The organism is Salisediminibacterium halotolerans (assembly GCF_003814815.1).
Taxonomy (GTDB): domain Bacteria; phylum Bacillota; class Bacilli; order Bacillales; family Salisediminibacteriaceae; genus Salisediminibacterium; species Salisediminibacterium halotolerans.
The window spans coordinates 170,295-227,641 of the sequence record NZ_RKQQ01000005.1 but is presented as its reverse complement, the minus strand read 5'-3'; the positions used below and the strand labels follow the sequence as shown (position 1 = coordinate 227,641).

The 57,347-nt window shown below is 47.6% G+C and carries 57 protein-coding genes and 3 riboswitches; of the genes, 29 read left to right on the top strand and 28 right to left on the bottom strand.

Annotated features, from left to right (window positions below; all coding sequences use genetic code 11):
* Positions 1-53 precede the first annotated feature (53 nt).
* Positions 54-842: a DUF2628 domain-containing protein gene (locus EDD67_RS10695; protein ID WP_121440014.1), complete on the top strand. Its 789-nt coding sequence runs from the start codon at positions 54-56 to the stop codon at positions 840-842.
* Positions 843-1,152: 310 nt separating this feature from the next.
* Here the strand turns inward: EDD67_RS10695 and EDD67_RS10690 are convergent, their stop codons facing one another.
* Entirely contained in the window at positions 1,153-1,485 is a 333-nt protein-coding gene (locus EDD67_RS10690; protein ID WP_121440013.1) for a tRNA-binding protein, read from the bottom strand.
* Positions 1,472-2,119, bottom strand: a complete 648-nt coding sequence (locus tag EDD67_RS10685) for a class I SAM-dependent methyltransferase (protein WP_121440012.1) — start codon at positions 2,117-2,119, stop codon at positions 1,472-1,474. Before EDD67_RS10685 ends, EDD67_RS10690 begins: the two co-directional genes overlap by 14 nt.
* A 197-nt stretch (positions 2,120-2,316) precedes the next feature.
* Here EDD67_RS10685 and EDD67_RS10680 point away from each other — a divergent pair, with 197 nt between their 5' ends.
* The gene (locus tag EDD67_RS10680; protein WP_121440011.1) at positions 2,317-4,191 is read left to right on the top strand and encodes a BCCT family transporter; all 1,875 of its coding nucleotides are present in this window, start codon (positions 2,317-2,319) and stop codon (positions 4,189-4,191) included.
* A gap of 337 nt (positions 4,192-4,528) precedes the next feature.
* On the opposite strand, the gene crcB is transcribed toward EDD67_RS10680, so the two are convergent.
* Both crcB and EDD67_RS10670 read right to left on the bottom strand, forming a co-directional pair.
* Positions 4,529-4,906 carry a fluoride efflux transporter CrcB gene (gene crcB / locus EDD67_RS10675; RefSeq protein WP_121440010.1) on the bottom strand — a complete coding sequence of 126 codons (378 nt, stop codon included), beginning with the start codon at positions 4,904-4,906 and terminating at the stop codon, positions 4,529-4,531.
* Positions 4,903-5,313, bottom strand: coding sequence for a fluoride efflux transporter FluC (locus EDD67_RS10670; protein ID WP_242006029.1), 411 nt, complete (start codon positions 5,311-5,313; stop codon positions 4,903-4,905). The genes crcB and EDD67_RS10670 overlap by 4 nt, the downstream gene beginning before the upstream one ends.
* A gap of 125 nt (positions 5,314-5,438) precedes the next feature.
* Positions 5,439-5,528: riboswitch (cyclic di-GMP riboswitch) on the top strand.
* 57 nt (positions 5,529-5,585) lie between these two features.
* Here EDD67_RS10670 and EDD67_RS10665 point away from each other — a divergent pair.
* Positions 5,586-7,625 carry a flagellar assembly protein A gene (locus EDD67_RS10665; protein WP_121440009.1) on the top strand — a complete coding sequence of 680 codons (2,040 nt, stop codon included), beginning with the start codon at positions 5,586-5,588 and terminating at the stop codon, positions 7,623-7,625.
* Positions 7,626-7,662: 37 nt separating this feature from the next.
* Here EDD67_RS10665 and EDD67_RS10660 read toward each other — a convergent pair whose 3' ends face one another.
* The 5 genes from EDD67_RS10660 to nagA all read right to left on the bottom strand — a co-directional run bounded on the left by EDD67_RS10660 (position 7,663) and on the right by nagA (position 12,744).
* Positions 7,663-9,078, bottom strand: a complete 1,416-nt coding sequence (locus EDD67_RS10660; protein ID WP_121440008.1) for a sucrose-specific PTS transporter subunit IIBC — start codon at positions 9,076-9,078, stop codon at positions 7,663-7,665.
* Positions 9,079-9,243: 165 nt separating this feature from the next.
* Positions 9,244-10,233, bottom strand: coding sequence for a LacI family DNA-binding transcriptional regulator (locus tag EDD67_RS10655; RefSeq protein WP_121440007.1), 990 nt, complete (start codon positions 10,231-10,233; stop codon positions 9,244-9,246).
* A gap of 17 nt (positions 10,234-10,250) precedes the next feature.
* Entirely contained in the window at positions 10,251-10,712 is a 462-nt protein-coding gene (locus EDD67_RS10650) for a hypothetical protein (RefSeq protein WP_121440006.1), read from the bottom strand.
* A 101-nt stretch (positions 10,713-10,813) separates the two neighbouring features.
* Positions 10,814-11,557: a glucosamine-6-phosphate deaminase gene (nagB, locus tag EDD67_RS10645; protein WP_121440005.1), complete on the bottom strand. Its 744-nt coding sequence runs from the start codon at positions 11,555-11,557 to the stop codon at positions 10,814-10,816.
* A gap of 20 nt (positions 11,558-11,577) precedes the next feature.
* Complete coding sequence (gene nagA, locus EDD67_RS10640; protein WP_121440004.1) at positions 11,578-12,744, bottom strand: N-acetylglucosamine-6-phosphate deacetylase; 1,167 nt, start codon at positions 12,742-12,744, stop codon at positions 11,578-11,580.
* 271 nt (positions 12,745-13,015) lie between these two features.
* Here nagA and EDD67_RS10635 point away from each other — a divergent pair, with 271 nt between their 5' ends.
* The 4 genes from EDD67_RS10635 (at position 13,016) to EDD67_RS10620 (ending at position 16,074) form a co-directional block, all read left to right on the top strand.
* Positions 13,016-14,479 carry a SulP family inorganic anion transporter gene (locus EDD67_RS10635; protein ID WP_121440003.1) on the top strand — a complete coding sequence of 488 codons (1,464 nt, stop codon included), beginning with the start codon at positions 13,016-13,018 and terminating at the stop codon, positions 14,477-14,479.
* 30 nt (positions 14,480-14,509) lie between these two features.
* Positions 14,510-14,935: a universal stress protein gene (locus tag EDD67_RS10630; RefSeq protein WP_093072478.1), complete on the top strand. Its 426-nt coding sequence runs from the start codon at positions 14,510-14,512 to the stop codon at positions 14,933-14,935.
* A gap of 106 nt (positions 14,936-15,041) precedes the next feature.
* Positions 15,042-15,680 carry a class I SAM-dependent methyltransferase gene (locus tag EDD67_RS10625; RefSeq protein WP_121440002.1) on the top strand — a complete coding sequence of 213 codons (639 nt, stop codon included), beginning with the start codon at positions 15,042-15,044 and terminating at the stop codon, positions 15,678-15,680.
* Positions 15,681-15,696: 16 nt separating this feature from the next.
* The gene (locus EDD67_RS10620; RefSeq protein ID WP_093072477.1) at positions 15,697-16,074 is read left to right on the top strand and encodes a hypothetical protein; all 378 of its coding nucleotides are present in this window, start codon (positions 15,697-15,699) and stop codon (positions 16,072-16,074) included.
* A gap of 319 nt (positions 16,075-16,393) precedes the next feature.
* Here EDD67_RS10620 and ytvA read toward each other — a convergent pair whose 3' ends face one another.
* Positions 16,394-17,167: a YtvA family blue-light photoreceptor gene (gene ytvA / locus EDD67_RS10615; protein ID WP_093072476.1), complete on the bottom strand. Its 774-nt coding sequence runs from the start codon at positions 17,165-17,167 to the stop codon at positions 16,394-16,396.
* Positions 17,168-17,307: 140 nt separating this feature from the next.
* On the opposite strand from ytvA, the gene EDD67_RS10610 reads away from it, so the two are divergent.
* Positions 17,308-17,793: a DUF456 domain-containing protein gene (locus tag EDD67_RS10610; RefSeq protein ID WP_121440001.1), complete on the top strand. Its 486-nt coding sequence runs from the start codon at positions 17,308-17,310 to the stop codon at positions 17,791-17,793.
* A gap of 45 nt (positions 17,794-17,838) precedes the next feature.
* Here EDD67_RS10610 and murB read toward each other — a convergent pair whose 3' ends face one another.
* On the bottom strand, positions 17,839-18,765 hold the full coding sequence (gene murB / locus EDD67_RS10605; RefSeq protein ID WP_121440000.1) for a UDP-N-acetylmuramate dehydrogenase: 927 nt from the start codon (positions 18,763-18,765) through the stop codon (positions 17,839-17,841).
* A 141-nt stretch (positions 18,766-18,906) separates the two neighbouring features.
* Positions 18,907-19,074: riboswitch (M-box (ykoK) riboswitch) on the top strand.
* 222 nt (positions 19,075-19,296) lie between these two features.
* On the opposite strand from murB, the gene mgtE reads away from it, so the two are divergent.
* Positions 19,297-20,658, top strand: coding sequence for a magnesium transporter (gene mgtE / locus EDD67_RS10600; protein WP_121439999.1), 1,362 nt, complete (start codon positions 19,297-19,299; stop codon positions 20,656-20,658).
* Positions 20,659-20,706: 48 nt separating this feature from the next.
* Here mgtE and EDD67_RS10595 read toward each other — a convergent pair whose 3' ends face one another.
* Positions 20,707-21,516 (bottom strand): undecaprenyl-diphosphate phosphatase, encoded by an 810-nt coding sequence (locus tag EDD67_RS10595; RefSeq protein ID WP_121439998.1) that lies wholly within the window; start codon positions 21,514-21,516, stop codon positions 20,707-20,709.
* Positions 21,517-21,638: 122 nt separating this feature from the next.
* Between EDD67_RS10595 and EDD67_RS10590 the strand changes: the two genes are divergently transcribed.
* Positions 21,639-21,854: a hypothetical protein gene (locus tag EDD67_RS10590; RefSeq protein WP_121439997.1), complete on the top strand. Its 216-nt coding sequence runs from the start codon at positions 21,639-21,641 to the stop codon at positions 21,852-21,854.
* Positions 21,855-22,350: 496 nt separating this feature from the next.
* Here the strand turns inward: EDD67_RS10590 and EDD67_RS10585 are convergent, their stop codons facing one another.
* On the bottom strand, positions 22,351-25,440 hold the full coding sequence (locus tag EDD67_RS10585; protein ID WP_121439996.1) for an efflux RND transporter permease subunit: 3,090 nt from the start codon (positions 25,438-25,440) through the stop codon (positions 22,351-22,353).
* A gap of 75 nt (positions 25,441-25,515) precedes the next feature.
* Positions 25,516-26,079 (bottom strand): TetR/AcrR family transcriptional regulator, encoded by a 564-nt coding sequence (locus EDD67_RS10580; protein ID WP_121439995.1) that lies wholly within the window; start codon positions 26,077-26,079, stop codon positions 25,516-25,518.
* Between the two features lie 137 nt (positions 26,080-26,216).
* Here EDD67_RS10580 and EDD67_RS13970 point away from each other — a divergent pair, with 137 nt between their 5' ends.
* Positions 26,217-26,381, top strand: a complete 165-nt coding sequence (locus EDD67_RS13970) for a hypothetical protein (protein WP_154718759.1) — start codon at positions 26,217-26,219, stop codon at positions 26,379-26,381.
* 216 nt (positions 26,382-26,597) lie between these two features.
* Here EDD67_RS13970 and EDD67_RS10575 read toward each other — a convergent pair whose 3' ends face one another.
* Positions 26,598-26,960: a DUF4870 domain-containing protein gene (locus tag EDD67_RS10575; protein WP_242006028.1), complete on the bottom strand. Its 363-nt coding sequence runs from the start codon at positions 26,958-26,960 to the stop codon at positions 26,598-26,600.
* Positions 26,961-27,153: 193 nt separating this feature from the next.
* Between EDD67_RS10575 and EDD67_RS10570 the strand changes: the two genes are divergently transcribed.
* On the top strand, positions 27,154-28,029 hold the full coding sequence (locus tag EDD67_RS10570; protein WP_121439993.1) for a transporter substrate-binding domain-containing protein: 876 nt from the start codon (positions 27,154-27,156) through the stop codon (positions 28,027-28,029).
* Positions 28,030-28,053: 24 nt separating this feature from the next.
* Positions 28,054-28,740 carry an amino acid ABC transporter permease gene (locus tag EDD67_RS10565; protein WP_121439992.1) on the top strand — a complete coding sequence of 229 codons (687 nt, stop codon included), beginning with the start codon at positions 28,054-28,056 and terminating at the stop codon, positions 28,738-28,740.
* Positions 28,741-28,784: 44 nt separating this feature from the next.
* Here EDD67_RS10565 and EDD67_RS10560 read toward each other — a convergent pair whose 3' ends face one another.
* Entirely contained in the window at positions 28,785-29,723 is a 939-nt protein-coding gene (locus EDD67_RS10560; protein WP_242006027.1) for a manganese-dependent inorganic pyrophosphatase, read from the bottom strand.
* A gap of 138 nt (positions 29,724-29,861) precedes the next feature.
* Here EDD67_RS10560 and EDD67_RS10555 point away from each other — a divergent pair, with 138 nt between their 5' ends.
* From EDD67_RS10555 to EDD67_RS10545, 3 genes are read left to right on the top strand one after another with little or no spacing between them, the layout of a single operon-like run.
* Positions 29,862-30,686 (top strand): ABC transporter substrate-binding protein, encoded by an 825-nt coding sequence (locus EDD67_RS10555; RefSeq protein ID WP_199739602.1) that lies wholly within the window; start codon positions 29,862-29,864, stop codon positions 30,684-30,686.
* Between the two features lie 6 nt (positions 30,687-30,692).
* Positions 30,693-31,391, top strand: coding sequence for an ABC transporter permease (locus EDD67_RS10550; protein ID WP_093072463.1), 699 nt, complete (start codon positions 30,693-30,695; stop codon positions 31,389-31,391).
* Complete coding sequence (locus EDD67_RS10545) at positions 31,388-32,164, top strand: ATP-binding cassette domain-containing protein (RefSeq protein ID WP_121439989.1); 777 nt, start codon at positions 31,388-31,390, stop codon at positions 32,162-32,164. Before EDD67_RS10550 ends, EDD67_RS10545 begins: the two co-directional genes overlap by 4 nt.
* 45 nt (positions 32,165-32,209) lie before the next feature.
* Here the strand turns inward: EDD67_RS10545 and EDD67_RS10540 are convergent, their stop codons facing one another.
* Positions 32,210-33,340, bottom strand: coding sequence for a methionine biosynthesis PLP-dependent protein (locus tag EDD67_RS10540; RefSeq protein WP_121439988.1), 1,131 nt, complete (start codon positions 33,338-33,340; stop codon positions 32,210-32,212).
* A 107-nt stretch (positions 33,341-33,447) separates the two neighbouring features.
* A riboswitch (SAM riboswitch) is annotated at positions 33,448-33,551 on the bottom strand.
* Positions 33,552-33,792: 241 nt separating this feature from the next.
* On the opposite strand from EDD67_RS10540, the gene EDD67_RS10535 reads away from it, so the two are divergent.
* From EDD67_RS10535 to thiW, 3 genes are all read left to right on the top strand, one after another.
* Entirely contained in the window at positions 33,793-34,617 is an 825-nt protein-coding gene (locus EDD67_RS10535; protein ID WP_371859258.1) for a DUF4397 domain-containing protein, read from the top strand.
* On the top strand, positions 34,601-35,320 hold the full coding sequence (locus EDD67_RS10530; RefSeq protein ID WP_121439986.1) for a class F sortase: 720 nt from the start codon (positions 34,601-34,603) through the stop codon (positions 35,318-35,320). Before EDD67_RS10535 ends, EDD67_RS10530 begins: the two co-directional genes overlap by 17 nt.
* A gap of 94 nt (positions 35,321-35,414) precedes the next feature.
* The gene (thiW, locus tag EDD67_RS10525) at positions 35,415-35,903 is read left to right on the top strand and encodes an energy coupling factor transporter S component ThiW (RefSeq protein ID WP_093072459.1); all 489 of its coding nucleotides are present in this window, start codon (positions 35,415-35,417) and stop codon (positions 35,901-35,903) included.
* A gap of 52 nt (positions 35,904-35,955) precedes the next feature.
* On the opposite strand, the gene EDD67_RS10520 is transcribed toward thiW, so the two are convergent.
* Together EDD67_RS10520 and EDD67_RS10515 are read right to left on the bottom strand one after the other, a co-directional pair.
* Positions 35,956-36,789: a 1,4-dihydroxy-6-naphtoate synthase gene (locus EDD67_RS10520; RefSeq protein WP_121440049.1), complete on the bottom strand. Its 834-nt coding sequence runs from the start codon at positions 36,787-36,789 to the stop codon at positions 35,956-35,958.
* Entirely contained in the window at positions 36,789-37,454 is a 666-nt protein-coding gene (locus EDD67_RS10515) for a futalosine hydrolase (RefSeq protein ID WP_242006025.1), read from the bottom strand. The genes EDD67_RS10520 and EDD67_RS10515 overlap by 1 nt, the downstream gene beginning before the upstream one ends.
* Before the next feature lie 225 nt (positions 37,455-37,679).
* Between EDD67_RS10515 and pgsB the strand changes: the two genes are divergently transcribed.
* The 5 genes from pgsB to EDD67_RS10490 all read left to right on the top strand — a co-directional run bounded on the left by pgsB (position 37,680) and on the right by EDD67_RS10490 (position 43,899).
* Complete coding sequence (pgsB, locus tag EDD67_RS10510; RefSeq protein ID WP_371859259.1) at positions 37,680-38,918, top strand: poly-gamma-glutamate synthase PgsB; 1,239 nt, start codon at positions 37,680-37,682, stop codon at positions 38,916-38,918.
* A gap of 1 nt (position 38,919) precedes the next feature.
* Entirely contained in the window at positions 38,920-39,369 is a 450-nt protein-coding gene (gene pgsC / locus EDD67_RS10505) for a poly-gamma-glutamate biosynthesis protein PgsC (protein WP_121439983.1), read from the top strand.
* A gap of 15 nt (positions 39,370-39,384) precedes the next feature.
* Positions 39,385-40,929 (top strand): CapA family protein, encoded by a 1,545-nt coding sequence (locus EDD67_RS10500; RefSeq protein WP_121439982.1) that lies wholly within the window; start codon positions 39,385-39,387, stop codon positions 40,927-40,929.
* A complete protein-coding gene (locus tag EDD67_RS10495; RefSeq protein WP_121439981.1) occupies positions 40,926-43,088 on the top strand; it encodes a gamma-glutamyltransferase in 2,163 nt (720 codons plus the stop codon). Before EDD67_RS10500 ends, EDD67_RS10495 begins: the two co-directional genes overlap by 4 nt.
* Positions 43,089-43,263: 175 nt before the next feature.
* The gene (locus tag EDD67_RS10490) at positions 43,264-43,899 is read left to right on the top strand and encodes an FMN-dependent NADH-azoreductase (protein ID WP_121439980.1); all 636 of its coding nucleotides are present in this window, start codon (positions 43,264-43,266) and stop codon (positions 43,897-43,899) included.
* Between the two features lie 50 nt (positions 43,900-43,949).
* Here EDD67_RS10490 and EDD67_RS10485 read toward each other — a convergent pair whose 3' ends face one another.
* The 4 genes from EDD67_RS10485 to EDD67_RS10470 all read right to left on the bottom strand — a co-directional run bounded on the left by EDD67_RS10485 (position 43,950) and on the right by EDD67_RS10470 (position 47,741).
* Positions 43,950-44,936, bottom strand: a complete 987-nt coding sequence (locus tag EDD67_RS10485; RefSeq protein WP_093072452.1) for a helix-turn-helix transcriptional regulator — start codon at positions 44,934-44,936, stop codon at positions 43,950-43,952.
* Positions 44,937-45,053: 117 nt separating this feature from the next.
* Positions 45,054-45,695, bottom strand: a complete 642-nt coding sequence (locus EDD67_RS10480; protein WP_121439979.1) for a DUF4352 domain-containing protein — start codon at positions 45,693-45,695, stop codon at positions 45,054-45,056.
* Positions 45,696-45,864: 169 nt separating this feature from the next.
* Complete coding sequence (locus tag EDD67_RS10475) at positions 45,865-46,983, bottom strand: NAD(P)/FAD-dependent oxidoreductase (RefSeq protein WP_158638217.1); 1,119 nt, start codon at positions 46,981-46,983, stop codon at positions 45,865-45,867.
* Positions 46,984-47,396: 413 nt separating this feature from the next.
* Positions 47,397-47,741 (bottom strand): hypothetical protein, encoded by a 345-nt coding sequence (locus EDD67_RS10470; protein WP_121439977.1) that lies wholly within the window; start codon positions 47,739-47,741, stop codon positions 47,397-47,399.
* Positions 47,742-47,878: 137 nt separating this feature from the next.
* On the opposite strand from EDD67_RS10470, the gene EDD67_RS10465 reads away from it, so the two are divergent.
* From EDD67_RS10465 to EDD67_RS10455, 3 genes are all read left to right on the top strand, one after another.
* Positions 47,879-49,072 (top strand): MalY/PatB family protein, encoded by a 1,194-nt coding sequence (locus EDD67_RS10465; RefSeq protein ID WP_121439976.1) that lies wholly within the window; start codon positions 47,879-47,881, stop codon positions 49,070-49,072.
* 30 nt (positions 49,073-49,102) lie between these two features.
* Positions 49,103-49,903, top strand: coding sequence for a YihY/virulence factor BrkB family protein (locus tag EDD67_RS10460; RefSeq protein WP_121439975.1), 801 nt, complete (start codon positions 49,103-49,105; stop codon positions 49,901-49,903).
* 146 nt (positions 49,904-50,049) lie between these two features.
* Entirely contained in the window at positions 50,050-50,394 is a 345-nt protein-coding gene (locus tag EDD67_RS10455) for a hypothetical protein (RefSeq protein ID WP_121439974.1), read from the top strand.
* 54 nt (positions 50,395-50,448) lie between these two features.
* Here EDD67_RS10455 and EDD67_RS10450 read toward each other — a convergent pair whose 3' ends face one another.
* Together EDD67_RS10450 and EDD67_RS10445 are read right to left on the bottom strand one after the other, a co-directional pair.
* The gene (locus EDD67_RS10450) at positions 50,449-51,075 is read right to left on the bottom strand and encodes a trimeric intracellular cation channel family protein (RefSeq protein ID WP_121439973.1); all 627 of its coding nucleotides are present in this window, start codon (positions 51,073-51,075) and stop codon (positions 50,449-50,451) included.
* Positions 51,076-51,155: 80 nt separating this feature from the next.
* On the bottom strand, positions 51,156-51,881 hold the full coding sequence (locus tag EDD67_RS10445; protein WP_121439972.1) for a class I SAM-dependent methyltransferase: 726 nt from the start codon (positions 51,879-51,881) through the stop codon (positions 51,156-51,158).
* A gap of 141 nt (positions 51,882-52,022) precedes the next feature.
* Here EDD67_RS10445 and EDD67_RS10440 point away from each other — a divergent pair, with 141 nt between their 5' ends.
* Positions 52,023-53,012: an oxidoreductase gene (locus tag EDD67_RS10440; RefSeq protein WP_121439971.1), complete on the top strand. Its 990-nt coding sequence runs from the start codon at positions 52,023-52,025 to the stop codon at positions 53,010-53,012.
* Between the two features lie 32 nt (positions 53,013-53,044).
* A complete protein-coding gene (locus EDD67_RS10435; RefSeq protein ID WP_093072440.1) occupies positions 53,045-53,452 on the top strand; it encodes a VOC family protein in 408 nt (135 codons plus the stop codon).
* A gap of 48 nt (positions 53,453-53,500) precedes the next feature.
* On the opposite strand, the gene EDD67_RS10430 is transcribed toward EDD67_RS10435, so the two are convergent.
* The 3 genes from EDD67_RS10430 to EDD67_RS10420 form a co-directional block, all read right to left on the bottom strand.
* Entirely contained in the window at positions 53,501-54,646 is a 1,146-nt protein-coding gene (locus EDD67_RS10430; protein WP_121439970.1) for a dicarboxylate/amino acid:cation symporter, read from the bottom strand.
* Positions 54,647-55,033: 387 nt separating this feature from the next.
* Positions 55,034-55,513, bottom strand: coding sequence for an anaerobic ribonucleoside-triphosphate reductase activating protein (nrdG, locus tag EDD67_RS10425; protein WP_121439969.1), 480 nt, complete (start codon positions 55,511-55,513; stop codon positions 55,034-55,036).
* Positions 55,510-57,324: an anaerobic ribonucleoside triphosphate reductase gene (locus EDD67_RS10420; RefSeq protein ID WP_121439968.1), complete on the bottom strand. Its 1,815-nt coding sequence runs from the start codon at positions 57,322-57,324 to the stop codon at positions 55,510-55,512. Before EDD67_RS10420 ends, nrdG begins: the two co-directional genes overlap by 4 nt.
* Between the last annotated feature and the right edge of the window lie 23 nt (positions 57,325-57,347).

Genomic DNA, 57,347 nt, shown 5'->3' with positions numbered 1-57,347 from the left:
TCGCCGACAATGATAAAATGTAAGCACGATCAAAAAAGGAGATTTTGCTATCCATGACTGACCAACCGTCCCGTTATACGTTTAACCATTTCGCTTTTGTTTTCGCCCCTTTTTGGCTCGGTTATCACCGGCTTTATCAATGGATTTTTGTGTATTTTTTATTTGTCCTGCTGATGCTGGCAATCTCCAGTTATTTCCCTTGGCTTTCAGCAGTCTTTTTATGGCCTGGCTGGCTCGAGCCATTATTTATCCTTACTTATATGGTGCTCCTTCACGGGTTTTTCGGCTTCGCGGCAACCAAATTAGCAGCCCTACGGCAAGAACGCCTGAATGAACAGGATGAAAACGGCCGGCCGAAAGTTCCGTTATTTTCAGCTCAAAACCCGTCTTTTTTAAGCGCAATTCTTTCGCCGCTCATCATAGGAGCTTTTTTTCTGTGGCCGTTGATGTTTACAGCCTTTTGGGAGTATAACCCTTCGGTTTCACCGGGTGTTTACACGTACGAAGACGACCGCTCTGTACCGGAGGGTCAATTAGACATCCGCCAACCTGCAAGCTATGAAAAGTACAACGACTTGATCAACCTTTATTTCCGGGCAGAAGAACCAATCGACGGAAAGTCATTTCGCTATGAGTTGTATTTTGCTGAGGAGCTGGACGAGGAATGGGCGATGATTCAAGAACAAGATTCAAACATTTTTTCCGGCAGAACGATATCGATGAGCCTGATTGACGCCGAGCGTCCTGAAACGGAAACCGGCTATTACCGCTTGAATGTTTATCTCGATGACGAGCGCGTCGCTGAAACAATGTTTGATATTTACTTGGAACAATACGAATAAAAAAGCTCCCGTCTACGGGAGCTTTTAGAGTGTAGACAAAGTCATGACATCGATAGATGTCATATTAAAAGGAACGGATGACGACGCATCGTTCTTCTTTGAATCGAGTGTTTTCATAATAAAGGAAGCCATGCATCCACTCCTCCGACGCCTCTGGGAAAGCAAGAGACGAAGATCCGTATTCGGCGGTCCATGGCCGCCGAATACTAGCTGAGTCCTTGCCCGGGGCAAGCGGAGGGTAGTGGCTGCGTGGCTTACGTCAAAATAATAATTTGTCTACAATCTGAAAGTTCCCTTTAACGGGAGCTTTTTAACCGACTTTTGTTCCGTTCGGAACCGGTTCATCGATATTTAACAGGACCACATCATCTTCGCCCGGCATACCGCCTAATATGAGAATCTCCGAAGAAAACCCGGCAATGTTCATCGGCGGAAAATTGACGACCGCCGCTACTTGCCGGCCGACAATATCCTCGGGTTCATATCTAGCGGTAATTTGTGCGCTCGATTGTTTCGTGCCGATCTCTTCGCCAAAGTCCACATACACTTTATAAGCAGGTGTTTTAGCGCGCGGAAATGGTTCTGCATTTGTTACCGTGCCGATCCGTATGTCCAATTGTTGAAAATCTTCAAATGCTGCCATCAGTATCCTCCTTCTTTTTACAGTGCAGCTCACGAACAATATCGTGCAGCAGATGCTTCTCTCGTTCACAGACAAACGACGCCTGCTCGAGATTATCCATCGTCCGGCGGTTAATATTTGCCCCGCTTAAGCGGACAGCCGCCGGGTTAATAATATCCATGAATTTACCCAGCAATTTTGTTTCGCTTCGCATATGTTCGAGCATCAGAAGCTGTCCGCCCGGCTTCAAGACACGGTGAATTTCGTTTAATCCCTGTACAGGGTCCGGAACAGAACAAAATACACAGGTTGTCACAACAACATCAAACGATTCCGAAGCAAACGGCAAATTTTCCGCATCTTCTTCCATAAGTTTAACCGGAAAGGAATGCTTCGCAACGGCTTTTCTTGCATACTTAAGCATGCGCGGACTGAAATCAACCCCGGTTAAAGATGTCACCGAAGACGGGTAATATGGAATGTTAATTCCGGTTCCGATACCGATCTCTAAAACATCACCGCTGCATTTTTCAAGAAGCTTCTCTCGCCAAGACGGTTTCATCATGTGATCCATGCGCTGAAACACAGGGGCATTACGATTGTAACGTTTTTTGATTTTGTCTGTTACAGAAAAAGGCTGTTTATAATTATTCAATTCCTCTCGCCTCCTTAATTTCTGCCCGCGTTTCACTTCGTTCTTTATGCAAAAAATTCCTGCTCAAATATGAGCAATTCACATACTTTTCGGTCCAGGGTGTGGACATTCGCTAAATATAACCTTATGATTGATAAAGGTTCACAAAATACGGTCCATTTGAAAGGAGGATATTCGGGAAAACCGGATACGAAACTATGCCAAAATTTCAGTATGAAACGAAAAACCCGAATATTGTTTTTTACATTTCCGCACCATTAGTCGCTTTATTTGTTTTATGGGGCTTTCTCGGCCCGGAATCACTCGACAGACTCTCCAATATCGCACTCGGATTCACCCTTGATAACTTCGGCTGGTTTTATATGCTTGTCACAGCCATTTTTATCGCCTTCATCTTATTTTTAGCACTCAGCCCGTTCGGAAAGTTAAAACTAGGGAAACCTGATGAGAAACCGGAATTTAAGTACATATCCTGGATCGGTATGCTTTTTGCTGCCGGGATTGGTGTCGGTTTCGTCTTTTGGGGCGTCGCTGAACCGGTACTTTATTTTTTCGATCCGCACCCTGATTATGTCAATGCCCCCGAAGGAGACCAAGCTGCTGCCGGACTGCGTTACGGTGTCTTTCATTGGGCGCTTCACCCTTGGGCAATATTTTCGATCGTCGGTTTAACACTGGCTTACGTGCAATTCCGCAAAGATCAGCCGGCGTTAATCAGCTCTGCTTTTCAACCGCTCATCGGCGATCGCGCATATGGAGCGTTCGGCAAAGGAATTGATACACTCGCGGTACTCGCAACTTCAACCGGTGTTGCAACAACGTTCGGTTTAAGCGCGTTGCAAATTACCGGCGGGCTTTCTTACCTTGTCGAAGGGATTCCGAATAACGCAACGGTCAACTTTATCATTATTATGATCGTTACCTTTTTATTCATCTTTTCGGCGGCCACCGGCGTTAACCGCGGTATTAAAGTGCTCAGCACGATCAATTTATTCATTGCCGGCATGCTGCTTTTATTTGTCATCATTGTCGGGCCGACTCTTTTTATCGCGCAAAATTTCGTCACAACAGTCGGCGGTTATTTAACGAATGTGACCCAGATGAGTTTAGATATGAATCCGTTTGGAGACGGAGAATGGCTCGGGGCAAATACGATCTTTTTCTGGGCCTGGCATATTTCTTGGGCGCCGTTTATGGGCATATTCATCGCGCGTATTTCCCGGGGAAGAACGATTCGGGAGTTTGTCGCAGGCGTCTTGATTGTGCCGTCGCTTCTTGGTGCGCTTTGGTTTACAACGTTCGGCGGCACCGCGCTCAATGAAGTGCTCGGCGGAAACGACCAAATCGGCAATCTCGTCATGGAAGAAGTGGAACTCGCGCTCTTTGCGATGCTCGGCGAGTTGCCGCTAAGCTTAATTACCAGTATCCTCGCTGTCTTTTTAATTTTGATCTTTTTCATTACTTCAGCTGACTCGGCTTCGTTTGTGCTTGGAGCGATGACTTCAGCAGGGAGTTTAAATCCAAAGCTTTCAATTAAAGTGATTTGGGGATTCCTCATTGCCGGAACCTCTTCCGTGTTACTGATCAGCGGCGGTTTAGAAGGGTTGCAAACCGCTTCAATTGTCGCAGCGCTGCCGTTTGCCTTTATCATGCTCGTTATGATTTTCTCGCTGTTACTGATGATGAGTAAAGATATGGTCAGAGAACGGAAAAAGGATAGATACCAAGAACGCAAGCTTGTCAAAGAGGAAGTTTACGGCGGAATGAAAGAAAACCTCTATGATGATTTCAAAGATGAAACGTACGATGAAATGAAAGAAGACGTGTATGAACAGGTAAGAGACGAAGTCTATGATGATTTTAAAGACGAAGCTTATGATGAGCTTAAAGAAGATGTGTATGAGCAAGTAAGAGAAGAAGTATACGATGACATTAAAGAAGAAGTGTACGAAGAATTCAAGGAAAAGATTTATGAAGATCTTCGTGACGATCTCGGAGAACAGCTGAACGGCGAGCTCGAACCGTCCGAAGAAACGGAAGATGACGATCAGAACAAAAAGAACAACGAATAAACCATACGCTGCCGCCTCGTTACCTAGAACGAGGCGGCAGTTTGTTGACAAAGTCATAACATCGTCAGATATCAACTTGTTTAAAGACTGTAAGACAACGTATCGTCCTTGTTTCAAACAGCGCGATTTCAATATTATCTACATAAGAAAGCCGCGCAGCTCCTCCTCCGACGCCTCCGGGAAAGCAAGAGACGAAGATCCGCCTTCAGCGGTCCGAGACCGCCGAAGGCTAGCTGAGTCCTTCCCCGGGGCAAGCGGAGGTTAGCGGCTGCGCGGCTCACGTCAAAATACTAGTCTGTCGACAGCTTGCCGCCTCGTTACCTAGAACGAGGCGGATTTATTGTATAAGCGAGATGCCGGCAAAAAAGCTCGCGATCGACCCTGCTGTGCTAACAGTCACGTAAATCAATGAATCTTTTGTCCGTCCTTGCGAGAATATTTGCACAGTATCGACGCTGAACGTCGAAAATGTTGTATACGCACCAAAAAAACCGACGGCAAAAAATAAAAATGAAGCCTCTGTTGAGAGCGTACCCTGCACTTCGCCAAAAAGCATCGCAAAAAAGATCCCTAAAGCAAAAGACCCCAACAAATTCACGGTTAACGTCGCATAAGGAAGACGCTGAGACGGAAAAAGGCTCCGGATAAGCAAAACAGTCGCATAGCGGGCAACTGCGCCTAATCCTCCGCCGACGGCCACGATTAAGATAGTCATGTTTCTCCACCGCTCCTTTTACGTGCGAGTTTTTCTCCTGCCTTCATCCCCAACACCGCAGCGATGATTCCTCCAGCGAGGGAAAAGCTGAAGTATGTCGCCGCATAATAAACGCCCGCTTGTTTCAGTAAAAACAGATGGTCAGCCGCAAAGGTAGACATAGTTGTAAACCCGCCGCAAAAACCGGTCCCTGCTCCTTCTTTCACGAACAGCGGGATCGTTTTTATTGCCGCCCATCCAGCCAAGAGACCGAGTAAAAAGCTTCCGGAAATATTTTCAATCACCGTGCCGACAGGAAATAAATAACTGTCTGTTGTTAAATGAATACCCCAACGAAACAATGTCCCAAGAGCTCCGCCGAGAAAAATAATCAGACTGATCGAGATGAATTTGCTGAAACTGTTCACGATTAAATCTTCCTTTTTTGTAAAAATAAAGTTACTATTGTATGGATAGTAACAAATAACATGTTCATTTTATCGAATTCATGCTAAGATAAAAGTATTAGTTATAATGCTTCACAAAACGCCAACGACGATAAAGGCAAAACTGTTGAAAAGCAGTGACGCAAAGCTACGGACCTACTGTGACAACCGGTCACTACGGCCGCCGGGCTGCCGAAGCGGGGTTCTTTCCTGCTTCCGCTCCAATTCACCTGGATAGGAAGGAGAGAACAAAGATGGTTCAATCTCAGACCCATACATTTGAAGGAAAAACGATTGACGAGGCGATCGAAGAAGCGAAACGCGCTTTAAATGCAGAGATGGATGAGATCGACATCCGCGTCATCGATCACGGGAATCAAAAACGCTTTCCTTTCGGACGATCGCGGGCCAAGATCGCCGTCTCACTGACCGAATCTAACGATGAAACTTGGGAAACTTGGCTTGATAGCGAGATTAGAGATCAAGATCTGTTTGACATTCCGCTATCGCCGGATGAAAAACATCCCTTAAAAACAGAAGGAACAGCATGGATCATAGATGGGCAGCTTCATTTCCATCAAACTGCCGAGAAAAAACCGATTCTAGTCATCCCTTATGATGGAGAGGTTTATAATCATAACGAAAAACTGTCCGGCCGTCACGTATTGAAAGAAAACGATGCAATATATTTTCACCTCGAAACCACTTTGATTGAAACAAAATGGAAGGTTAAAGTCAATGACAAAGAACAAACCGTAACATTAACTGTCACTCCGGGCAAAAAAATTATTCCTTTCATTGCCGATCACCCGGCAGCCAGTGTTATTGAGCCGACTGTTCAGTTTAATGAACAGGTGAATAATCAACTGCAAACAAAAGATGTGTACGAACAGTTAGCTAACATGGAAGTGATCGAAGGCATTGATGACGCTGCGATTCACCGAGCTTGCTCCGCCGCGGAAGAACAAACGGTGACAATCGCAAGCGGCAAGCTTCCAAAAGACGGAAAAAACGGGGACATGGCCTTTCGAATCGATATTCAAGAACGATCTTTGCCCTATAAAGAAAAATACGATGGAACGGCAGACTTTCGTGAATCGCTGTATATTCCTTCGGTAGAGCATGGTGAAGTGCTTGCCGAAGTGATCGACCCGCTTCCAGGTGAAGACGGGATCAGTGTATTTGGCGATGTTTTGCAAGCGAAAGGCGGTAAACCGGTCATTATTAAAGCGGGCAGCGGAATTGAGATCGATGAAGAGCAAAGTGCTGTCATCGCTGCACAAAGCGGACGCCCATTGATCGAACAATCAGGCTTGCTGTTTCGGATGTCGATTTTGCCTAAGAAACGTCATCAAGGCGATTTATCAATTAAACACGGAAACATTCGTTTTATCGGCGACGTAGAGATCACTGGCGACGTAAACGAAGGGATGACTGTCGAAGCCGAAGGCAACGTACAAATGCAAAAAAACGTCATGCACAGCACGATTCAATCCCGGCAAAACATTTTGATTAACGGCAACGCAATCGTCAGTTCAATAACCGCCGGACAAAATCAAGCTGTGTATGACGCGTTAAAAGATATCGTTGCCGATTTTCTCACCCCGTACAGATCTTTTATCACCGTGATGACGCAGCTGATCGAATCGGAGAAATTCCGCTCCGTATATAACACTGAGATGGGGCTCGCTCCGATGGTTAAACGGCTGCTTGAAGCGAAATTTCCTGCCGTTTTAACCAATGCAAAAACGCTGGCCGCTGCAATCGAAACAAGGAGCGAACAGCTGGATTACCGCTGGAATCAGTTTGCCGAAACGTTATATCACTGCCTTATTTTATACCACCGGCAAAATTCAATTTCCTTAAAGGAACTTGAAAACATTGAACATGAGGCATTTGAACTTTTAGCAGTGGCCGATGCATCCGACACCGCTGAATGTTCGGTACAGCTCGGCTATGCGATGAACAGCAAAGTTTTTGCCGCCGGCAATATTACAGTCACCGGGAAGGGCTCCGTTCATTCAGATCTAGAGGCTGATGGCAAGATTGACATTTCCGGCAAACTGATCGGCGGAAAAATCTATGCTGAAAAAAGCATTTCGATCGACACGGCCGGATCGCCCGCCGGTGTCAAAACGATCATCGAAGTGCCGGAAAACGAAACGATCAGCATTGTCGAAGCGCACGAAGATGTCATTCTCCGCATCGGCAGAAATCAGCGAAAAATTTCTCAGTATGAATCGATGGTTTATGCGCGTTTAAACAAGGACGGACAAATTGACATTCATAAATAGGAAACGGCAGCAGGAATCCCCTGCTGCCGTTTTTGTTCTATTCGGTTTTGACTTCTTCAAGCATTTTATCAGAGAAGCCGAACATCCATGTTAATACGAAGGCGGTTCCGAGTGCAATCACGTTTGTGATTACGTACAGCATAAGCGGAACGAAATCATACACGTACAAGAGTGATCCCGGGATCACCGTGATCGCCATCCCTGAAGCTTCTAAATTAAACAAGGCTGCGAAGAATCCGCCGGCAGCGCCGCCGATCAGCGCCATTGCAAACGGCTTGATATAACGGAGGTTAACACCGAAAATCGCCGGTTCAGTGATGCCCAAAAATGCGGAAATGGACGACGGGAACGCCAATGCTTTCAATTTCTTCGAACGGGTTTTCAATGCAACAGCCAAAGCGGCACCGCCTTGAGCGGCAATCCCCGCTGTGATCAATGCGTTAAACGGGTTCATACCGTCATCCGCTAAGAGCTGAATTTCAAACAAGTTGAAAATATGGTGCACACCTGTGATAACAATAATTTGATGCAAACCGCCGACGAGCAGGCCGCTCAAGCCGAACGGCAATTGCAGAACAAACGTTGTTCCGGCCATAATCGCCGCTTCAACAGCAGAGAAGATCGGTCCAATGACAAGCAGCGCACCGGTAATCATGATCAGCAACGTTAAAAACGGCGTTAAGATTAAATCGAGTGATTCAGCTACACGCTGGCGAAGCCATTTCTCCAATTTCGCACCTAACCAACCGGCAATAAACGCCGGCAAGACGGAACCTTGATAACCGACAACCGGAATAAATCCTAAGAACATCAGCGGGTCAGCTTCACCCTCACCGACTGCATACGCATTCGGCAGTTCCGGGTTGACGAGCATCAGTCCGAGAACAATTCCGATGACCGGACTTCCGCCGAATACCCTAAAAGCTGACCAGGCGACGAGAGCCGGCAAGAATGCAAAGGCCGTATCCGTTAACACTTGTGTATAAAGCATGAAGTTGTCCGATAACGCATCCGGAGACGTTCCAAAGAGCGCTAAAATCTCTTCTTGCGTAACGAGTCCGCGCAGCCCCATGAACAAACCGGTTGCAACAAGAACCGGGATGATCGGGACAAAGATGTCGCCGAACGTGCGAATGATTTGCTGAAATTTATTTCCTTGTTTTTTCGTTTCTTCTTTTTGTTCCGATTTTGTTGATTCTGGCGCTCCGAGCGCAATAAACTGCTCATAAATACGGTTGACTGTTCCAGTGCCGAAAATAACCTGATATTGGCCGGCGTTGTAATAGGCGCCTTTCACCTTATCAATATCTTCGGCGCGATTTTGGTCAATTTTTTCTTTGTCTTTGACCATAATTCTGAGCCGAGTGGCACAATGAGCGACGGAACTGATATTTTCTAAACCGCCGACTGCGTCAATCAGCTCTTGGGCAATTTGCTTGTTTTCTTCTGACATTGCCTCTCTCTCCTTTCGTTAATGCAAATAATTAAAAACAAAAATATAAGGACAAACGACTGTATGGAATCGATACCACACCCTAAAACAAAATGGAACCTTCTGTAAACGATTCCATTTCACTTAAAAAAAAGAATTGATTCTGTAATCGATTCCACATGTCTATCATAAACTATTTCTCTCAATGAGTCCATAGTTCATAATAAATTTTTCCGGCGTTTTTTTATCCCCCCGCAAATAATCAAGCAACAGTTCTGCTGTTTTCATACCCGCCTGCTCATTATAGTAATCTACGGTTGAGAGCTTCGGGCTGGAATATCTCGATAAGTCGGACGATCCTATCCCGATAAAACTGATATCTTCAGGGATTTTCCAGCCAAGCGAGCGGACGTATTCCATCGCGCCGATGGCGAGACGGTCCGTGACGGCAAAAACTGCTGTCGGACGGACTTTCGATGTTTCGATGATTTGTTTCATCGCTTCATAACCCGATTCGATATCAAATACACCTTGCTGAACCCAATTCTCTTCTACCGGGCAGCCCCAAGATGCCATTGTATCCCGAAATGCACGGAGCCGTTCATGACCGACAGCGCGATCTTGCTCACTGACACCGATGAACCCGATGTGCCGATGGCCTTTCTGTAAAAGATGATCGGTCACATCTCGAGATGCTTCATAATCATTGTAAAGAACACAAGGGATTCCGGGAATATCTTGACCGACCGCAACGACCGGTTCCTTGATTCTCTCAATCATTTTGAGAAGCTGATCGTTAATATTCGTTGCCACAATAATAATTCCATCGACTCTGCGGCTTTGCAGCAGTTTTAAATGTTCAATTTCTTTCGCCGGATCCAAATTCGTATTCGCGAGAAGCAAGTGGTAGCCGTGCTCACTAAGTTTGGTATCGATTCCATCCACCGTTCTGCTTACCGTTTCCGTACTAATTTTCGGCAGAACGACGCCGATTACCTTCGTTTGCTTTGTCCGCATCGCTTTAGCCTGCTCACTCGGAATATATCCCGTTTCTTCAATGACTTCCATCACCCGCGCTTCAGCCGTTTCGCTCACATAGCCGGATCGATTTAACACCCGTGATACTGTCGTGCGCGAAACCCCGGCCAGTTCTGCGATATCTTTAATCGTCGTCATCGGCACCATCTCCTGAGTTAAGCATCATTTTCATCGTCGCTGCGCACCTCGACCGTTTGCGTCCGTTCATGCCGGTACTCTTCATGCGTCTCTTCATTTTCTTCCCCGTTCGGGACGTAAAAGACAGCGACAGCATCGATTTCATATTCCCCGGGTTCTGTCTCAATTTCGATACCGAGCCCTTCGATTTCATCGTCATCATTCAAAGTGGATTGCTGGTCGACATCGAGCTGTTCCCCGTCATCTTCATAGATCACGACGTCATCGTAACGAATTTCTTCTACCCAAGCAATATACTGGCCAAAGTGAAACGTTTCTTCTTCATCCCCTGAATACGTCACGTACGGGATTAAATTTAAAGTCCCCTCTGTATATGAAGGATCCAATGATAAAGACATCTCGTCATGCGCATCCGGTGCATCGCAAGCACGGAAAGTAATCACTGAAAGAAACAGCGGCAACATTAATAACAACTTCATACAAACACCTGCTTTGTGTAAATAACATTCTATCCAACGGGTATTTTACCACATTTTGGCCAAAACACCATTACTTACAGGCAAGTTTGACGGTTTTGTTTTCATTGAATATTTTTCACATCTATTTCTGACAACGCTTCGGCATCAGCAATCAACGTGACATCACCATGTTTTTGCAAAACCGTCGCCGGACAATTTTCCGTCACCTCTCCCGTGAGCATCTCCTTAACAGCAGCAGCCTTTTCCTTGCCGGACGCAATCATGACAATTCTTCGGCTTTCCATAATTGTGCCGATTCCCATTGTGACTGCTTGACTCGGAACCGTTTCGCCCTCGGCAAAGTAACGCGAATTTGCTTCAATCGTCTCAGCGGCAAGGTCAACTACGCGGGTGCGGCCGTCAAACGGGCTTCCCGGTTCATTAAAGGCGATATGACCATTTGCGCCAATGCCTAAAAGCTGTGTATCCACCCCTCCCAGCTGTTGAATAAGCCGTTCATACCGCCGGCACTCTTCCGAAAAGTCTGTCGCTGTCCCTGACGGCAGATGCCGGTTTGCCGACGGGATATCAATAAATTGAAAGAGGTTTTGGAACATGTATTGATGATAACTGTTCGGGTGATCGTCTGAAAGGCCGATATATTCATCAAGATTCACCGTATGAACATCCGCTAATAACACCTCATTTGTTTTAAGCTTATCGATGAGATGTTTGTACAGTCCGACCGGTGTTCCGCCGGTTGCCAACCCGATAACTTTGCTCCTCCCGCTCGTGATTTCCTGAAAAAGAAATTCTGCTCCTTGTTCACTCATCTCTTCGTAATCTTGCACTTGAATAATATTCATTCTTATCCACCTTCCTTGCTTTAATTATTGCGACGGAACACTTCTTCTCCGCCTACATATGTCGCCAACACTTCCCCTTGTTTCGAAAGCACAGTGAAATCAGCTTCTTTGCCGACAGCAATCGATCCTTTCCGATCAGCAATTTCCAACTGTTCCGCCGGATTGACAGTCGCCATTTGAACCGCTTGAGCCAATGTGCATCCGGTGTATGCCATCATGTTTTTAACAGCTTCATTCATCGGTAAAATTGAGCCGGCAAGGGTGCCGTCAGCTAACGTTGCCTCTTTGCCGGAAACAGTAACATCCTGTCCGCCCAGCTGATAAAGCCCGTCTTTCATTCCTTTAGCCCGGATCGAATCCGTAATCAGGATAATTCCATCAGCGCCTTTATTTTTATAGAGCAATTCAATTGCCGGCGGTGAAACATGAATTCCGTCAGCGATCAGCTCTGTTCTGACCTGCGATGACAAAAGCCCTGTCCCTGCCGTTCCGATGTCGCGGTGATGCACCCCGCGCATCTGATTAAACATATGCGTCATATGTTTCCCGCCGCTTTCAATCCAAGGACGCAAATCATCATACGAGGCATCTGTATGACCGGGGGAGGCGATCACCCCTTCTTTCATCAGCTGATTGCCGAAACCCTTCCCGTCTTTTTCCGGAGCAAACGTGACAATTTTAATCAAACCGCCGGCGGATTGCTGCAAGTCATGAAACAGATCCATATCCGGTTCGATAATATATTGTTCCGGCTGAGCGCCTGCTCGGACTTTATTAATGAACGGACCTTCCAAATGAACGCCGATGATTTCAGCGCCGGATGTTTTGCTCTCGTTTGTCATCGTTTCTTTAATTGTTTGTAAAGCGCGATGTTTATTCGCTATACTCTGTGTGATCGTTGTCGGTAAAAACGACGTCGTCCCTTCGGACAAAAGCGCCTTGCGCATCGTTTCAAGCGCTTGTGCCTCTCCATCCATCACATCCGCTCCTGCAGTTCCGTGAATGTGCACATCGATAAAACCAGGGACAACATGAACCGGTTCCTCGAAAGAAATCCCCTTGCTCTGAGCGTTTGCCTTATTGGCTTGGATTTCTTTAATCGTCCCGTTTTGAACCGTTAACGTGCATTCCTTTTGCCAATTTTCGCCGATCAGCCAGTCGGCCTGCTCGATAAATATCTCCGTCATACTTTTCACCCCTTGAACAGTATCTAACGCTTATTATAACGATTTTTTGTTTAGTCGTCTATACCACCTTTCCGCGGTATTTTTCTGACGAACTAGTCAAGTGAACACTTATATCAAAGCAACTAAGCGCATATGTTTGTCTATACCCGATGATTGACGCTTACATGCGGTTTTGCGATTCTTTGTGCCGATGATATGATAAACGGTGTTCTATACGGGCGGATGTCTCGCGGAGACATCCAAATTTTTTTGCAGAAAGAGGTACGATATTTTGAACACATTAGCACAAACGAAACACGAGTGGTTTCATAACGTCCGCGGTGATATCATTGCCGGCGTTGTTGTCGCTCTCGCCTTAATTCCGGAAGCGATTGCCTTTTCGATCATTGCCGGGGTTGATCCGATGGTTGGATTGTATGCGTCCTTCTCGATTGCTCTCGTCATATCGATCGTAGGGGGCAGACCTGGGATGATTTCCGGCGCCACAGGCGCGATGGCCTTATTAATGATTACCCTCGTCGCTGAACACGGCTTGGAATACTTGCTGGCTGCCACGATTTTAACCGGAATTCTTCAGCTTATTTTTGGCATCTTGAAATTATCCTCTTTTATGAAGTTTATTCCGAGATCTGTGATGATCGGCTTTGTCAACGCTTTAGCCATTCTGATTTTCACCTCGCAGCTGCAGCATTTCGTCGACGAAACGTGGATCATGTATGCGCTGGTTGCCTTGACACTCGCGATCATTTATTTGCTTCCGCGGCTCACGAATGCCGTGCCGTCCACATTGGTCGCCATCATTATTGTCACCGCGATTGCCTTGATCATGAACACAGGTGTCCGAACCGTCGGCGATATGGGCGCGCTTCCAGATACGCTGCCGGTGTTTTTAATCCCGAGCATCCCGCTCACATTCGAGACGCTTGCGATCATTTTTCCGTACGCATTAGCGTTGACCGTTGTCGGTTTGCTTGAATCTCTTTTGACCGCATCGATCGTTGATGATATGACCGACACAGAAAGCGATAAGAACAAAGAAAGCCGCGGCCAAGGGATCGCCAACATTACCACCGGATTCTTCGGCGGCATGGCCGGCTGTGCGATGATCGGTCAATCTGTCATTAACGTGAAATCCGGCGGCAGCGGACGTTTGTCTTCTTTCTCTGCAGCTGTCACGCTGATGTTTTTAATTCTTGTGCTCGGCAACCTCGTCGTGCAAATTCCGATGGCCGCTCTTGCCGGCGTGATGATTATGGTTTCGATCGGCACGTTCGATTGGCAGTCGCTCATGAATATTCACCGCATCCCGAAAACAGATGCAACCGTGATGGTTGTTACTGTTTCAACGGTTGTTTATACACACGACCTCGCGATCGGGGTCCTTGCAGGGGTTGTCTTAAGTGCGATATTCTTTGCCTGGAAAGTGTCGAAAGTTGAAGTCGACAAATCCTTTGCCGACAACGGAACAAAAGCCGTTTATGCCGTAGAAGGGCAGCTCTTTTTTGCTTCTGTCACGGACTTTTTAGAAAAAATCGACTACAGCGATAAGATTAATGAAGCGGTCATCGATGTCACTCATTCGCATTTATGGGATGATTCAGCGATCGGCGCACTTGATAAAATCGAAACAAAATTTGAACAGCAAAATATTAAGGTCAGCTACAAAGGGTTAAACCGCGAAAGTTCCAAACTGAAAGAAGAAATCGGCGGCTTGAGCAAAGCGTCCGGGCACTGATTTCTGCTCTAAAAGAAATGAGGTGAAACAATGTTTAAAAAGATACTCTTATCCGTTGACGGTTCGGATCATTCATTGCGGGCGGCGGAAAAAGCGATCGAACTCGCGTCACTTTCAGGCGCCGGCTCGATTGATCTGTTGCACGTCGTAGCAGGAAATACCTCCAAATCGGATGTATTGCATCACGGTGATTCGGATTCCGCTTCAAGAAAACGGATGGAAAAACTTGCACCGATCGAGGGATTGATTGAAAATGCGGGATTATCGGTCAACACTGAAGTGCTCCACGGCCAAAACGGGATCGCTGAAGCAGTCGTTCAGCATGCAAATGACAACGAGTACGACATTCTTATTCTAGGCAGCCGCGGATTAAGCACTGTGCAAACAATGGTGCTCGGCAGCGTCAGCCATAAAGTCATGAAACATGTGAAAGCACCTGTGTTAATGGTAAAATAACAACCCGCCGCCGCGGCTCACAACGTTGTGAGCCGCGGTGTTTTGCTTTCCGATAATTTTTGCTATGATCTATAAGAGTGCAAAATAAGAAACGGAGCGCGATACGATGATAGATGATACCGGCGAACGGGTGATTCCTGAGTACATGAAACCCGACAACAGCCTGCTGTTGGAACATTTAGCCCGCTATGATTTTGCCAAACCGTATGCGAAAGGGCGCGTGCTCGATCTCGCCTGCGGGAGCGGATACGGGGCGAAAATGATTACAAAAGCGCGAAAAAACCAAATCTCCGAAACGCTCGGGGTGGATGCCGATCCTGAAATCGTTGAATACGCCCGGAGAACGTATCATCATCCGCTTTTGCATTTTAAAACCGGGGATGCGCTGAATCCGGATTTGACCGACGAAATCGGCACGTTTAACACGATCCTCTCGTTTGAAACAATTGAACACGTTCCAGACGATCAAGCCTTTCTAACGGCTCTCGTAAAACTGTTAAAACCCGGCGGCACATTAGTGCTGTCAACACCTTTCGGAGATGGACGCGGGATCCCGAGCGGATCGCCTTTTCACTACCACCAGCTGACGGAGACTGAATTCCATCAGCTCGTACATGATGGATACAATTTTGATCATGTCGATGTATATTTACAAAACGGCGTTGCCATCGAAAGGGAAAAACGCGGCGGCGTTCACTACCCGCTCGGCATTGCCGTCTGCCGTAAATCAGCTTCGTCCACTTGAAAAAGGAGGCCTTTTTTTGTCTTACAGTAAACGCTTATTAATTGCATCTGCTTTTTTTGGAGTTATCGGTGTCGGGATCGGCGGTCATATGGCCGGCGCCGGCTCGCTCGCTTGGAGTGCCGTTCACGCACATATCCTTGTTGTCGGCTGGCTTTCGCTCTTTGCCTGGAGCATGTACTATAAAGTTTATACCCCGCCGAATGCAGCGCTTGCCGCGGTCCATTTTTGGACAGCTCTCGTCGGAGCAGCCGGATTAAATATCGGCATGTATGTCTATATGATGGATACCTTCTTGCCGGAAGTGCTGTCATTAATTCTGTATATTTCGATGGGCACTGTCTTGATCATCAGTTATATCGTCTTTTTCATCATGACGATTTTGCAGCCGGAATAGCCGATAAAAAAGCCGCTTCTCGTTGGAAGCGGCTTTCAGAGTGTTGATATAGATTTCATATTAAAAGGAACGGATGACTACGCATCGTTTTTCTTTGAATCGAGTGTATTCATAAAAAAGGAAGCCGCGCATCCACTCCTCCGACGCCTCCGGGAAAGCAAGAGACGAAGATCCGGATTCGGCGGCCTCAGGCCGCCGAATCCTAGCTGAGTCCTTGCCCGGGGCAAGCGGAGGTTAGTGGCTGCGTGGCTTACGTCAAAATAATAATTTGTCTACAGGCTGAAAGCCGCTTCTCGTTGGAAGCGGCTTTAGCTTGTATTTATTCATTGCTCTTAGAGATCGCTTCGATCGCTTGCTTGACCGAACCGTAAGTTTTCAAGCTCGTAAAGTCAATATCGAGTCCTCGCGTTTTCATCGCGAGCTTCGGCGTGATTCCGGTAATAATCAAGTCGACCCCTTTTAATTTCATTAAATCGTTCAGCTGAAAAATCCCGACAGTCGCTTCTTGATTTAAATTGGTAAACCCGGAAAGATCAAGGATTAACGTTTCCACATCATCATTAGAAAGCTGCGGCAGCACTTTATCAGTAATCGTCGTTAACCGCGCCTCGTCAATGGTACCGATCAGCGGCAAAACCGAGATCCCTTCCTTAATCGGTACGACCGGTGTCGACAGACGCTCGATCTCTTGATTGTAGCGCTCGATTTTTTGTTCCGCTTGTTTGATTTCCGTAATATCTTTTTGGATCCCGACAAAGTAATGTTTTTCTTCTTCTTCGAGATAAATCGGATCGATGTGCAGCAAGTTCCAAAACGGCTCGCCGCTTTTTTTATAGTTTAAAATTTCAACGGAAACAGGTTCTCGTTTAGCCACAGCATCGCGCAGCTTATTTTTCGTCTCTTCGGACGTATCGTCGCCTTGCAAAAACCGGCAGTTGTACCCGATCACTTCATTGTTCTCATAACCGGTTAACTCGGTAAATCCGCGGTTTGCATAAATAATCGGATTATCCGGCAAATCCGGGTCGCTGATAATAAAAACGAGCTGCGTTTTTTCCAGCACTTTATTTTTTATTTCTTGAAGGTTTTTCAACGGCTTTTCCCTCCTCGATTCATCTTTGTCTCTCAATATGATACACGAAGTGCGGATTGGATAAAAGCGCAATTACTTTTTCTGTCTTTGAAACCTGCCGTATGATAAGATATCTGGCAAATATTCAAAAGAGGTGTTGTATGATTCCCGTTATTATGTGGCTCTTCATTGCAGCCTGTTTTCTCATAAGCTTTGTCGGCCTTGTTTACCCGGTCATACCTGCTGTGTTATTCATCTGGCTCGGGGCGGCCTTGCATCAGTTTTTTCTCGACCCGGTATCCTGGTTTACCTGGGCCGCATTAGCAGGCATGACGGTTGTTATTTTTGCGGCCGATTATTTCGCGAGTATGTATTTCGTCGACCGCTCCGGCGGATCGACGAACAGTAAAATCGCCGCTGCTGCCGGCCTCGTTGTCGGAAGCTTCATCATCCCGCCGTTCGGTGTCATCGTCGTTCCGTTCGCGGCTGTTTTAGTAGTCGAGTTGCTGCAGCACCGCGACCTGCACGTATCGATTAAAACGTCCTTTGGCACGGTTTTCGCCTTTTTAACGAGCGCGGCCGCCAAAGGGATTATTCAATTCGCGATGATCGCGGTTTTTCTGATAGATGTCCTGCTATTCAATTGAGATAAAAAAGACCTCTTAGCTGAAGAGGTCTTTTTCTTTATCCCGTTACTTCCGCTCTTTCGGCTCCTCACCGACAATTTTCGCTTCCAGCTCCAGTTCGACACCGAATTTTTCTTTGACCGTCCGGCGCACGAGCTCAATTGTTTCGATATAATCCGTCGCCGTTGCATCTTCTTTATTGACAATAAACCCGGCGTGTTTCGTCGACACTTCCGCACCGCCGACACCTTGACCTTGGAGTTCACTGTCTTGAATCAGCTTGCCGGCAAAATAGCCCGGCGGCCGTTTAAACACGCTTCCGACCGAGGGATATTCGAGCGGCTGTTTCGTTTCGCGCTGGTGCGTTAAATCATCTACTCTTGCCCGAATGGTCTCTGCATCGCCCTTCTCGAGCTGGAAAACAGCCTCAAGAACAATGTAGCCTTTTTTCAAAATGATGCTGGAACGATAGCTTAGTTCCAGTTCGTCCTTCGTCAAGGTAACGATCTCCCCGTTCGCATCAATCGCTCTCACATAGTCAATAATATCTTTGATTTCACCGCCGTAAGCACCCGCGTTCATGACCATCGCTCCGCCGACAGATCCGGGGATCCCGCAGGCAAATTCAAAGCCGGTTAAACAGTGATCCATGGCGGTAATCGAGGCATCGATGATATTTGCTCCTCCCTGAGCAACGACACTGGTTCCTTGCACTTCAATTTCAGACAGGTGCGTTAAGTGCATGACAATACCGCGAATCCCGCCGTCGCGAACGATCATATTTGATCCGTTGCCGAGCAGCATAAACGGGATTTGATGCTGAACCGTATACTTTATAATATCGGCTGCCGCTTGATAACTCGCGGGCTGCACCAAAATATCTGCTTTCCCGCCCATTTTTGTTAACGTATGGCCCGCCATCGGTTCGTTTTGAAAGACATAATTTTTCCCGGCAATCGCCGTTAAATCTCGATACATTTCATTTATATTCATATGATTGGTCCCTCTTTGTCAGTTATTCTATCGTTCATATTCTATCTTACTTGATTTTAATCCGATTAATCAATGAAATATTCGTGAAAAAGATTGGTTGACACCAAAACACTGCATCGTTATACTTTTACTGTCAATTGAAAAAGCCCTCGTTAGGTGAGGCTCCTGTACGGAGATATGCTGCTGCCCAAAAACGTCCAAAGACGCCAATGGGTCAACAGAGATCATCGACCTAAGGTGATATCTAATGCAGCTGACAGCAAACTGTCTATGCCGTGCAGTGCTAAAGCTCTACGAATGGAGGTACATGATGATTCGCTTCATGATGTTCTGATTCGGTATGTCTTTTACCGCCTTCATTTGTTGAGGGCGGTTTTTTTATGACGATCACGAAAGGAGTTGGTGAGGAATGGACCCCGGACCCGAACACAGGAATGATTTCGTAACAATTGTTGAAAAGAAAAGGATGCGGCAGCTGTTCCTCACCGCTCTATAGGACTAAGGCTGCCTCGAAGAAGGAGGCGAACACAAATGGTAAAATTGACCGAACAAAACCGCGAACAATATGAAGATTCCATTTTAAATGCCCTCAAAGAAGAAGACATTGAGCAATTTCGCGATTTGTTTTTAGAACTCCACCCGCAAGATCAATTGGATATGTATTTGCAGATGAACCCAAAGCAGCGTTCGCAGCTGTACGCCTACCTCGATCCGAAAGAATTCTCGGAAATCTTTGAAGAACTCGACATCGAAGAACAAAAAGAATTCATTCAAGAGCTTGATCAAAAGTATGCGCAAGATACGATTTCCTACATGGCTGCTGACGATGTCGCTGATTTCCTCGGTGAAATTCAAGAAAGCAAAGCGAATGAAATAATTGAAGGCTTAGAAGACGAAGATGCGAAAGATATTAAAGAGCTTTTAGCTTATGAAGACGAAACAGCCGGCGCAATAATGACAAAAGAGTTCATTAATTTAAGAGCCGCCTCAAAAATCCGTGATGTCATTTCCCTCTTAAGGGATCAAGGACCTGATGCGGAAACAATTTATTATTTGTATGTGATCAATGACAAGCATGAGCTCGTCGGTGTTGTTTCCTTGCGTGACTTAATTATTGCCGATCCGGAAGACACAGTCGAAGAGGCAATGAGCACGCGGGTTGTCAGTGTGAAAACAACCGACGACCAAGAAGACGTTGCTAAGCTGTTTCAAAAATATGATTTTTTAGCTGTCCCGGTTATTACCGATCACAATAAACTTGTCGGAATTATTACCGTCGATGATATTTTAGACGTTATCGAAGCGGAAACGACCGAGGATATCGGTGAATTTGCCGCTTCCCGCGGGGCAACGGACTTGGATATTTCTCCGTTTAAAGCAGCCGGTAAACGCGCACCGTGGATTGTCATGCTGATGTTTTTCGGCATGATTACAGCAAGTGTCATCGGCCAATTTGAAGAAACATTAGAGCAAATTGTCATCTTATCTGCCTTTATTCCGCTTATTATGGACTCTGCCGGTAATACCGGAACCCAGTCCCTCGCTGTCGCTGTTCGTTCTTTAACACTTGGCGCGGTTGAACGGAAAGGAATCGGGAAAATGATATTACGGGAATTCGGTACAGGCGTATTTCTCGGTGCTTTCTCAGCACTCGCTCTAATGTTTATCGTGCCGTTTATTTACGGAGACTACTGGCTTGCGATTATTGTCGGCACGTCGATCTTTTTGTCCTTGAGTATCGCAACAGTCGTCGGAACGATTGTTCCATTAGTCATCAATAAACTGAAATTGGATCCGGCCATTGCTTCCGGACCGTTTATCACGACTGTCAACGATATTATCGGCTTAATGATTTATTTCTCCATCGCAACATCGCTTCTTCACCTTCTATAATATTAAAAAGCCCTGCTATCGATGGATAGCAGGGCTTTTTTGGCCGGTTTAACGGACGATGAGAATGATCACAGCTACAACAAACACATAAATCGCAAAATACAGCAGTTTTCCGCGCGTAACGACGTTAATGAGCAGGCGAATCGCGATAATTGAAACAATCACTGACGTTATAAACGAAATGATATACAGCAGCAGCGCATCGTTATCGACGATCGTATTCACGATTGTCGAAGCTTCAAGAACCAAACTTCCGACGCTGACCGGAATCGAAAGGAAAAAAGAGTACTTTAGAGCCGTTTCCGCCTCCACTTTTCTTGCTAAAGCCGCAACAATCGTTGCTCCTGAACGGCTGATGCCGGGAATTAAGGCTGCTGCTTGGGCCAAACCGACAATCACTGCATCTTTATAGGTGATTTCGCCGTCAAGTTTATGCCCTTTTAAATTACGAATCAGCCACAGCGCGATTCCGGTAACCATCAGCGCGATACCGACATAATGAATTTCGGTCAATTCTCCGCCGATGAAATCCCGGAATAATCCGCCGATAATCACCGCAGGAATCGTTCCGACGATCACCATCACACCTAGACGAAACTGATCTGCCGTTTCGGCGGCCGGTTTGCGCACATGATTGATCGTATCTTGAAACATCTCGATAAGATCCGTTTTATAAACATAAAGTACCGCAAACAATGAAGCGCCGTTCAAAAAAACTTCAAAGTGCAGATCGGGAACATCTAAACCGAAATAATAGGAGAATATCCGCAAATGCCCGCTCGAAGAAACAGGCAGAGGCTCGGTCGCTCCTTGAATGATCCCGAGCAATATGTATTGCAACAGTTCAATAATTGTCATAATTGAATCCTTTCACTTGCCGCTAATATGTAACAGAAAGAGCATTTTAACATAAAAGCGAAATAAATGGAATATCAAAAACAGCGGTTCATAGACCGCTGTTTCAGAGTGTTGACAAAGTCATGACATCGTTAGATGTTATGTTAAAAGGAACGGATGACGACGCATCGTCCAGCTTCTTTCACCTGAAGGTATCACTGCGACATCGGCTCAAAAGACTTCGCCGTCTCTTACTAGTCCGCGGGCGAGCGCCGAGCCGCTTCGGGCTGATGCCCGAGGCTGCTGAAAAAGTGCTGGATAAACAAATTCGGCGTTTATTTATGAGCCGCACAGAATAAAGAATATTATGAGCCCTCCGCAAACTCGCTTGCCGCGGGCAACGCCTCAGCCTCCTCAGAAGCGAAACCGCTTCTTGTGGGGTCTTCGGAAGTTGCTTTTCCCGCAGGCGTCGAGTTTGCTCCGGTCTCATAAAACTTCTCGCTTTATAAGGAAGAGTAAATATGCAGGCATCCAATTGATCATCTACTTTTTCAGCAGCCTCCTTATGCCCTGCAGGGTCTCGTTCATCTCGCTATCCCGCAGGAGAAAGCCGGGATGCTGGGTCATCCTCTTTTTTGAAGGAAGTGTATTGGTAAAAAAAGAAGCTATGAATCCACTCCTCCGACGCCTCCGGGAAAGCAAGAGACGAAGATCCGGATTCGGCGGCCTGAGGCCGCCGAATACTAGCTGAGTCCTTGCCCGGGGCAAGCGGAGGGTAGTGGATTCATGGCTGACATAAAAATATAGTTTGTCTACAGTCTGAAACAGCGGTTCATAGACCGCTGTTTCTTTATATTACTCTTTGCTGCCGAATTTTAACGCGAAAGCTGTATAAACAGCCGGAACGATGATGACTGTTATCAAAGCAGAAAATAACAGACCGGAAATAATCGAAATCGACAGCGGCACAAACAGCACATCTCCGCTGAGTGCTACCGGCGTCAACGCTCCGATCGCTGTAAAGGCGGTCAGCAAGATCGGCCGCAATCGAACGCGCCCTGCTTCGATGACCGCTTCTTCAACCGAATAGCCCGCTTTTCGGCGCTGCTTAATAAATTCCAGCAATACAATCGAATTTCGGACGACAATCCCGGCGAGCGAGACAATCCCCATCAGCGCCATGAAGCCAAGCCCGGTCTGGGTGATGAATAAGCCTGTAACCGCGCCGGCTCCGGCAATGTGCACTGTGCTCATGACCAAGAGCGGAAGGGTTAATGAATAAAACTGAATCGCCATAATGATGTAAATCAAGAACAACACTAAGATAAATAGCGTTGCCAATTCGATAATAAAATCTGTTCGCTGTTCTGTTTCCCCGCCGGCTGTCACGGTATAATCTTCGCCGGCATCGTTATCCATCGAAGCAGCCAGCGCTTCGACATCTTCTTCTAACTGCCCGTCATCTTCTGTCCCGGGGAAGACACGGACTGTAATCGTACGTTGTCCGTCTTCCCGCAAAATTTGCGGGATTTCTTCAGTTTCTTCCGGGTCGACCAATTCATCTAAACTGACAAGCTCCGGAGGCCCGTCCGGCTCTCCGCCCGGATCTGCCGGAAGTTCGATCTCTTCAAGATCAATTTCTTCGCCATCCGTCACCTGATCAAGCGTCATTTCCAAATCAATCGCTTCTTGTGCTGTTCGAAATGTGAGAAGCGGGATGCCTTCGGTTCGAAGACTGATTTGTTCGCTGATCTCACTCATCGTAATGCCGCTATCCTCGAGCTCTTCACGAACCGGTTCATAAACGATCGTCGGACGGAGCGGTCCCATGTCATCGCGAACCGTCCCGCTGTCCGGAAGATCTTGTACATCTTCTGTCAGCTCGTTGCTCATCTCGATCAACTGATCAACATCCGGACCTTGCAAGGTCACGGCGATCGGCGCACCGACTGGCGGGCCGGCCTCGATCGTTGTTAATTCCGGCTCTGCATACCCGAATTCCTCTTGCAGTTCATCTGTCCACCGATCAATCGTCTCCTCTGCAGACTGCTCTTCACGGTCTACGCGCAAGAGCAAGTTGCCGGTTTCTTCTCCCCCGTTGGAGATACCGCTGCCAAAAAGCGGAGGCAAACCGTCGCCGGCATAAAGAGCCGTTTCATAAATATGCTCGTCTCTTTCAAGCAGATAATCTTTCATTTCTTCCAGCGTGTTTTCTGTTTCATCGATCGTCGTTCCTGCCGGCATGCGAATTTCCAAGGTGACCTCATCGCGGTCTGTACTCGGGAAAAATTCAACCGGAATAAACGGGATCAATGCGTATAACGCCGATGTGAGAATGAATCCGATAATCGCGATTTTCCAAGGACGTTTGACGACCTTTCGCAGCACCGTGTCGCTGTACCAATCAGACAAACGGTCGAATTGTTTGCCAAATAAGCCGTCTTTTGGAGCACTTCGCGATTTGTTCTTCGTGCGTACGCGTTTTTTCTGCCGCCAAATCAGGAAAATCGGCACGAGCGTCAGCGCAACGATAGTCGATGCTAAAATCGTTGTGATGAGCACCGTCGGCAGCGCCCGAATGAAATCACCGTTGCTGCCCGTAATGAAGACGAGCGGCAAAAACGTAACGACAATTGTCAGTGTCGAGGTAATAATCGATGTGCGAACTTCTCTGCTTCCTTGAATCGCTCCGTCCAATGGAGCAGCGCCTGTTCGGTATTTATGGCGGATGTTATCCCCGACAACAATTCCGTCGTCCACGAGAATACCTAAGGCAATAATAATCCCGATAATCGAAATTTGATTTAAATCGACATTGAAAAACGGCAAAGGGATTAAGCCGATCAAGACTGATGTCGGAATCGCTAAAGCGACGATCACCGCAGATGAAACATTCAGCCCTAACAACGTAACGACGATCACTGATAACACCGCAAGGGCGAATGAGAAGGACAAGTCGCCGAAAATTTCATCAACGATCGTTTCTTGTGTATAAAACCTCTCCATTGTAAGTTCAGCAGGCAGCTCTTCTGCTGCCAGCTCTTCCATCCGCTCATGTGTCTCCCCGCCGACTTGAGGGATGTTTGCCCCTTCCTCTTGGAAGATGGTAAATGTCAGCGCCGGTGTCTCCTCAAAAGTAATTAAATCATCCGGTGTTTCATGAACCGGACCAACCTCCGCTATATCCTCTAAGTATACCGCTTCATCCTCTTCGTCTTTGCCGATAAAAATACTTGAAATGTCATCCAGTTCGTCCAGTGTGCTTAAAGATAACTGCACGTTTTCTCCATTCGTCTCTTTAATGCCGAGAGGCTGCGTATTCAGCTCTTCTTCCACGGCCTCGATGATATCCGGCACTTGAAATCCGGCATCAAAAAGCTCATCAGCATCCGCATCAATCAAAAAGGTCTGATCAGGAAACCCTTTGATATCGACGCTGTCTACTTGAGGGATCGACTCAATGTCTGACTGCCAATCTTCCATCATTTCTCTCGCTTCATACAGGTCGTCTCGGTCTTCAGCTAAAATATGATAACTCGAGAGCGCGCCGATCGTTTGCTGTTCGCCTAAGTCTGCTTCCCCTGCTGTCGCAGGAAAATCCCGTTCTGCTGCATCGATTTCCTGCTGCAGTTCATTTAATACATTTGTCCGGTCAACGCCATCCGTCAATTCAATGACGACGTTAGAAAATCCCGATGTGGAAACTGAATCCACTTCAGCGATCCCGTCCACACCGTCAATCGCTTCTTCAATCGGAATCGTGATTTGCTGTTCTACCTCTTCCGGACTGCCTCCCGGATAAGGGGTCGAGACAGAAGCAATATCCGCAGAAAACTCCGGCACTTCCCGCTGCGGAAGCTGCAAAAGCGTAAGAACCCCCAGAACAACAAGAATAAAAATAAACATTAAAGTAATTTTCGGCCACTTAATTACCGTATCCAACATGATTGATCGCACCCTTCTATTATCCGGCATGTTAATGACAGTTGTGTCACTTTTTCGCAAAAATAAAGGCTTTCTTTATTGATGTAAAGATATTCCTTCCGTTAAAAGTATATAGACATTATCCGCCCAGTCTTCTTCGGATATACCGCGAATCGGCACTTGCACCATTGCCATAACAAAACCGACGATGGTTTCTACACTGATGTCCGTTCGAATACGTCCGTCGCTTTGCATCATTTCAATCATTGCCGTAAGTTTTCGCTTCATCTCCTCGAACTGAGAAAACATGTGCTGAACATTTTTGTTTACGGCATCCGAAGCTTCATGATCAATATAAGGCATAATTTGCAGCATCTGATGCAAATTCGCATAACGCGCCCATATGTGCACAATGATTTTTAATGGATCTTCTGCTGAGAACACTGAATCGATACGTTCAATCACTTGATTAAGTAAATAAATCATGTAGGCGGTGATCAATTCTTCTTTTTTCGGATAATAATTATAAATCGTGCTCCTTGCTACACCGAGACGTTCGGCGAGTGCTTTGAAATGAAACCCGTTATACCCTTTTTCCAGCACCAGCTTTTCCGTTTCCGCAAATAATTCTATTTGATTGATCGAACGCTTTCGGCTCATGTTTCAGCTCCCTTTTTTGATTATAATTCTTACGTTCCCCCTATGTATAACAATATAACTTATTTTGTATAAGTTTTTTATAAATTACATAAAAAACAGCGGGGACTATGCCCCGCTGTTAGACTGTAGACAAAGTCATGACATCGTTAGATGTCATGTTAAAAGGAACGGATGACTACGCATTGTCCGGCTTCTTTCCGCGGGCGAGCGCCGAGCCGCTTCGGGCTGACGCCCTGCAGGGTCTCGTCTGTCTCGCTGTCCCGCAGGAGAAAGCCGGGATGCTGGGTCATCCTCTTTTTTGAAGCGAGTGTATTCATAAAAAAGAAGCCATGCATCCACTCCTCCGACGCCTCCGGGAAAGCAAGAGACGAAGATCCGGATTCGGCGGTCCATGGCCGCCGAATACTAGCTGAGTCCTTGCCCGGGGCAAGCGGAGGGTAGTGGATTCATGGCTGACATAAAAATATAGTTTGTCTACAGTCTGACAGCGGGGACTATGCCCCGCTGTCAAAATTTATTTACCCTTTCATCTGTTTTTCGGCAATGTCCCCGACAATCGGCAATTTAAACCGTTCACCTTGATAAGCTTTGTACATACAAACGATCCAAAGAACAAATGCAATCGGACTGATCAGCGCGCTGAGAAGCCAACCGATAAACGGCACAAGCGACAAACCGATACTGATGACAAACAATCCGCCAAACAAGAAGACCGACTGAAACGCATGGAACCGGACAAACGAATTTTCTTTTTCAATAATGAGGAAAATGATACCCGTGACAAACGACAACAGATAAGCTAAGAGACCAGCAATGTTTTCATCCAAACCGGTAGACGTCTTCTTTTGACCTCCACCCATTTGATCATTTGGCGTTTCCATCATGATCCTCCTCTCCTATTATTAATTAGATTATACCATATTTGTAATAGAAATTAAGTCAAATCGCAAAATTTTCCGACAATTTCGCCTGTCTAATTTTTCCGTTATCATTTCACTTCTGTTGCACCGTGTCCTCAGTCGTGATATGTTTTGCATGGTTTACTATCATTAAGCATTTGAGGAGAGATGAGAGATGTTTCAAACAACAACGCCGCTGCGCGCCGGCTTAGTTATTGCCGCAGGAGCCGCTGTGCTGACTGCATGCGGAGGAGATGAGCAGAGTCAGTGGGAAGAGATTGAAGAAGAAGGCGTCCTGACTGTTGCCACCTCGGGGACACTGGCGCCGACGTCCTTTTACAGTGATGAATCGGATGAATTAACCGGTTTTGAAGTTGAATTAACCCGCGAAGCTGCCGATCGGCTTGGCTTGGACGTCGAATTTGATGAAATGGGCTTTGACGGAATGTTGACGTCGATAAATAACGGCCAGGTAGACTTGGCTGTTAACGATATAGACATTAACGAACAGCGTGAAGAACAGTTTCTCTTCACCGATCCGTATAAGTTCTCCTACGGAGCAATGATTGTTCGCGAAGACGATTATTCCGGGATCGAATCGATGGAAGATCTCGAAGGTAAACGTCACGGCGGAGCGGCGACTACGATTTATATGGAAATGGCGGAAGACTTGGGAGCTGAAGGCGTCACATACGAAAATGTGACAAACGATGTTTACCTGGAAAATGTTGAACGCGGCGAACTTGACTTTGTCATGAACGACTATTATTTGCAATCCATGGCTGCAGAACAGCTCGATCATATCGATGTGACCGTCCATCCGGAACTCTTTTATCATCCGAATAACCAAGCGATGATTTTAAAAGATGACAGCACAGAGCTTCAAGAAAACTTAAATGAAGTGCTCGCTGAAATGATGGAAGACGGAACAATCACGGAACTTTCCGAGCAATTTTTCGGCGGTCAGGATGTATCCGAAGAACCTGACGTCGATTTCGTTGATGTGCCGGATGTCGATGACCCTGCTGACGACGAATTGGATGATGCTTAATATTTTGTTAAAGGAGGCAGGAATATGACCGGTGTTCAATGGGAATATATTTTTGATTTCCAGCTGGCAATCGATTCCCTGCCTTTTATTATGCAAGGCATTTGGTATACGCTGTTTATTTCGATCGTCAGCATGGCGCTCGGGCTCGCCATGAGCCTTTTTCTTGCGCTCGCTCGCTCTTCGCATCGCTTTTATTTCCGCTGGCCGGCGCGCGTGTATATTTCCTTTATGCGCGGGGTACCGATTTTAATCATTTTGTTTTTGCTTTATTTCGGCTTCCCGTATATCAATATTGAATTCAATGCTGTCACCGCTGCGGTGATCGGCTTCAGTTTCAACAGCGCTGCGTATATGGCGGAAATTAACCGCTCCGCGATTGCAGCGGTGCCGAAAGGACAATGGGAATCAGCAAGGTCGCTCGGGTTCACATATCCGCTGATGATGCGGCGCATCGTCTTGCCGCAAGCGTTTCGCATAGCACTTCCGCCGCTTACAAACGTCGGTTTGGATCTGATTAAAGCTTCTTCCTTGGCGGCGATGATCAGCGTGCCGGAAATCTTTCAAATGGCGCGTACCGTTGCCGGGCGCGAATTGGATTATATGACGATGTTTATTCTTGTCGCGCTGATCTACTGGGCGATTTGCTCTGTGATGACATTGTTGCAAAACTACCTCGAACACCGCTATAAAAAATACGGCGAAATATCATAGACGAAAATAAAACCAGGGCGGAAATTCCGCCCTGGTTTTGTATGTTACTCTCCGCTCATGACATTGGTGAGCGGCGGGACAATTTGTTTTTTCCGCGATACGACGCCTTCAAGCAGCGCTTGATGATCATCCAGCGTGACGTTAAACGCTTGTTCTGCTGCAGCGGCTTTTTCACCGGTAATCAAGAGAACGGAGTTGTTCGTAAGAATATCCGTGACGGCCAAGGCAAAAAACCCGTAATTGTTTGCTTTAACCGCTTCATTCATCGCTGTTTCAACTTCACTTTTGCGATTTAACACGTCCGCGGTATCGACAACGTTTACTTGCGCGATTTTGACGGTATGATCTCCCATCGTAAATTCTTTCGCATCAAGCATCAGCAGTTCGTCAACAGATTTGCTGCTCATGTCCGCCCCTGCTTTCAGCATCTCCAAGCCGTATTGCTCTGCATCGGTTTCCGCTATTTCCGCGAGCTCTTTTGCCGCTTGAATATCTTCATCTGTGCATGTCGGCGATTTAAACAAGAGCGAATCAGAGATGATCGACGACAGCATTAATCCTGCGGTCGCTTTACTGATCGTTGCATCTTTTTCTTTAAACAGTTTCAACAAAATCGTCGCGGTGCACCCGACCGGCTCAGCCCGGTAATAGAGCGGGCCTTCCGTTTCGAAATTCGCAATACGGTGGTGATCGATCACTTCAATAACCGTTACATCATCAATATCCGGCGCGCTTTGCTGTTTCTCGTTATGGTCAACGAGAATGACCTCATTCGCTTCCGGCGCAACCTTTTCGACAAAGCGAGGTGCTTTCACGCCAAAAGTATCAAGCGCAAACTGTGTCTCCGCACCTACATCGCCGAGGCGGACGGCTTCGACATTTTCTCCTTGCTGCTGTTTTAAATCAGCATAAACAAGCGCTGAACAAATCGTATCCGTATCTGGGCTCTGGTGGCCAAACACCAGCACTTTTTCTTGACTCACACGGCAACACTCCTTCATTGGTCATTTAACAAGAACATTCTATCATCTCCATTTGCTAAGAACAATTGTCGTCCTGATTAAACCGTGGTAATCTGAATTTGCAAAAGTTTAACAAAAAAATGTCGGGAGATGTATCTTATGAAGCGGTTCTTTTTGTTGCTCACGCCATTTTTTTTGACTGCCTGCTGGGTGCAGAGTGAATCCTCTGCTGAAGAAAAGCTGCTCTTAGCGACGACGACAAGTACATATGACAGCGGACTTGTAGATGAGCTGATGCCTGAATTTAAGGAACGTTATGACGTTGATGTCGACATTATTTCCGTCGGCTCCGGAGAAGCTTTAATGATGGGCGCAAACGGCGAAGCGGATGCTCTTTTGACGCATGCTCCCGCAGACGAAGAAGAACTGGAAAAGCAAGGCGATGTTCTAAACCGTCAGCGTGTCATGTACAACGATTTTATTGTTGTCGGGCCTGAATCCGACCCTTCAGACTTACGCGGCCAACCTGTTCAAGATGCTTTTCAATCGATCTGCAACGACGGCGATACGCCGTTTTTTTCCCGCGGCGATGATTCAGGAACGCATAAACGTGAACTTGAACTGTGGGCTGACAGCGGCTTAGACCCACAAGGCAGCGATTATCAAGAAACCGGCCAAGGCATGGGCGACACGCTGAGGATAGCTGCCGAAAAAGAAGGGTACACGCTCACGGATCGGGGAACTTACCTTGCGCTTGAAGACTCATTAAATGATTTGACGATTATTACTGAAGGCGACGAAGAGCTGCGAAACATTTATCACGTAATGCAGGTCAACCCGGAAGCTTCAAAGCAAATCAACGCGCAAGCTGCCGAAGATTTTGTGGCATTTATGACCAGCGAAGATACACAATCAATTATTGAAGATTACGGCGAATCTGAATGGGGGGAACCTCTTTTCAGCCCTGATGCCGAGGAAGGATAACTGACGATGGAGCTCATTCTCAGCGGCCTGCGCGAAGCGGTCGATATGCTTGCAACCGGTGACAACGATATTTACCAGATTACGCTTTTGACGCTGCAAGTGTGCTTATTGTCAACGGTAATCAGCTCGGTTATCGGCATTCCGTTTGGGATGCTCCTTCGTTTCCGTTCATTTCGCGGAAAAAATATCATTTTGCTTATCAGCCATGCCGGCATGGGCCTCCCGCCGGTTGTAGCCGGGCTTTGGGTGACGATGCTCTTGTGGCGTTCAGGACCTCTCGGCGAGTGGGGATGGCTTTTTACCCCTAATGCGATCGTCATCGCACAAGTCGTCGTCTCTCTTCCGATTGTCGTATCACTTTCCTATGCCGCGTTCGGCAAAATAGATGACGGTACGAAACGGCAATTGCAAGCGCTCGGCCCGACGAACATTCAGCTGATAACCCTTTACCTCAAACAGGCGCAATTTGGTTTATGGGCTGCCGTTATGGCCGGTTTAGGCCGCGTGCTAGCCGAAGTCGGTGCGGCCATGATGGTCGGCGGAAATCTCCAAGGACAAACGCGTATCTTAACGACATCGATGGTGATGGAAGTTTCGCGCGGAAATTTTGATGTCGCTCTGGCGTTATCCTTCGTATTGATGCTTATTTCCATAGCCGTCACCTTGGTTCTCCTGCGTATGCAGCGAAAGGAGGTTCATTTATGAGCGAAGAATTGCGTTATGACCATTTAGTCTGTGTCAAAAACAAAGAAACGATTGTTTCACTCGATCACCTCAGCGTACATAAAGGCGATATTTACGGAATTATGGGGGCGAACGGCGCCGGCAAATCGACCCTGTTGCAGGCGATGGCGCTGCTCGACCCGCCTGCGGAAGGGTCCGTTGTTTTTCAGGGCAATTCGCTGCCGATCGAAAAGCCTCCGCTTGCTGTTCGCCGGCGCTGGGCGTGTGTTTTTCAGCAGGCGCACCGATTTGTCGGCTCTGTCTACGATAACGCCGCGCTCGGCCTGAAACTGCGGAAAATCCCCAAGAATGTCGTTCGTGAAAGAGTTATGCATTGGCTGGAAACGTTTCGGATCGGTCACCTGGCCGGTCAAAATGCCGGGTCGTTGTCGGGCGGCGAAGCGCAGCGTATGAATTTAGCCCGGGCTTTTGCGCTGGAACCGGATGTGCTTTTTCTTGATGAACCTTTTTCCGCGCTGGATTTTCCGACAAAAATTGCTTTGCTCCGCGACTTGCAAACGATCTTGAACGAAACGAAACAAACGACCTTTCTCGTCAGTCATGACTTGACTGACGTAGAGATGCTCGCCTCGCACTTAATGTTCATCCAAAACGGGACAGTTCATCAAACCGGCCGTTTACACGACGTGTTTCATGCGCCGAGCAAAGAGCTGAAAGGTTTCCTTCAGCCTTGGCGCACAGCCCGGAGCGCGGAACTGCACACACTTGAAGAGTCCACACCAAAAGACCGTTAAATTAACGGTCTCTAGGTGCAGCCAGTTTTGAGATGATGGCTGTAATTAAGACGAGCTGCTTTCTGTTGTCGCTTGTTCCGCTTTTTCCAACGCGTAATCCATATCAGCGATTAAATCCGCTGCCGATTCGATCCCGACAGAATAACGCAATAAACAATTGTCGACGCCGATCGCTTCGCGCACGTTTTGAGGGACATCTGCGTGCGTCTGCGTCGCCGGATACGTTAAGAGGCTTTCCACCCCGCCGAGACTTTCGGCAAATGTAATCAGCTCCAAGTTTCGCAAAAACGGATCAACGCACGCTTCATCGTTCACACGAAACGACAGCATCCCTCCGCGGCCGGGATAAATCACTTCACTTACCGACGCATGGCTTTCTAAGTACGCTGCAATTTCTTTTGCATTCTCCTCGTGCTGCTTCATCCGTACCGGCAATGTTTTGATCCCGCGCATGACAAGCCAGGAATCGTTTGGCGAGAGGATTTGTCCTGCGCTGTTTAAGGAAAAAGCTAACCGCTCGCAAAGCTTTTCGCCTTTAGCTGCGACGAGTCCGGCAATGACATCATTGTGTCCGGCCAAATATTTGGAAGCGCTGTGAATTACGATATCTGCCCCTTCGTCAATCGGTCGTTGAATAAGCGGAGTGTAAAACGTGTTATCAACGATTAAATAAAGGCCGTGTTCTTCAGCCATTTGTTTATAGACGGATAAATCTGCTTCTTGCATCAGCGGATTCGTAGGCGTCTCAATAAACAGCGCCTTTGTTTTTTCGGTAATCATTCGGCGAAACATGTCCGGGTTGCGCGGATCGCCGTATTGAAACGTCAGTCCCCACTTGCGCCAGCCTTCTTCAAAAAGACGGTACGTACCGCCGTAAATATCACTCGTCGCGACAATGTCATCGCCAGGTTCAAAAATCGTCAGGACAAGCTGAATCGCTGCCATCCCTGACGAACAGGCAAAGCCGCCGTCCCCGCCTTCTAATTCGGCAATCCCTTCTTCTAACAGCGCACGCGTCGGGTTTTTCGTCCGCGCATAATCATATCCTGTTGAGCAGCCGATCCCTTCGTGGCGATAAGCTGTAGAATGATAAATCGGCGCACTGACTGCGCCGGTTTTCTCATCGCTTCGATTGCCGATTTGTGTACAGATTGTTGCTACATTCCGTCTATTCATTATTTGACCCTCCACTCATTCCTTTACTGCTTTATTTAAGCAAACATTACTGTGCAAAAAAACTTCTTCCTACGTTGTAAGAAGAAGTTTTGCCGATGCGTTCCTTCTTCTTATCATCGCGGATCTCACACCGCAGGACTTAGCACCTGACTGCAAACAGCTGGTTGCTGAGATTTCTTCGGGCCTCTCCCTCCATCTCTCTCGATAAGAATTATGCATTTATTGTGACGAATAATGGCCTCCATTCTAAAAGATTCGTCACATAATTGCAACAACTTCTGCCGCTCTAAGCCCTAGGGCATCCATATTTTGAATTTTTTTTGAAAATTAAGGTTTCGAATTTCTAAAAGGTGGTATAGTTACCTTGCAACCGTTGAACATTTACTTTGCAACTATTACACATCAAACCTGCTTATTAATCATGCCTGTGTTCAGCAAAAAAAAAATGGGAGATGATTATTTTGAAGAAAACGAAATGGCTATCATCTGGTTTGGCAGCAGCGCTTGTTTTAAGTTTATTCGGCGGTTCAGTTAGCGCGGATTCACACGGGGACGACGATGCCATGGTGCGCGTATTCCACGGTTCACCGGACGCACCGGAAGTTGATGTGTATGTCAATGGCGATGCAGCTGTTGAAGGGGCAGGATTTGAAGATATTACCGACTATTTAGAACTCCCTGCAGGCGATCATGAAGTAGCGATTTTCCCTGCCGGTGAAGGCGGCGAAGGCGATCCGGTCGTTGAAGAAACCTTGACGGTAGAAGGCGGGCAATCGTACACAGTCGCAGCAACTGATTTACTGGACAACTTAACTTTGCAAGTTGTTGAAGACGACAACACAGTTGAAGAGGGCATGACCAAGATTCGCGTCGGCCACTTATCACCTGGAGCACCTGGTGTGGATGTCGGTTTGATTGGCGGCGACTCGCTGTTTGAAGGCGCAGAATTCTTCGCTGTCACAGATTACCTCGAGCTGGACCCAGACACGTATGATTTAGAGATCCGTGCAGCCGGAACAGAAGATCAAGTTTTTGACTTATCCGGAACTACGCTTGAAGCAGACACTGTTTACAGCGCGTTTGCTGTAGGTGAAGGCGTTGACGATTTGAATGTCGTTTTAATCGCCGATGCTGCTCATACAACACCGGATGAAATGCCTGCAACAGGCATGGGCGGAGCCTCCGAATCTTCTGTATGGCCTTTGGCTTTGACAATGCTTGCCGGCGGTGCAGTAGTGATTATTTACGCCCGTAAACGCTATGCTCACGAAGCGTAAAATCGTTTTAACCTGCTTGCTGATCATACTCTTCTCAGCAGGAGCCAGCACCGCCGGTCAGCAAGCCGGCCCGGTTTCCGATCACGTGCCTGCATCGTCTAACGATGCAGGCAGCGGAACCGACGAGCAAGAAAATGAGCAGCAGCTCAATAATGACACAAAAGTTAAACGCGAGACCGCGTCAACCGAAAGCGCAACATCTGCTGATGAACATGTTACAGATACACCGGCGATCGAGCCCGTATCTGTTAAGTCTGAAGGCATTACACCGCAATCAATTGCCATTCCTGCGCTCGAGATCGATGCATCGATTGAAGAAGTCGGTTTGACTGAAGAGCGAGAAATGGATGTTCCGACCGACGGCGACATTGTCGGCTGGTTTCATCAAGGTGCGAAACCCGGTGCACAAGGTAATGCTGTTTTAGCTGGACATGTCGATGATTTAAGCGGTCCGGCGATCTTTTATGACTTGCATAAACTTGAACCCGGTGATGAGATCATCATTGAAAGCGCCGACGGGGAGTCACTCACATTCGAAGTATCAAATATGGAGGTTTATCCGTATAACGATGCGCCTGTAGATGAACTGTTCGGTTCGTCTTCAGCGAAAAATCTCAATTTAATCACTTGTACCGGTGAATTCGATAATGAAGCGGGAACTCATAACGAACGCCTCGTCGTCTTCACTGAGTTAAAAGAGTAAACAAGCGTAAACGCGAGGCGTTTACGCTTGTTTTTATTGCTGTTCTCACTTTTGATATGATGGCAGTAATATCTTTACATTGGAGGTGCGCTCTATGAACCGCACGAAAAAATTAACAATTATGGCGATGCTGATTGCGATCGGCCTTGTCGCTTCGCAATTTATTTGGTTTCCCGCCGGTGTCGCCAGAGCTTACCCTGTTCAGCACGCCGTTAATGTCATCGCTGCTGTCTTATTAGGCACCGGTCCGGCTGTTCTGATTGCGTTTGCAATCGGATTGCTCCGCAATTTACTCGGGCTCGGAACTATTCTCGCTTTTCCGGGCGGACTCGTCGGCGCTTTATTTGCCGGGTTGGCTTATCGCTGGACGAAGAAACGATCGTCCGCTGTTGCCGGTGAGATTGTCGGCACAAGCGTGATCGGCGCACTTTTAGCCGCACCGATTGCGTGGTATTTTCTCGGTCATCCCGGCGGCGTGTTCTTTTTCGTGCCCGGATTTTTCGTCAGCAGTGTCGCCGGCGGCCTGATCGCCTGGTTTTTACTCAGCCGACTGCAGCCGCGGCTGGAACGAAACACACAATAAAGGGACTTTGCCGATATCAAGGCGCATGGAACGTTCCATGCGCCTTGACTTATCAATCATATAATTTTTGCAAATCAAATCGCGGAACAAGATCCGCTTTCATCGCGCGGCCTAATAGCGATTCAACGGCGGAAAATCCGTCTTCGCCCAGGTTTCGGCTGAATTCATTCACGTACAAATCAATGTGCGATTGCTGTACCTCCGGCGACATTTCTTGGGCGTGCGCTGCGATATAGTCGCTTGCCGCGGACGGGTTTAACCAGGCCGCGTCAACTGACTGGCGAATCCATCCGGTCAGCTTTTCTTTGTCGACGGCTCCGCGCCGAGCGATGATGGCTCCGAGCGGAATCGGAAAACCGGTGTCTTTTTCCCACCAATCCCCTAAATCTTCGAGCATCGACAGCCCGTACGTTTCGTACGTAAATCTTGCTTCATGAATCACAAGACCGGCATCGACCTTGCCGTCACGGACGGCCGGCATGATCTCCTCAAACGGCATGACAATAATTTCCCCGATCTCTCCGCTCAATTTTTGCTCTGTCCACAATCTAAACAACAGATAAGCGGTGGACCGGTCACTCGGAACAGCTATTTTTTTGCCTTCAAGATAAGCCGGTGTTTCCTTTTCCTTCGTTAACACGAGCGGGCCGACTCCGCGACCAAGCGCGCCGCCGCATGGAATGAGCGTGTAGTCATCAATGACGTAAGGCAGTGCAGCAAAGGAAATTTTCATCACTTCCGGACCGGCAAGATCTTGCGCCCAGTAATTGGTTTTGTCAATATCGGCATACGTTACGTTCACATCTGGAGCGTCTTCGACTTTACCGTGAACAAGCGCATGAAAAATAAACGTATCATTCGGACATGGGGAAAACGCGATATTTATCATACAGATAACTCCTTTAGTATATGAGCGGCTGCTTTTGTTAACACGTCAAACGCTTCTTGCAAGCGCCATTCATCTTTATTTCTTAGACCAATATAATTGGAAACGGCGCGGACTTCCACCGCCGGGATGCGCATTTCTTGCGCTGCTGTCATAATGCCGAAACCTTCCATCGCTTCGGCAGACCCTTCCGGAATCCGGTGCTGGAGCTCGGTCCGGGTTTCTTCGGTGCCGGTCACTGTCGAGAGCGTGAGGATAACACCTTCATGTACTGTCATGTCCCCGGCCAAACCTAAACGGCTGCTCAGACGATTGAATAACGGATGATCAGGATACACGTTGGCTGTCGCAAAACCAAGCTCATCAATCGGTTTAAATCCGTCCGGCGATTCGAAGCCAAGATCTGCCGCACAGCTCGCCGTCCCGATCACCGCATCGCCGATCGCCGTTTGATCAGGCATACCGCCGGCAATACCCATGTTAATCACAGCACCGTATGAAGCTTTATGCAGCTGCTTTACCGTATTAACCGCAGCGATGACCGGGCCGACACCGGCAGCAATCACATCAACGCGTTCATTTGAACCGATTCCGGCCTCAATTGCTTTTTTTTCCGCTTCTACCGATGTGACGATCAAAATGTTTCCTTTTATATTTTCTGTCATCATTACAATCTCCTTCTTCATTCGCTGACCTAATTTCTCATCCAGTGTATCAATTTGCTCGCCGAGTGCAAACGATCGTGCCTTAAATCTTCCAGTTCGGACCTGCCTTCTGACTAAATTTGGACAAAAATCTTAGAAAATCATGCGTTTTAATCCTATTAAAAAGGTGAATCGGTTATAATGGTAAATGGTTTTGTTAACGAAGGAGGACTCCCAGTGAATGAACTGATCTATTTAACGATATTTCTCATTGGTGCATTAGCTATCGGCATGACAGAAAAATACCGCTTAAACAAACGGACGCTGAATATTCCCGACCGTATTTTAGTCAACGGCATCCGCGGAAAGTCAACGGTTACACGGCTTGTGACCGGGATTTTAAAAGAAGACGGCCGGCGCGTTGCCGGTAAGACAACCGGTACATCCCCGCGGCTCTTCTATTGGACAGACGAAGAAGAAACACCGATTATTCGCAGCCTTCAGGGACCGAACATCTCTGAACAAAAATACATTACAAAAGAAATCGAAGACCGCAATCTCGACAGCCTCGTCACCGAGTGCATGGCGGTAAACCCGGATTATCAGCTCGTTTTTCAGAAATCTTTCGTAAAAGCCGGGATTACGGTTATTACCAATGTGATGGAAGACCATCTTGATTCGATGGGACCGACAGTCCATCAAATTGCCGAAGCGTTCGCGCAGACGATCCCGCATAACGGCACTGTAATTATGCCCCCTTCTGACTATGAACGCTTTTTCCAGAAGGAAGCGGAGGAAAAGGGCAGCCGGCTTGTCATTGCTGACCCGTCGCAAGTCGATGAAGCTTACCTCGAAAAATTTCCTTACATGATGTTCGCTGAAAACGTCGCATTAGGTCTCGCTGTCGCAGACGTCATGGAAATTGATCATGAGACTGCCTTGGCCGGCATGCTGAACGCCCCGGTTGACCCGGGTGCAATGATCGTCCATGCCTTCGGCGATGACAAACAGCCGAACATGTTTTACAACGGCTTTGCTGCCAATGATGCTACTTCTACGTTAAACATTTGGGAACGCATCGCCAATGAAGGCGCGATCAACCGCTACCAAACGGTGATTATGAACTGCCGTGATGACCGGGTGGACCGGACGATGCAATTCGCTGAAGATGTGCTGCCATATATTGAAGCTGATGAACTGATTCTCAGCGGCCGGAGCGTCAAACCGATCATGACCGCCTATGAAGAAGGCAAACTGCCGTTTCGCAAGGTTACAAATATGGAACGGATGAAAGCTGACGAAATCATTGATTATTTGCAAACCTTGCCGAAACCGCTGCTCGTCTACGGCATCGGCAACATTCACGGCGGGGGCGAAGAGCTGACAGATGAATTTCTTCAATTGCCGCTGGAAGCCTCTGCGTCAAAAAAAAATGACTTGTCCAGTTATACCGGGCGCGAATACAGAGAAGGAGTGACGAAATAACATGTTTGGAACTGACTTATACATCGCCATCGTACTCGGTGTGCTTTTATCGTTATTATATGCAGAAAGAACCGGCATCGTTCCGGCCGGACTCGTTGTGCCCGGCTATCTGGCGTTGGTGTTTGATCAAATCATCTTTGTCTTAACCGTTGTCGTGATAAGTATCATTACCTACTTATTTGTTACGCAAGTGATCGGCCGGCTGTCTGTCTTGTACGGACGCAGAAAATTCGCTGCGATGCTGACCGTCGGAGTCGTGCTGAAAATGACCTTTGACTATACGGTGCCGATCGTTCCGTTTGAGGTCGTTGAGCTCAGGGGCATCGGTGTTATCGTTCCTGGGCTGATTGCCAACTCGATTCATAAACAAGGTGTACTGCCTACCATATCGTCGACATTTATCATCTCTTTTGCCACCTTTCTGTTGATTTCTCTTTACCATTTGATATAAAAAGGAGTTTGCACCATGTCTGATGAACTCTCGAAATACGAAAAACGCAAACTGAAAATTCATTGGCACCGGCAGCGGGCAGTAAAGCATTCGTTAATTACGCTCGGCATTCTTGCCGTTCCCTTTTTCGGCTCGCAATGGATTTTTTCCTCCGACGAACCGCCGGACGAAACAAGAAGCGATGACGTCGACTACCGCGTCTCAATGGTCGGCGACATGATGATGGGCCGCCATATTGAAGACGTTGCAATGCAAAGCGGCTATACAAACGAAGAAGGCCAGCCGGTTTTTGACCACTTGTTTGAGTACGTCCGTCCCCACTTCGAAGAATCCGACTACACAACCGGGAATTTCGAAGCGGCGGTGATGGATCCGGAAGATATCCAAGCCGGTTACGGAAATATTCTCAACAAAGAACAATATCAAAATTTTGTCGCCGAAGAAGATGAAAAATACGTTGAGGAAGGCTATGAGGATTACACAGAAGAGAGGCAAGAAGCTTTAGAACAGGCCGCTTTAGCACAAGAAACTGATGCAGATAACGGCGGATTTGATGTCGAAAGAACGATCCGCAACTGGGTAGAAGCAGCAGGCGATCCAGTGTATGTCGGCGACCTTCCCGGTGAAGATGTGATCGAAGCGGCTGAATTTTACGATAAAGACATCCACCTTTATTCACAGCCGACCTCCCTCGATGCTGTTATCGATGCCGACTTCGACTCGATCAATTTTGCAAACAATCATACAATGGATTACAGCAACTTATCATTTGAAGAGACGATGAGGCACTTAGAGAATCGCGAGATTGCATCGCTCGGAATCGGCGAGGACAGTGATGAAGCAGCGGAGATGGATTATTTTGATGTCGCTGATGACGTGCGCGTCGGAATTTTTGGGCGAACAGATTCTTTTATGGAGGAAAATTTTCCAGCTCAATCCAATGTAAGTGGTGTATTTACCACCCTGAATCGGAGCATGAGTGATTCTGAACTCATCAACCTAATTGACGAAATAAAAATTGATAACAGCGAAGGCTCAGCTCCACGAGACACACAAATTGAAGAAAGTGATGACGATGAATATGCAGATATCGTAATGGCCCATATGCACTGGGGCGATGAATATCAAGTCGGCTATAATGAAGAACAAGAAGAGTTGGCAAATATAATGGTGGAGGCGGGTGTCGATGTGATTATCGGTCATCACTCGCACGTGCTTGAACCCGTCAGTATTGTACGCTCCGGCGGAAACGTCGGCATTGTTATTAACAGTTTGGGAAACTTCGTCTTTGACCAGGGCTGGACGCGGACAAAAGAAACGGCGATCGCGCAGCTCGACTTTCTCGAAGATGGTTCAAAAGAACTGGCCTTTGTCCCAATGGATATTGCGGAAGGAGCGCCACGTGAAACGAGCGGGATTACGAGTTTCTATGAGAATTTCCGCATCTTCCGCTCCTTAAGAAAAGACCTTGATTCTGATATTTGGGACGTCCGCGACGGTCGTTTAGTCATTGATTTAGATGAAGCTGGAGTACTTAGCGAGGTGGACCACACATCATGAACCATTATAAAAAAGACTTAAAACGGACGTACATTTTATCAATTGTGATCTTACCGCTCCTTATTGCCTGGAATTTTGATGAGGTTAACACCCTTTTCGACCCATTCCGCGATCCGTATGCGGGCGGTGATTCACGCGAGTTTGAAGACGAAGCGATTGACATTGCCGGAAATGACAATGGCAGTACACAAAATCAAACCGAAAACAATATTGATTCAGAAACGGGCTCCGTTTCTGATGCTCCTGAACCTGGAGTTTATGGTGTCAGTTCTGCCCACCCGCTCGCTGTTGAAGAAGGAATGGACGTTTTAGAAGACGGTGGCAATGCTGTTGATGCCGCGGTCGCTGTCTCGTTCACACTCGGCGTTGTCGAACCGTATGGATCGGGCCTCGGCGGCGGCGGCAGCATGTTAATTCATGATCCGGATGAAGGGATTGTCAATTACGACTACCGTGAAGCCGCTCCGGAAAGCGCGCAGACTCTCGAAGACGTTCCAGAACGTGGCATGGCAGTACCCGGGTTTGTCAAAGGGATGGAAACCGTTTATGAAGAAATGGGAAGCGGCGAGAAAGAGTGGGAACAACTCTTGGCAGCAACCGATGACTATGTCGATGACGGCTATCAAGTCGATGAAGTATTTGCTGACCAAATCAGCAGTTACCACCGAACCTTAGATTTTAGTTCAGCAGACGGCGGTAACAGTGACGAGGAGGAGTATACTCGATACGGAGAGCCTGTCGGCATTAACGATACGATACAGCCCGATGCGCTCGCTGATACTTTGGAACGGTTGAAAGCGGGAGGCTCTGAAGAATTTTATGAGGGCGAACTCGCCGAATCGCTCGCCGAAACGATGAATATTCCTGTCGACGATTTAGCATCGTACGAAGTCCATCGCACCGAAGGAGAGGAAGTCGCTTCTGGGACATGGGAGCCGTATGATTATGACGGTGAAAGTCGGGAGCAGACGATTTACGGCAGTCCCTCGCCTGCATCGAGTACGATTGTAATCCAAGCCTTACAGATGGCTTCCAGACTCGACCTTACAGAGCTTATTGAAATACTGGAAGGAGATAATGAGGATTACGAAGAAGAAATTGAGAATGTTTCAGCACTGCTTGCCTCTGAACTCGACGGCCTGGAAGAAGACGACAAGATCGAAGTTGGCCACTTGGCACACAGTGAAGAAACAGAAGCTCATTACTACCATCTGATGAGTGAAATTACTGATGCTGTCTATTCTGACCGTTTAGGAACACTGGGCGATCCGCAATTTGATGAGATCGACCATCAAGAATTGAACAGTGAAGCTTATATTAACAATCTTATTGACGATGTAGAAATGAACCCTTATGCCCTCTCAGAGCAACTCAGAGATGGCGAAATCGATGAAGATGAACTGGATGAAAACGAACCTGTTGAAGAAGACCCGGATACAACAGCAGCGATCAGCGACGAAACTCAAACCGACCTTGACGATCCCGGCAACACGACGCATTTCGTGATTGTTGATGATGAGGGTCGCATGGTTTCGGCTACACACTCGTTAGGGGAATTTTTCGGTTCGGGCGTTTATAACGATGGTTATTTTATCAATAATCAAACCGATAACTTCAGTGAAAACGAAGACTCGATGAACCGGTACGAACCGGGCAAACGTCCGCGGACATTTGTATCACCGATGATTTTCACAGAAACGGTCAACTATGAAAACGAAGAATATGAAGTTCCTTCGCTTGGATTTGGTTCACCGGGCGGAAGTCGAATACCGGCTATGCAGTTCCAAACTGCAATGGAGTATCAATATGGCCAAGAAGATGGAGAAGCGCTGTCGCTTCAAGAAGCGATTATGCAGCCGCGCTTCTACACGGACGGGAATATTTTATATACTGAAGAACAGCTGGGCAATGACTATGCGCGCGAAATTTTGCAATACAGTCCTGTTGATGATCCTGCGTTTAATCCTGACAACGTTAATGAAGAGGATTTTCAAATGGGCTACGATTACAACGTTCAGGGCTACGCTGACTCACTGCTCTTTTACGGCGGGATTCAAGGCCTTGGATTCTCTCACAGCTCGGACAATCCCTATGAAGGAATATACGGCGGCGGCGATGAACGCCGAAACGGCTCTTGGGGCATCCGCGAAGCTGAGTAATAAAAACGAAAAAAACAGCCGGGAACTTTTCCCGGCTGTTTTTTGATCCGTTACATAAAAAATTGTTGCTGCGATAAGCATTCTCCTTGCTTACTAAAATAAAGTAATTTATAATACGTAAGTGTTGTTAATGACAACCGCTATTTACTTTAGAAACGAAAGGAAGATGCATTTTATGGCAAACGTACTTTACATTACCGCTCATCCTCTGACGGAGGATCAGTCGTTCAGTCTCGCAACAGGAAAAGCGTTTCTCGATCAATACGTATCGGACAATCCTCACGATCAGGTCACTCATGTCGATTTATACAAGGAGTACATCCCGGAAGTAGATGCGGATGTGTTAAGCGGCTGGGGCAAACTCGGCAACGGGGAAGATTTCTCCTCATTAACTGAAGCTGAACAAACGAAAGTCGCCCGTCTCGGCGAATTGAATGAACAGTTTATTGCAAATGATAAATACGTCTTCGTTACACCGCTCTGGAACTTCACGTTCCCGCCGGTATTAAAAGCTTATATGGACGCCGTTGCTGTCCCGGGCAAATGCTTCCGCTACACAGAAAACGGCCCGGAAGGCCTGTTAACCGACAAGAAAGCGGTGCATATCCAAGCCCGCGGCGGCATTTACAGCGAAGGCCCGGCAGCTGAGATGGAAATGGGGCACCGATTTATTGCAACGATGATGGGCTTTTTCGGCGTTCCGTCCGTTGATCACGTCGTCGCAGAAGGACACAGCATGCAGCCTGATCAAGCGCAAGAGATCAAAACCCAGGCGATTGCTGAAGCGAAAGAACTCGCACAGACATTTTAATGATCCGCAAAATAATAAAGAGCGGCGCCGATCATCGGCGCCGCTCTTTTTTAATCATTTGCATAAATGTTCAGCAATTCTGTGAGTTCTTCTCTCAGCTGCTCTCTTACCGTAAGCGGTTCGATCACTTCTGCACTGACGCCGAATGAGCGGATCCAGCGTAAAAACTCTTCGCGGCTGTCGACTGTTGCCGTTAAAAACAGACCGCCGTCGCTGCTTGCTTCCCGGCTCGTGTTGACATAAAATTCGCTTTCTGCGACATAGCGCGCCGCTTTATCGGAAAACTTCACCACAAAGGTCGTAGATTCTTCTTCGCTGATGATCGCCCAGCGGTTTTCCAGAAAATCATCAATATTAAATGACCTTGGAATTTGAAATTGCGTATCGGTCAGTTCGACGTGCTGAAACCGGCTGACCCGGAACACGCGCACGTCCTCCCGATTATGACAATAGGCGATTAAATACAGATGCCCTTCGCGCGGCACAAGGTAATACGGCTGCAGGCGGCGGCTCGTCGTTGTGTCGCGGTGAATCGAATAATACCGGACTTGAATCTCTTGATCCCCGGCAATCGCATTTAACAGTTGCGGCATGATTTTCATTTGTTCAGATTCCCGCGGCTTCGCGTGCAGGCGGATACGGTCGCCGAGACCGGCGCCCGCTTCAAGAAGCTGGCTTTTTCCTTGTACGACACCCATCACTTTTTCCAACCCTTTTTTATACGCCAAATGAAAAGGGTGTTCTCCTGAAGTTATCCCTTCAGACAGCATCGGAAAGAGTGTCAGTGCCATCCACTCGTCATGTGTCAAGCGTCCGTTCACCGGATGAGACTGAAACAACAGTTTATATCCGTCGCGGCCGTTCGGCTGAATTTCCACACCTTGATCTTGTAAGTCCCGGACATCGCGGTAAATACTGCGCACGGATGTCTGACAATACTCCGCAAGCTCCGGCGCGGTCGCCGTTTCATGGTTCGATAAATAATCAAAGACAAAAAACATTCGCTCTGCTTTTTTAAATGTTTTTCCCGTCGTCATGTCTTCCCTCCTTTCAAATTTGAATTACGCTTACATTTATTGTATCCTTTCTCACCCCATTTGCCAACATCATCCAAAAAACCGGGGAAGAGTTTTCTTCACCCGGTTCGTCTCTCGTTATTGCCATTCATCTTCCTCGATCAGCCAAATTGCTTGACCGGATTGAAACGGATCTTCGAAAATAAATTCAAAAAACTCCGCTTCTTCCACATCAAAAGCGATCTCGCCGCTAAGCGTCCGCTCGGCGCCAATCTCCCCGTCGAGGCTTCCGGACGTATCAGCCATGATGTCCATCTCTTGGCCGTAGCCGTCCGGGTCAACAAGACTCATTTGCATCAGCGTTGAGACATTCGCTTCTTCCTCGGTCGTGTTTTCAATGCTGACATCCACAATTAAAAAGAAATCTTCTTCCGGTTCGATAAAATCTCCGTCACCGTCATCGCGGCGCACTTCATTCAATGTCACTTCGAGGCCGTTGAAATCAACCGTCGACCCGACACTGACATCATCTTCTTCGACTTCCTCGCCGTTGTTGTCGTCTTCTTCTTGATCATCTGCTTCATCTGTGTTGTTACCCTCGTTTGCCTCTTCATCATTCTCGTCATCTTCACCGGTGTTGTTCGCAGCATTATCGGCTGCTTCTACGTCATTATTCGCGTCTTCATCGTTGTTGTCATTGACTGTGTTGACGTCTGCATCGCCGCAAGCACTTAAGCCGAACACCGCTAAGAGTCCCGCTGTAAAAATTGTCCGTTTCATAATCTAAATCCCCCTTTTCAATGATTGACTCCAGTATATCGCCTGCTGTGACAACCATTGTCAGGGAACAAAAGTTTGGGGAAATTTTTTTGCCGCTCTGTATGATAGCCTTCATCTTTCGAAAACCAGCGTAACCGTTTGCAGAGATTCCGTTATAAAAATTCGGTTTCTAACAAGTTATTTTTTTTCGTCTGAGCGGTTCAAGTTCGGCGATCACTTCCTCAACGACGTACTTTGCAATCGCCGGAGCTGCGGTGACACCCGGCGAGTCGATTCCTGCCACGTGAATAAACGCCTCAGCTTCATGGGATGGCTTAATATAGAAATCTTCCTGATTGATTGACGAGCGAATTCCAGCATATCCGTGACTGATCCGATCGTATGGCGGATTGTCGACCAGCCTGTCAATCTCGGCACGAATTTCTTTTTCTCCCTCTTCTGTCACAGACGCAGAATCAATCGAAGACTGTTCGACGCTTGTCGGACCGAGTCTGATTGTGCCGTCGGGTTGAGGAATCATCAGCACTCCTTTGCTTTTTTTCGTCGGCAGCGGATAAATAATGTGCTGAATGAAATCCTTCGCTGACGAATCAAGGACGATGTATTCGCCGCGCTGCGGCTCGATTTTATACGGAACTTCATTTTCTACCATCTCAGCAATCCGTTCGTTGGCAGTTCCGGCGGCGTTGATCAGAAAACGGCTCTGATACTCGCTGCCGGAGCTCGTCGAAATCGAAAATACACCGTTTTCAAAATTGATCGCTGTCACTTCTTCACCCGTATTTATTTGCGCCCCGTTTTTCGTTGCTCTCTCCGCTATTTTACCTGTCAGCATTGATGTATCAGCACTCATAGCCGCAGAAAGCTTGACGGCACCTGCTATACTTGCTTTCAAATTCGGCTCGATTTCTCGCACCTCGTCACTCGAGAGCACGTCGATCTCAGCGGTGCCCTGCTTACGCGCATCATTCACCATTTTTTTAAGCTGAACCATTTCTTCAGCCGAACGAGCAACCAGTAACGCTCCGTTACGGTTAACGGGCACATCAAGCTGAGCCGCCAACTCCTGATACATCGCATTCCCTTCTTTTCCAAGCCGGGCTTTCAATTCTCCTTTTTCAGGAGGCATCATCAACTCCGGATGAACAAGTGCACTGTTGTGCGTTGTCTGCACTTGAGCGAGCGTTCGTTCCTTTTCCAACAGCAGCGTCTTTCCTTCATAGTGAGAGAGGGCGTGCGCAATAAAACTGCCTACGACACCGCCGCCAACAATTACATAATCATACAATCTGCTCATCTCCTTTAAAAAGGTTCCGCAAACACAGTACCTTTTTTGAAATATTTAGAAACTAAGCTGCAGACGATCGGTGTTCTCTCAGCATCTCAAGAACGAAATTAACTTTTCTACCGCTAATATAGTGGAAAATCAGGCTGCTGTTCAAATTACATGCTCACTAGTGAGCATGTAGATTGTCGACAAAGTCATGACATCGATCGATGTTAAATTGAAGGAAGCCATGCATCCACTCCTCCGAGACCTCCTTGCTCGGGGCAAGCGGAGGGCAGTGGCTGCGTGGCTTACGTCAAAATAATCATTTGTCTGCACTCTGAATGCTCACTAGTGATCATCGTTAACTGCCGGACGTCGCTCGCTTTATAAAACGCTGACGAGAGCCGTTTCAAAGCTGACATAAACAACTTTTATGAAAATATCGCGAGCGCAAATAAAATTACATAGGATACGGCAATCGCCGCTATGCCTGCAATCACCATTTTCCTCGCCGTTTCAGGCGCAAACGGAGGCTGATATTCTCTCATCGCACCGGACAATTTCAATTTATTGCGGTAAAAAACGGTAATCAAAATAAGAATGCCGCCGGCTTGCAGTAGAAAGAAGACCAGCTCCAGCCACGATCCGCCTAATATATGGATGCCGCCTAACCATTCGAGCACGTATGAATTAAAAATCGCATACGCACCTAAAATAACAAACATGACGACAAGGATGCGCAATATTTCAAAGATAAAACCCAAAACATTCTTCAACGTGATTTCCCTCATTTCTAAACTGATATCTCCCCTATTGTAGCGGAAAATCTGCTCAATTCAAATTATTCATTGGCGAAAATCCGCTTCAGCACGTATACTTTAAGAAGAATCTTTCAACAAAGGTGTGTTTTACGATGACTGCATTCGATCAAAAAATTGACCGTAACGGTACGGCCTCAATGAAATGGGACCGCACGGAAGAGATATTCAATACAAAAGAGACCATCTTGCCGATGTGGGTGGCCGATATGGATTTTCAGCCGCCGCAAGCTGTTTTGGATACAATGCAACAACGGCTGAACCACGGTATTTTCGGGTATACATATACCGGGACGTCGGTGACTGAGGCGATCCAAACATGGATGGAGAAGCATTATAACTGGCAGTTTAAATCGAGCGAGATTCTTTACAGTCCCGGCGTTGTGCCGTCGATTTCAAAGTGTATTCAGACACTGACAAACCCCGGCGAAAAGGTGCTGATCCAGTCGCCGGTTTATCCGCCGTTTTTCTCGATGACAACAGAAAATGAGCGTAAGATTGAAAACAGACCGCTCAAAGAAGTCAACGGCACGTACACCGTTGATTTGGCTGATTTTGAAGCGGCTGTATCCCGAGACGATGTGACGATGTTTTTATTATGTTCACCGCACAACCCGGTCGGCCGGGTGTGGAATGAAGACGAACTGCGCGGCATGGCTGAGCTATGCGTGAAGCATAACGTCATCATTGTCTCTGATGAAATACATGCGGATCTTACCTTGCCCGGTTACAAGCATCTTCCGACCGCAACACTTTCAGAAGATATCGATAAGCAAACGATCACCCTGTCCGCGCCGAGTAAAACGTTCAATCTCGCCGGGTTGCAGGCATCATTCATTATCACATCTAATCGTGAATGGCTGGAAGCACTTCAGGCTTTCGATAAAAAAAATAACGTTAATATGCTGAATACATTCGGCGTACTCGCGATGGAAGCAGCTTATAAGCATGGCGAAGAATGGCTTGACGAACTGCGTGAATACATCGCGGGCAATGTTGAACTCGTATATGAATTTTTCCGCCGGGAACTCACACCGCTTAAGGTCAAAAAGGTTGAAGCGACTTACCTGGTCTGGATCGACTGCCGCGCGCTTAATTTAGATGATAAAGAACTAAACCGGCTCTTCATAGAAGAAGGACAAGTCGGCTTTAACCCTGGCCACAGTTTCGGGAGCGGCGGCGAAGGTTTCGTCCGCATGAATGTGGCTTGCCCTCGTTCAACTGTGCAAGAAGGACTCGAACGAATCAAAACAGCAGTGACACCGCTATTAGAGAAAACGAACGCATAACGACCTCACGGCGAAAGGAGAAGGACGCGGATGCAGTACGCTCGCGAAATGTTTTATCGATTCAAGGAACACCAGCTGATTTATCTCGGTGCACAGTGCGCTTACTTTCTTCTTCTCTCGCTTTTTCCGTTTATGATTGTGATGGTCAGTTTATTGACGTTTGTCCCTTTTACTGTCGAAGACTTCAAAATGCTCCTTGAAGATATTTATATGCCTGCCGGCGTCACAGAAGTGATTGAAGGGCAGCTCGAGTCATTAGCGCAGGATCGCAACACCGGGGCGCTGTCACTCGGAATCCTCTTTACTCTCTGGACAGCATCGCTTGCGATCAACGCGATTTTGCGCTCTTTGAACTTGTCTTATGTCGTCACTAAGCGGCGCGGACTCATTTTAGGGCGGCTGATTTCCATGGGACTGACCGTCGGGATGTTTGCCGTCGTCGTAGCTGCGTTAACGTTGCAAGTCATCGGCGGCCTGCTGACCGAGTGGCTCGATTTTGACATGTGGCTGATGGATGCCGGTCTATTGCGCTGGATCTTAATTACATTATTAACATTCGGCGTTTTTCTCGCTTTATATTTAATTGGACCGGAAACACGGCTGTCTTTTAAAAATGTGTATGTTGGGACAATTTTTGCGACGTTGGGATGGCAGCTGACGACACTCGGCTTTTCCGCCTACTTAAGTAATTTTGCGGATTACTCTGCTACTTACGGAGCAATCGGGGCTGCGATCGTTTTAATGGTCTGGTTTCACATTTCCGCACTCGTCATTCTAATCGGCGGCGAGATCAATGCTATCAAAAAAGAAGGCCTGCAATGGGTCAAATAGCTGCGTTGAACCAATGGTTCAGCGCGGCTTTCTACGGTCTCAATGATGTAAAAAATCATGAAAAATAGGATCACCTTGTTGAAAAACAGAGGATGTTGCCGTACTGTGGAAACTGAAGACAAACCAAAGAGAGGACGTATACTTGTTTGGGAAGTCACCTCATTCAGATCAATCCTTACGATAAACGGATGAACATTAAAATCGAAGGGTTGTTCAACGAACATGACTGGACAGAATTGCTTCAATCTTACCAAGACAACCGATCGCTCATCTCTCCGCAAAGTTACAACATTGAACTGGACTGCTTATCCTTTCCCCTTCAATCTGACTACCAATGGCACCTGCTCGAACGCTGTTATAACTTTTTTAATAACGAATCATTCCGACAAATTTCATTTATTATCAACCAATCAAAACAGCACGTCGATCATTCCTTTCGCCAAGCAGCATTGAATGAACAATTCGCGAATTTGCAATGGCGCGAGGTGTAATCGGAAAACGATGAACAGACCGTAGGCCGATTATTTCCAAAATGACGGTGCGGTCTATGATCCATAGTTTTTTCCATCTGAAACAACCGGCCATTCCCGGTTCGGCAAACGCCAGCGATAGTAGACGGAAAACTGACGAAGCGTAACTACAGCGGCCACGATTGAAACTAACCCGATATCAGAGGTTACCCAGCCTGATCCAACAACAATTCCCGGAATCAGTGTCCAAGCAATATAGATTTCCCGTTGCAAAAATAATGGTTTCCTGCCTGCCAACACGTCGCGGACCATCCCGCCTCCCGTGCCGGTCAGCGCCGCAGCTGCAATCGCAGCGCTTAACGGCAAACCCATCGAATAAGCATAAATCGCGCCTTGCGTCGAAAACGCGCCGAGACCGATCGCATCAAAAAATATCCCGCGTCGCAGCAGGGTCCACTGCAAAATCCGCGGCACAAAAAACGCTGCTGTCATCACAAAGAAAGCGGCAATAAATAACGGCCCTTGATTCCAAAGCTCCTCTACCGGCACACCAATCAATAAATTTCTGATCGCTCCCCCGCCAAACGCCGTAATAAAGCCGAGAATGTATATCCCCATCAGATCGTATCGCTCTTCCATTGCAACAAGCACCCCGCTCAAAGCAAAAGCAATCGTCCCGATCATATTTAATATCTCCCACATAAAAACAATTCCTTCCTTATTTTCACACTTGATTCGATGAAAAGTTTAGAGGAATCTGCGGAAAAAGGCAAGAACAGCTTTTATTTTCGTAATTCGGCGACAAGCGAAGGACTGTCGATCTGAAACGGCTGTCCGGAAAAATCGCCAAAGATGTCTATGGAGCTAAACATTGCGCTCGCAAGCACTTCTTTTAAGTCAGCCTCCGTCAACGGATAAAGGAGCGTTTCCGCTTCAAAAACTTCGTCACAAGCGTATAGCCGCATTTGAAACCGGATCCGATTCCCTTCGAGCTGGTAATAACGCTGAAAACGCAAGTTTTTTTCCGCATGCTGAATCTCAGGGAGTTCGGTGATATTTTCAGCATAAACGCGATCGTAATTCACGGTTTGTATCAATAAGCGCCCTCCCGGCTTTAAGAGTTCGCGAAACTGCTTCAGCTGGCGGATCATCGCAGATTTATCCGGCAAATGAACGAACGAATTTCCGATGCAAATGATGACATCAAACACCGCTTTCGGCCATAACTCTTCAGCTTCTTCCATCCCGGCATGAACCGTCTCGATCTTCACACCTTGCGCTTCAGCTTTTCGGCTGATGTTCTTTGCCATCCGGGCATTGCTGTCGAGCGCGGAAACGTTAAAGCCTGCTTTCGCAAATGCTGCTGCTTCAGAACCGCTTCCCGCTGCCGCATCGAGCAGATTCACGTCTTTCTGTCCTTTAAAAGCTTCGATAACTCTGTTCACAGCTCCTTGTTTGACGCCGAACAAATCATCATAATAGCGGCTTAAAATATCGTAAAACGTCATTGTCCATTCACTCCTTCATAGGCAATTACACTATTTTTCCGGTCTGAATGCAGTGATACGTATCACAGTGCTGGACAAGCCTATGCTGTTCCGTCAAAATAAAAGATGGGTATTTACACCATTTTTCAAGGAGGTCATTCTATGAATCAACCATTTCGCGCTTTTTCGGCTTCAGGAAACGGAACCGGCGAAGTCGTGCAGAAGAATGAAGAACAGCTGCCTGAGGGCAACGTCGTGATCGAAGTGTTTTATTCCGGTGTGAACTACAAAGACGCTCTCGCACTCGATCCGAAATCGAAAGTAGCATCAGGCTATCCGATTACACCGGGCATTGATTTGTCCGGAAAAGTCGTGTCATCTTCTGATCCGCGCTTTAAAGAAGGCGACGACGTCATTTGTACGAGTTACGAATTAGGTGTCGGCCATGACGGCGGTTATGCCGAATACGCCCGTGTGCCGGCAGACTGGGTCGTACCGCTTCCTGAGGGACTTACGCTGCGCGAAGCGATGATTATCGGTACCGCCGGTTTCACAGCCGCGATGTCGATTCACCGCCTCGAGGAAAACGGCCTCGATCCGTCGCAAGAGCCGATTTTAGTGACCGGTTCCACCGGCGGTGTCGGCAGCATGGCGATCTCGATGCTTAACGAACGCGGCTACAGCGTCACCGCAAGCACCGGCAAAGATTCCGAACACGATTATCTCTACCGTCTCGGCGCTAATGATGTCATCCATCGCGATGAACTCAATCCGGAACAGCGCCGGCCGTTAGACCGGCAGCGCTGGGCAGCCGCTGTTGACGCCACCGGCGGAGCGCCGCTCGCCTACATTTTATCATCGGTGAAACAGCACGGCGCCGTCGCCGTCAGCGGACTGACGGCCGGCATTGATATCCCGACGACCGTCGTTCCGTTTATTTTGCGCGGTGTCGACTTGCTCGGAATTGATTCCAGTTACTGCCCGATGCCGCTTCGCGAAAAAGTTTGGCAGCGCGCGGCAACAGATTTGAAACCGGCTCACCTTGAAGACATCGTCCAACAGGAAATCGGCCTCGACGGCTTAAACGAAGCAATCGCCGGTGTCGTGCAAGGTCAGGCCCGCGGGCGCACGCTCGTGAATGTAAAGAAATAAATTCTTTTCAATCGGTTGAAGGAGGGCTACGCATGACAGAAGGGATCGCTCATATCGCATTCACGGTTCAAAACATGGATCGTTCACTTGCCTTTTACTGTGACAAGCTTGGGTTTAAGTACGGCTTTCAAGTCCAAGATGACAACGGAAATCCCTGGATTGAATACGTTCAAACGGCGCCGCAACAGTTCATCGAACTGTTTTACGGCGGCGAAGTCGAGCGGCCGGATGAACCGAAAACGATCGGCATGCACCATATCTGTTTTCGCGTAAACGATATCCGCGAAACCGCCAATCAGCTTCGCGACCAAGGCATCATGCTCGATGTTGAACCGAAACGCGGTGTCGGACAAAACTGGCAGTGCTGGATCAGCGACCCGGACGGAAACAAAATTGAATTTATCCAACCGGATGATGATTCCCCGCATTTACGGCCGTAAGAAATCCCTCTGCGTTAAAATCGCAGAGGGATTTCTGTCTGTCTTTATTTACTTGACCTTCTCTGTCAGTTTATCGATCGCAAGCGCTATCGCGCCGTCACCGGTCACGTTAGCAGCTGTGCCAAAGCTGTCTTGGGCCATATACAAAGCGATCATTAAGCCAAACGCCACTTCGGTAAAGCCGAGCATGCTCGTCAACACACCGATCGCTGCCATGATCGCACCGCCGGGCACCCCGGGAGCGGCAACCATGATAATCCCGAGCATCGCAATCACCGGAAGCATTTCAAAGAAACCAGGGATCGTAAAACCGTCCAGTACAGCCATCACAGCGACAGCACAGCTGACAATCGTGATGACACTTCCGGCTAAGTGAATCGTCGCACCGAGCGGTACACTGAAGTTGGCTACTTCTTCACGAACCCCATTTTCTCTTGCCTGCTTAACAGTCACAGGGATCGTTGCCGCTGAGCTCATCGTTCCGAGCGCTGTAAAGTAAGCAGGAAGCATCGTTTTGATTAACTGGAGCGGATTGCGTCCTGTATAAAGTCCGACGAGAATATACTGCAGGGAAATCCACACCCAATGCAGTGCAATCGCGGCCAACAGCACGAGCCCGAAGATTTGCAGCGTGGCAAATACAGTCCCTTCTTCCGCTATCCCGGCAAAAATTCCCGCAATGAAAAACGGCAGGAGCGGGATGATAATCCCTTTGATCACAAGTTCAATCACTGCTTTTCCTTGATCAAACACTTGAATCAGCGCGGATGTCTTCAGTTTGGACATCGCGATCCCAAACATAAACGCCATCACAAGCGCTGTAATCACGCCCATTAAAGGTTCGATTTCGAGTTCGAAGAAAGGTTCCAATCCGGCGCCTTCTTCCGGGGCCGCCTGTTCCGAAGCGATCATCGGCATCACTGCCACCGCGACAAAATAAGCCATGATACCGGCAAGAACGGTGGACAAATAAGCTCCCCCGACGTTCAATCCGACAAGTCTCGCCGAAGCTCCGCCAAGATTTGCTACCCCTGACGCAATAAAAAAGAGGATAATGAGCGGAATCATAAATTCAATAAACTGTCCAAAGAGCATTTCAAATGTAATGAACAGCTTTGTCAGCGGTTCAAATCCGACTAAACCAACGACAATACCAGTAAGAATACCTAAAATCAGTTTTAAAATTAATTTCAATGGTGTCATTCCTTTCTTTGCTGATTGACGTCCTTACAAAAAGGACATTTGTTTTTCACCCACGATCATATTGCCTCTTTTTGCTCTCGATTTCAAGACTCCCGCGGAACAGTCGCAATTCTCAGTTTTCAGCAAACGCTTTCAATACAAAAAAAAGACGTTTTTTAACAAAACGTCCCAGATTGTAGACAAACGATTATTTTGCTGTCAGCCATGAATCCACTGCCCTCCGCTTGCCCCGGGCAAGGACTCAGCTAGTATTCGTCGGTATCAGACCGCCGAATCCGGATCTTCGTCTCTTGCTTTCCCGGAGGCGTCGGTGGAGTGGATGCATGGCTTTTTTCTGAGACGTTTTTTACAAAACGTCCTTAGAATGAAGATAAACTGCTATTTTGACGGAAGCTGCGCGGCTTCCTGTTCTTTTAAGCGGATGATCCGCTGGTTCCGGCTTCCGCGAAAAGCCAGTGTCGTGTCCCGCTCCTTGTCACGATACGGTCCGTCGACGAGAACATCAATCGTCTCAAGCAGAGCTTTTTGACTGTCTGTTCCGCTCTCTGCCAATTCTTCATACTCGTAGCCGGTGTAACTCCAGACGTTTAAACCGAAGCGTTTTAGCGCGGCCGCTGCCGGATAAACCTCTTCTGCCTGGGCGAACGGTTCACCGCCGGACAACGTCACATTTTGCGTTTCTCCCTGCAGCACGGCTTCGACGAGCTCGTCTGCGGTGTAGTCTTCCCCTTGATCATAGTCCCAAGATTCCGGGTTGTGACAACCGTAACAGCGGTGCGGACAGCCGGCAAAATAAACCACTGTCCGCAAACCTTCGCCATCGACGATCGAATCACGATTGATTGCCAACACCTTCATCGATGCTTCACCCGGTCTTTTTCTTCAGCGCGCTTCGCTTCGTTCCAGCGGTCGAGACCGCCGACAAGGTAACCGGTGATCCGGCGGATGTGCTGGATGTTTGCCGGATCTTCTTCGCCGCATGTCGGACACTCGTCGCCGATCATTCCTTGATAGCCGCAGGAAAAACAATGGTCAACCGGATGGTTAATCGAACCGTAGCCGATGCCGGCCTGTTTCATGTACGCGATAATTTCTTGAAATGCTTGCGTATTTGCCGAGGCATTGCCGTCGACTTCCACGTACGTAATATGTCCGCCGTTACAGTAGCAGTGAAAAGGAGCTTCTCTGTTAATTTTTTCTTTCACGGTCACATCCGCATAAACCGGCAGATGAAACGAATTCGTATAATACGCTTTATCAGTGATCCCCTTCACATCCCCGAACATCTCACGGTCTCTGGCGACAAACTTTCCCGACAGCCCCTCTGCAGGTGTCGCAAGCAGCGCGACGTTTCGCCCGCTTCGTGCCGTCTCTTCATCGGTCAACCGGCGCATTTCCGCAATAATCTCCTGACCGAGCTGCCACGCTTCGTCACTTTCTCCGTGATGGCTCCCGGTCAAAACTTGCAGCGCTTCGGCTAAACCGATAAAGCCGACGCTTAAAGAGCCTTCGCGCAAAAGCGGTTCGACACGATCCCCGGGATTCAGCGTTTCCCCGCCCCGCCAAACGCCTTGCGCATATAAAAACGGGAACGACGACGCCGGAAAGCTGCCTTGAAAATCGTAGCGTCCATGCAGCTGCTTCATGCATAAAGCAACCGCCTTATTCAGTTCCGTGAAAAAAGCCAATAAGTCCCCGTCTGCTTTCAACGCCAGCCGCACGAGATTTACCGATGAAAACGAGAGATTCCCCCGCCCCGATACCGTTTCTTCGCCGTTCACATTGCCCATTACGCGCGTGCGGCAGCCCATGTAGGCTACTTCCGTATCAGGGTCATCCTCACGGTAATAAGCCCGGTTAAACGGAGCATCGAGAAAGCTGAAATTCGGATAGAGCCGGCGCGAAGACGTCTCAACCGCTTTTAAAAATAAATCGTAGTTTGGATCCTCCGGGTTGCCGTTGATTCCGTCTTTGACTTTAAAAATCTGGATCGGAAAAATCGGTGTTTCGCCGCGGCCGAGACCGTTTTGCACCGCTGCCAAGATTTCAGCAGTGATCAATCGGCCTTCTTCCGAGATGTCCGTACCGAAATTGATCGATACAAACGGCACTTGTCCGCCGCCGCGTGAGTGCATTGTATTGAGGTTATGAATAAACGCTTCGGCGGCTTGGGCCGCTTCTGCTTTTGTTTTTTCCCAAGCACCGTCATCGGTGTACCCTTCCGCTTTGTACTTTTCGTATGATAAAACGACAAAAGGCGCTAAATCGCGGTCAATCGCCGGGTAGGCTTGCCCGCCGTGCTGAAAGTTTTGGTTGGACTGCACAACAATCGCTGCCAGCGCAAACGCTGTTGTGATCGATTTCGGCGGGCGAATGTACCCGTGACCGGTGTGAAAACCTGTTTGTAAAAGTTTCCCGAGCGGAATTTGACAGCACGTCGTCGTTCCGGTCGGATAGTAATCTTTATCATGAATGTACAGGACGTTCTCCTCTTCTGCTTCGCGAATCTCTTTTTCCAATAGTTTTTCGTCTGTAAACCACTTCATCGTTTCGCTTGCAAAAGCGTTCATTTTTCCAAGCGGTGTCGAGCCGTTAACGTTCGCATTTTCTTTTAAGACGTCGCTGTCAGTATCAATGATCTTCGCGAATGGCGCGATCCCCAGTGTCATTGTTTACTCCCCCTCTTTAATTT

Bases quoted from the DNA above. Each gene is read 5' to 3' on its own strand.
- nagA (WP_121440004.1), bottom strand. From the start codon at position 12,744: ATGACGGAGATATTTATCGAGCAGGCCGACTGGCTGATCGGCGAAAAT.
- EDD67_RS10695 (WP_121440014.1), top strand. From the start codon at position 54: ATGACTGACCAACCGTCCCGTTATACGTTTAACCATTTCGCTTTTGTT.
- EDD67_RS10570 (WP_121439993.1), top strand. From the start codon at position 27,154: ATGTTTCAAACAACAACGCCGCTGCGCGCCGGCTTAGTTATTGCCGCA.
- EDD67_RS10440 (WP_121439971.1), top strand. From the start codon at position 52,023: ATGAATCAACCATTTCGCGCTTTTTCGGCTTCAGGAAACGGAACCGGC.
- EDD67_RS10680 (WP_121440011.1), top strand. From the start codon at position 2,317: ATGCCAAAATTTCAGTATGAAACGAAAAACCCGAATATTGTTTTTTAC.
- EDD67_RS10480 (WP_121439979.1), bottom strand. From the start codon at position 45,695: ATGAAACGGACAATTTTTACAGCGGGACTCTTAGCGGTGTTCGGCTTA.
- EDD67_RS10550 (WP_093072463.1), top strand. From the start codon at position 30,693: ATGGAGCTCATTCTCAGCGGCCTGCGCGAAGCGGTCGATATGCTTGCA.
- nagB (WP_121440005.1), bottom strand. From the start codon at position 11,557: ATGAATATTATTCAAGTGCAAGATTACGAAGAGATGAGTGAACAAGGA.
- thiW (WP_093072459.1), top strand. From the start codon at position 35,415: ATGAACCGCACGAAAAAATTAACAATTATGGCGATGCTGATTGCGATC.
- nrdG (WP_121439969.1), bottom strand. From the start codon at position 55,513: ATGAAGGTGTTGGCAATCAATCGTGATTCGATCGTCGATGGCGAAGGT.
- EDD67_RS10595 (WP_121439998.1), bottom strand. From the start codon at position 21,516: ATGACAATTATTGAACTGTTGCAATACATATTGCTCGGGATCATTCAA.
- EDD67_RS10665 (WP_121440009.1), top strand. From the start codon at position 5,586: ATGGTTCAATCTCAGACCCATACATTTGAAGGAAAAACGATTGACGAG.
- pgsC (WP_121439983.1), top strand. From the start codon at position 38,920: ATGTTTGGAACTGACTTATACATCGCCATCGTACTCGGTGTGCTTTTA.
- EDD67_RS10555 (WP_199739602.1), top strand. From the start codon at position 29,862: ATGAAGCGGTTCTTTTTGTTGCTCACGCCATTTTTTTTGACTGCCTGC.
- EDD67_RS10420 (WP_121439968.1), bottom strand. From the start codon at position 57,324: ATGACACTGGGGATCGCGCCATTCGCGAAGATCATTGATACTGACAGC.
- EDD67_RS10450 (WP_121439973.1), bottom strand. From the start codon at position 51,075: ATGTGGGAGATATTAAATATGATCGGGACGATTGCTTTTGCTTTGAGC.
- EDD67_RS10585 (WP_121439996.1), bottom strand. From the start codon at position 25,440: ATGTTGGATACGGTAATTAAGTGGCCGAAAATTACTTTAATGTTTATT.
- EDD67_RS10690 (WP_121440013.1), bottom strand. From the start codon at position 1,485: ATGGCAGCATTTGAAGATTTTCAACAATTGGACATACGGATCGGCACG.
- EDD67_RS10655 (WP_121440007.1), bottom strand. From the start codon at position 10,233: ATGACGACGATTAAAGATATCGCAGAACTGGCCGGGGTTTCGCGCACG.
- EDD67_RS10485 (WP_093072452.1), bottom strand. From the start codon at position 44,936: ATGACGACGGGAAAAACATTTAAAAAAGCAGAGCGAATGTTTTTTGTC.
- EDD67_RS10445 (WP_121439972.1), bottom strand. From the start codon at position 51,881: ATGACGTTTTACGATATTTTAAGCCGCTATTATGATGATTTGTTCGGC.
- EDD67_RS10610 (WP_121440001.1), top strand. From the start codon at position 17,308: ATGATTCCCGTTATTATGTGGCTCTTCATTGCAGCCTGTTTTCTCATA.
- EDD67_RS10435 (WP_093072440.1), top strand. From the start codon at position 53,045: ATGACAGAAGGGATCGCTCATATCGCATTCACGGTTCAAAACATGGAT.
- EDD67_RS10495 (WP_121439981.1), top strand. From the start codon at position 40,926: ATGAACCATTATAAAAAAGACTTAAAACGGACGTACATTTTATCAATT.
- crcB (WP_121440010.1), bottom strand. From the start codon at position 4,906: ATGACTATCTTAATCGTGGCCGTCGGCGGAGGATTAGGCGCAGTTGCC.
- EDD67_RS10650 (WP_121440006.1), bottom strand. From the start codon at position 10,712: ATGAAGTTGTTATTAATGTTGCCGCTGTTTCTTTCAGTGATTACTTTC.
- EDD67_RS10500 (WP_121439982.1), top strand. From the start codon at position 39,385: ATGTCTGATGAACTCTCGAAATACGAAAAACGCAAACTGAAAATTCAT.
- EDD67_RS10630 (WP_093072478.1), top strand. From the start codon at position 14,510: ATGTTTAAAAAGATACTCTTATCCGTTGACGGTTCGGATCATTCATTG.
- EDD67_RS10580 (WP_121439995.1), bottom strand. From the start codon at position 26,079: ATGAGCCGAAAGCGTTCGATCAATCAAATAGAATTATTTGCGGAAACG.
- EDD67_RS10660 (WP_121440008.1), bottom strand. From the start codon at position 9,078: ATGTCAGAAGAAAACAAGCAAATTGCCCAAGAGCTGATTGACGCAGTC.
- EDD67_RS13970 (WP_154718759.1), top strand. From the start codon at position 26,217: ATGACATCGTTAGATGTCATGTTAAAAGGAACGGATGACTACGCATTG.
- EDD67_RS10490 (WP_121439980.1), top strand. From the start codon at position 43,264: ATGGCAAACGTACTTTACATTACCGCTCATCCTCTGACGGAGGATCAG.
- EDD67_RS10540 (WP_121439988.1), bottom strand. From the start codon at position 33,340: ATGAATAGACGGAATGTAGCAACAATCTGTACACAAATCGGCAATCGA.
- EDD67_RS10625 (WP_121440002.1), top strand. From the start codon at position 15,042: ATGATAGATGATACCGGCGAACGGGTGATTCCTGAGTACATGAAACCC.
- EDD67_RS10535 (WP_371859258.1), top strand. From the start codon at position 33,793: ATGATTATTTTGAAGAAAACGAAATGGCTATCATCTGGTTTGGCAGCA.
- EDD67_RS10565 (WP_121439992.1), top strand. From the start codon at position 28,054: ATGACCGGTGTTCAATGGGAATATATTTTTGATTTCCAGCTGGCAATC.
- mgtE (WP_121439999.1), top strand. From the start codon at position 19,297: ATGGTAAAATTGACCGAACAAAACCGCGAACAATATGAAGATTCCATT.
- murB (WP_121440000.1), bottom strand. From the start codon at position 18,765: ATGAATATAAATGAAATGTATCGAGATTTAACGGCGATTGCCGGGAAA.
- EDD67_RS10530 (WP_121439986.1), top strand. From the start codon at position 34,601: ATGCTCACGAAGCGTAAAATCGTTTTAACCTGCTTGCTGATCATACTC.
- EDD67_RS10545 (WP_121439989.1), top strand. From the start codon at position 31,388: ATGAGCGAAGAATTGCGTTATGACCATTTAGTCTGTGTCAAAAACAAA.
- EDD67_RS10575 (WP_242006028.1), bottom strand. From the start codon at position 26,960: ATGGAAACGCCAAATGATCAAATGGGTGGAGGTCAAAAGAAGACGTCT.
- EDD67_RS10590 (WP_121439997.1), top strand. From the start codon at position 21,639: ATGACATCGTTAGATGTTATGTTAAAAGGAACGGATGACGACGCATCG.
- EDD67_RS10465 (WP_121439976.1), top strand. From the start codon at position 47,879: ATGACTGCATTCGATCAAAAAATTGACCGTAACGGTACGGCCTCAATG.
- EDD67_RS10460 (WP_121439975.1), top strand. From the start codon at position 49,103: ATGCAGTACGCTCGCGAAATGTTTTATCGATTCAAGGAACACCAGCTG.
- EDD67_RS10515 (WP_242006025.1), bottom strand. From the start codon at position 37,454: ATGACAGAAAATATAAAAGGAAACATTTTGATCGTCACATCGGTAGAA.